This window comes from Deltaproteobacteria bacterium (assembly GCA_020845895.1).
Lineage (GTDB): Bacteria > Lernaellota > Lernaellaia > JACKCT01 > JACKCT01 > JADLEX01.
On record JADLEX010000097.1, the window covers coordinates 1 to 47,180 of the forward strand.

Annotated in this window: 32 protein-coding genes, 1 tRNA gene and 2 rRNA genes; 19 read left to right on the top strand and 16 right to left on the bottom strand. The window is 65.5% G+C overall.

Features of this window, described 5'->3' with window-relative positions; translation table 11 throughout:
* From IT350_12945 to glgP, 3 genes are all read left to right on the top strand, one after another.
* Nucleotides 1–93: ribosomal RNA gene (locus IT350_12945) — 23S ribosomal RNA — on the top strand; the annotation flags it as partial.
* Nucleotides 94–179: 86 nt separating this feature from the next.
* A 5S ribosomal RNA gene (rrf, locus tag IT350_12950) occupies nt 180–296 on the top strand.
* Nucleotides 297–527: 231 nt separating this feature from the next.
* Nucleotides 528–3,086 (top strand): alpha-glucan family phosphorylase, encoded by a 2,559-nt coding sequence (gene glgP / locus IT350_12955; GenBank protein MCC6158951.1) that lies wholly within the window; start codon nt 528–530, stop codon nt 3,084–3,086.
* 4 nt (nt 3,087–3,090) lie between these two features.
* On the opposite strand, the gene IT350_12960 is transcribed toward glgP, so the two are convergent.
* The 12 genes from IT350_12960 to IT350_13015 form a co-directional block, all read right to left on the bottom strand.
* A complete protein-coding gene (locus IT350_12960) occupies nt 3,091–3,879 on the bottom strand; it encodes a tryptophan synthase subunit alpha (GenBank protein ID MCC6158952.1) in 789 nt (262 codons plus the stop codon).
* Nucleotides 3,876–5,066 (bottom strand): tryptophan synthase subunit beta, encoded by a 1,191-nt coding sequence (trpB, locus tag IT350_12965; protein ID MCC6158953.1) that lies wholly within the window; start codon nt 5,064–5,066, stop codon nt 3,876–3,878. The genes IT350_12960 and trpB overlap by 4 nt, the downstream gene beginning before the upstream one ends.
* 11 nt (nt 5,067–5,077) lie before the next feature.
* Complete coding sequence (locus IT350_12970) at nt 5,078–5,701, bottom strand: phosphoribosylanthranilate isomerase (GenBank protein MCC6158954.1); 624 nt, start codon at nt 5,699–5,701, stop codon at nt 5,078–5,080.
* Nucleotides 5,698–6,480, bottom strand: a complete 783-nt coding sequence (trpC, locus tag IT350_12975; GenBank protein MCC6158955.1) for an indole-3-glycerol phosphate synthase TrpC — start codon at nt 6,478–6,480, stop codon at nt 5,698–5,700. Before trpC ends, IT350_12970 begins: the two co-directional genes overlap by 4 nt.
* Nucleotides 6,473–8,056, bottom strand: a complete 1,584-nt coding sequence (locus tag IT350_12980) for a bifunctional anthranilate synthase component II/anthranilate phosphoribosyltransferase (protein ID MCC6158956.1) — start codon at nt 8,054–8,056, stop codon at nt 6,473–6,475. The genes trpC and IT350_12980 overlap by 8 nt, the downstream gene beginning before the upstream one ends.
* A gap of 8 nt (nt 8,057–8,064) precedes the next feature.
* Nucleotides 8,065–9,537, bottom strand: a complete 1,473-nt coding sequence (trpE, locus tag IT350_12985; protein ID MCC6158957.1) for an anthranilate synthase component I — start codon at nt 9,535–9,537, stop codon at nt 8,065–8,067.
* A 215-nt stretch (nt 9,538–9,752) separates the two neighbouring features.
* Entirely contained in the window at nt 9,753–11,660 is a 1,908-nt protein-coding gene (locus IT350_12990; GenBank protein ID MCC6158958.1) for a hypothetical protein, read from the bottom strand.
* Nucleotides 11,657–14,005 (bottom strand): sulfatase-like hydrolase/transferase, encoded by a 2,349-nt coding sequence (locus IT350_12995; protein ID MCC6158959.1) that lies wholly within the window; start codon nt 14,003–14,005, stop codon nt 11,657–11,659. The genes IT350_12990 and IT350_12995 overlap by 4 nt, the downstream gene beginning before the upstream one ends.
* Complete coding sequence (locus tag IT350_13000; GenBank protein MCC6158960.1) at nt 14,002–15,510, bottom strand: glycosyltransferase family 39 protein; 1,509 nt, start codon at nt 15,508–15,510, stop codon at nt 14,002–14,004. The genes IT350_12995 and IT350_13000 overlap by 4 nt, the downstream gene beginning before the upstream one ends.
* Entirely contained in the window at nt 15,507–16,424 is a 918-nt protein-coding gene (locus tag IT350_13005) for a flippase-like domain-containing protein (GenBank protein ID MCC6158961.1), read from the bottom strand. The genes IT350_13000 and IT350_13005 overlap by 4 nt, the downstream gene beginning before the upstream one ends.
* A complete protein-coding gene (locus tag IT350_13010; protein ID MCC6158962.1) occupies nt 16,421–17,530 on the bottom strand; it encodes a glycosyltransferase family 2 protein in 1,110 nt (369 codons plus the stop codon). The genes IT350_13005 and IT350_13010 overlap by 4 nt, the downstream gene beginning before the upstream one ends.
* Nucleotides 17,448–17,954, bottom strand: coding sequence for a hypothetical protein (locus tag IT350_13015; protein ID MCC6158963.1), 507 nt, complete (start codon nt 17,952–17,954; stop codon nt 17,448–17,450). Before IT350_13015 ends, IT350_13010 begins: the two co-directional genes overlap by 83 nt.
* 102 nt (nt 17,955–18,056) lie before the next feature.
* Here IT350_13015 and IT350_13020 point away from each other — a divergent pair, with 102 nt between their 5' ends.
* From IT350_13020 to IT350_13065, 10 genes are all read left to right on the top strand, one after another.
* Nucleotides 18,057–19,181 carry a glycosyltransferase gene (locus IT350_13020; GenBank protein MCC6158964.1) on the top strand — a complete coding sequence of 375 codons (1,125 nt, stop codon included), beginning with the start codon at nt 18,057–18,059 and terminating at the stop codon, nt 19,179–19,181.
* Nucleotides 19,178–20,611, top strand: coding sequence for a flippase (locus IT350_13025; GenBank protein ID MCC6158965.1), 1,434 nt, complete (start codon nt 19,178–19,180; stop codon nt 20,609–20,611). Before IT350_13020 ends, IT350_13025 begins: the two co-directional genes overlap by 4 nt.
* The gene (locus tag IT350_13030) at nt 20,608–22,032 is read left to right on the top strand and encodes an O-antigen ligase family protein (protein MCC6158966.1); all 1,425 of its coding nucleotides are present in this window, start codon (nt 20,608–20,610) and stop codon (nt 22,030–22,032) included. The genes IT350_13025 and IT350_13030 overlap by 4 nt, the downstream gene beginning before the upstream one ends.
* A complete protein-coding gene (locus tag IT350_13035) occupies nt 22,022–23,050 on the top strand; it encodes a FemAB family PEP-CTERM system-associated protein (protein MCC6158967.1) in 1,029 nt (342 codons plus the stop codon). Before IT350_13030 ends, IT350_13035 begins: the two co-directional genes overlap by 11 nt.
* A gap of 6 nt (nt 23,051–23,056) precedes the next feature.
* A complete protein-coding gene (locus tag IT350_13040) occupies nt 23,057–24,268 on the top strand; it encodes a DegT/DnrJ/EryC1/StrS family aminotransferase (protein MCC6158968.1) in 1,212 nt (403 codons plus the stop codon).
* Nucleotides 24,259–25,281: a polysaccharide deacetylase family protein gene (locus IT350_13045; GenBank protein MCC6158969.1), complete on the top strand. Its 1,023-nt coding sequence runs from the start codon at nt 24,259–24,261 to the stop codon at nt 25,279–25,281. Before IT350_13040 ends, IT350_13045 begins: the two co-directional genes overlap by 10 nt.
* Nucleotides 25,278–27,341, top strand: a complete 2,064-nt coding sequence (locus IT350_13050; GenBank protein ID MCC6158970.1) for a hypothetical protein — start codon at nt 25,278–25,280, stop codon at nt 27,339–27,341. Before IT350_13045 ends, IT350_13050 begins: the two co-directional genes overlap by 4 nt.
* Entirely contained in the window at nt 27,338–28,531 is a 1,194-nt protein-coding gene (locus IT350_13055) for a glycosyltransferase (GenBank protein MCC6158971.1), read from the top strand. The genes IT350_13050 and IT350_13055 overlap by 4 nt, the downstream gene beginning before the upstream one ends.
* Nucleotides 28,532–28,966: 435 nt before the next feature.
* Nucleotides 28,967–32,572 carry a vitamin B12-dependent ribonucleotide reductase gene (locus tag IT350_13060; GenBank protein ID MCC6158972.1) on the top strand — a complete coding sequence of 1,202 codons (3,606 nt, stop codon included), beginning with the start codon at nt 28,967–28,969 and terminating at the stop codon, nt 32,570–32,572.
* Between the two features lie 122 nt (nt 32,573–32,694).
* Nucleotides 32,695–33,174, top strand: a complete 480-nt coding sequence (locus IT350_13065; protein ID MCC6158973.1) for a dCMP deaminase family protein — start codon at nt 32,695–32,697, stop codon at nt 33,172–33,174.
* A 39-nt stretch (nt 33,175–33,213) separates the two neighbouring features.
* Here the strand turns inward: IT350_13065 and IT350_13070 are convergent, their stop codons facing one another.
* Nucleotides 33,214–34,449, bottom strand: coding sequence for a hypothetical protein (locus IT350_13070; GenBank protein MCC6158974.1), 1,236 nt, complete (start codon nt 34,447–34,449; stop codon nt 33,214–33,216).
* A 230-nt stretch (nt 34,450–34,679) separates the two neighbouring features.
* On the opposite strand from IT350_13070, the gene queC reads away from it, so the two are divergent.
* Nucleotides 34,680–35,384 (top strand): 7-cyano-7-deazaguanine synthase QueC, encoded by a 705-nt coding sequence (gene queC, locus IT350_13075; protein MCC6158975.1) that lies wholly within the window; start codon nt 34,680–34,682, stop codon nt 35,382–35,384.
* Nucleotides 35,385–35,424: 40 nt separating this feature from the next.
* Nucleotides 35,425–36,576: an alpha/beta fold hydrolase gene (locus tag IT350_13080; GenBank protein MCC6158976.1), complete on the top strand. Its 1,152-nt coding sequence runs from the start codon at nt 35,425–35,427 to the stop codon at nt 36,574–36,576.
* A gap of 76 nt (nt 36,577–36,652) precedes the next feature.
* Here IT350_13080 and IT350_13085 read toward each other — a convergent pair.
* Nucleotides 36,653–36,725: transfer RNA gene (locus IT350_13085), tRNA-Lys, on the bottom strand.
* Nucleotides 36,726–36,814: 89 nt separating this feature from the next.
* On the opposite strand from IT350_13085, the gene IT350_13090 reads away from it, so the two are divergent.
* A complete protein-coding gene (locus IT350_13090) occupies nt 36,815–37,897 on the top strand; it encodes a PEGA domain-containing protein (protein ID MCC6158977.1) in 1,083 nt (360 codons plus the stop codon).
* Nucleotides 37,898–38,374: 477 nt separating this feature from the next.
* A complete protein-coding gene (locus tag IT350_13095; protein MCC6158978.1) occupies nt 38,375–42,145 on the top strand; it encodes a DUF559 domain-containing protein in 3,771 nt (1,256 codons plus the stop codon).
* Between the two features lie 83 nt (nt 42,146–42,228).
* Here the strand turns inward: IT350_13095 and IT350_13100 are convergent, their stop codons facing one another.
* Entirely contained in the window at nt 42,229–42,762 is a 534-nt protein-coding gene (locus tag IT350_13100) for a penicillin-insensitive murein endopeptidase (protein ID MCC6158979.1), read from the bottom strand.
* A 360-nt stretch (nt 42,763–43,122) separates the two neighbouring features.
* On the opposite strand from IT350_13100, the gene IT350_13105 reads away from it, so the two are divergent.
* Nucleotides 43,123–43,413, top strand: a complete 291-nt coding sequence (locus tag IT350_13105; GenBank protein MCC6158980.1) for a hypothetical protein — start codon at nt 43,123–43,125, stop codon at nt 43,411–43,413.
* A 55-nt stretch (nt 43,414–43,468) separates the two neighbouring features.
* On the top strand, nt 43,469–44,596 hold the full coding sequence (locus IT350_13110) for an alpha/beta fold hydrolase (GenBank protein ID MCC6158981.1): 1,128 nt from the start codon (nt 43,469–43,471) through the stop codon (nt 44,594–44,596).
* Here the strand turns inward: IT350_13110 and IT350_13115 are convergent.
* On the bottom strand, nt 44,566–46,764 hold the full coding sequence (locus IT350_13115) for a hypothetical protein (GenBank protein ID MCC6158982.1): 2,199 nt from the start codon (nt 46,762–46,764) through the stop codon (nt 44,566–44,568). The two genes, IT350_13110 and IT350_13115, sit on opposite strands and share 31 nt — an antisense overlap.
* Between the last annotated feature and the right edge of the window lie 416 nt (nt 46,765–47,180).

Genomic DNA, 47,180 nt, shown 5'->3' on the forward strand with positions numbered 1-47,180 from the left:
GCCCCTTGTAGACCACAAGGTTAATAGGCCGGGAGTGTAAGCGCGGCAACGCGTTCAGCTTACCGGTACTAATCGGCCGTGAGGCTTGCCAGGCTGTTCTTCGATCAAAGCCAGGCGATATGCACCCAATGCGGAATTCACTTGTCGAATTGGTTCTTTTTCAATTTCGAATCACGGTTTTCGGTGGCTATAGCGGAGAGGTCACACCCGTTCCCATCCCGAACACGGTCGTTAAGCTCTCCAGCGCTGATGGTACTGCACGAGCAATCGTGTGGGAGAGTAGGTCGTCGCCGGATCCAAATTTCCAAAAGGGCGGTTCGAAAGAGCCGCCCGTTTTTATTCCGCCTCGCAAATCGGCCCGGCTCGAATTTCCGCAACGGTCCAGCAGGCGGTTGGCAACGGGCTCAAAGCCGGATAAAAATCGCCCACTCGCGCCGGCTCGTCGAAGTTCGCCCTTCATCCGGCGCGGGGATTGCGTTGTGTTTCGTTTTCGTCCGCCCCCGCGGATGGATTGAGGGTGGCTCCCGATGCGTTCGGTGATTGATTTTCAGGTCTCCCCCGCGATTCCCGACAATCTGCGCGTACTTCAGGATCTGGCGTACAACGTCTGGTGGTGCTGGAACCACGTCGCGATCGACCTCTTCCGGCGCCTCGACGAAGAGCTGTGGGAGAAGACGAGTCACAACCCCGTCGAACTTCTCGGACTGGTGTCGCAAAAGCGTCTCGAAGCTGTCTCGAAAGACGACACGTTTCTGAGTCACATGGAAGCCGCGCACCGGAAGTTTCGCGAGTACATGTCGGCGGGCGATACGTGGTACGCAAAGGAATTCGGCAAGGTCGCCGCGCCGCGATTCGCCTATTTCTCGATGGAATACGGTCTCACCGAGTCGATTCGCATCTATTCGGGCGGCCTCGGCGTGCTCTCGGGCGACCACCTGAAATCGGCGAGCGACCTGGGATTGCCGCTCGTCGCGGTCGGTCTGCTCTATCAGAAGGGGTACTTCCGGCAGTACCTGAATCCCGACGGCTGGCAGCAGGAAAACTACCCCATCCACGATTTCTACAACATGCCGCTCCACCCGGTGACGAACGCGGACGGAACGCCGCTCGTGATCCCCATCGAGCTATTCGGCGCGGGCGTGTCGGTGCGTGTGTGGAAAATCCAGGTCGGTCGCGTGCCGCTGTACCTGCTCGATTCGAATCTCCCCGAGAACCCGGAGTCGTTTCGCCCGGTCACCGGCCAGCTTTACGGCGGCGATCGCGAGAACCGCATCCGGCAGGAGATCATCCTCGGCATCGGCGGCTACCGCGCCCTCGTCGCCATGGGGCTCGACCCCGACGTCTGCCACATGAACGAAGGACACTCGGCGTTTCTCGCGCTCGAGCGCATCCGCGTCGTGATGAAAAAGTCCGGCCTGTCCTTCGAGGAGGCGCGCGTCGCGTGCTCCGCGGGAAACGTGTTCACCACGCACACCCCGGTACCGGCGGGATTCGACCTGTTTTCGCGCGATCTGATCGAAAAGTACTTCGTTTACTACGTGAGCGAATTCGGCATCACGACCGATGCGATGCTCGAACTGGGCCGCGAGGACGGCGCCGCGCAGGATGCGCCGCTCAACATGGCGTATTTCGCCATGCGCAATTCGACGTACATCAACGCCGTCTCGAAACTGCACGGGCAAGTGACCCGCAAGATGGTCGCGCCGGGATTCCACAACATCCCGCTCGACGAAGTCCCGGTCGTCCCAATCACGAACGGCATTCACATCCGCTCGTGGATCTCGCCGGACATGGCGGAGCTTTTCCGTCGCTACCTCGGCCCGGAGTGGTACGAGAACATCGTCGATCCCGCCGTCTGGCAGAAAGTCGACCGCATTCCCGACACCGAGCTGTGGCGCACGCACGAACGCCGCCGCGAGCGCCTCGTCGCGTACATCCGCGCGAATCTGCTCGCGCAGATCAAGCGGCGCAACGGCACCAGCGAGGAGCAGCGCGACGCGAGCGAGGTGCTCGATCCGCGCGCCCTCACCATCGGCTTCGCGCGGCGTTTCGCGACCTACAAGCGCGCAAACCTGCTGCTGCGCGACCCCGAGCGCTTCGCGCGCCTGCTGTCTGATTTCAAAGGACCCGTACAGATCATCTTCTCGGGAAAGGCTCACCCGGCCGATCAATCCGGTAAGGACCTCATCAAGGAGATCATCCACTTCACGCGGCGCCACGCCGTGCGTCAGCGCGTCGTCTTCATCGAGGACTACGACCTGGGCGTCTCGCACTATCTGATCGGCGGCGTCGATGTGTGGCTCAACACGCCGCGCCGTCCGCTCGAAGCGAGCGGGACCTCGGGGATGAAAGTGCTGCCCAACGGCGGACTCAACTGCAGCGTGCTCGACGGCTGGTGGGCCGAGGCGTATCGACCGGAGGTCGGTTGGGCCATCGGCGCGGGCGAGGAGTACAAGGACGCCGAGACGCAGGATCAAATCGAATCGAATGCGCTCTACGACGTGCTCGAAAAAGAGGTGATCCCCGCGTTCTACGACCGTGGCCGCGACGGTCTGCCGCGCCGCTGGATCCAGATGATGAAGGCGTCGATGCGCGAGTTGTGCGTCGATTACAACACCGATCGCATGGTCCAGCAGTACACGACGATGTTCTACGGCAACTCGCGGCGGTTCTATCGCGAACTCGTGAAAAAAGAGTTCGAGGGCGCGCGCGAGTTCACGGAATGGCAGCACAAGGTCAAAGCGGCGTGGGAGAGCGTGCGCGTCGAGAACGTCGATTCGAACGGCCAGTCGGCGCACGTCGTGGGCCAGAATCTCGAGGTCCGCGCGACGCTGCATCTCGGCCCGCTGACGCCCGACGACGTGCATGTCGAGGTGTACGGCGGCCTGCTCGACGGACAGCACGAGTTCGGCGATAGCATGGTCAGCAAGATGTCGGCGACCAAGAAGCTGAACGAAGGCCGGTGGCTCTATCAGGGCGTTTACGAATGCCACCGCGTCGGCAAGCACGGCCTCACGATCCGCGTCATGCCGCACCACCGATTCTGCGTGAAGCCCCACGCCATGGGGCTCATCAAGTGGGCGTGATCCGCTAACGCCCCATCAGTCGCGAACATTCGCGCGCAACGGCAGAGGCGACGTTTGCCCGATCCGTTTGCGCGGCGATCAGCCGGACCAACGCACTGCCGACGATAGCGGCATCGGCCTGCGCCCACACCGCGCGCACGTGCTCGGGTTCCGAAACGCCGAATCCCGCCGCAATCGGTAGCGCGGTGAATCGGCGCAGGCGATCGACCATGCGCCCGAGCGACTCGTCCGGCGCGGCGCCCACGCCCGTCACGCCGAGCCGCGACACGAAATACACGTATCCCGTGGAGGCGTCGGCGATTCGCCGCAATCGTTCGTCGGCGCTGGTGGTCGCGGCGAGAAAAATCGTCGCGAATTCGCGCCCGCGCGCCGCGGCGATCAGGTCGCCCGCGTCCTCGGGCGGAAGATCGGGCACGATCACGCCGTCGGCGCCCGCGTCCGCGGCGTCGCGCACGAACGCGTCGAAACCGTGATGCAGGATCGGATTGACGTAGCCCATCAACACGACGGGCGTGTTGTGCGTGGTGCGAAATTCGCGAATCATCTCGAAGATAGCGCCCATGCGCACGCCCGCGCGCAGCGCCGCCTCGGACGACGCCTGGATGATCGGTCCGTCGGCGATGGGATCCGAAAACGGAATTCCGACCTCGATCGCGAGACTGCCCGCGTCGGCGGCGGCGCGAAGAATCGCTCCGAAGGTATCGCGGTCAGGGTAGCCCGCCGTGAAGTACGGAATGAAGCCGCGCGCGTTCTCGCGCAGCGCGCGCTCGAAAGCCGCGTCGATTCGGCTCACAGAGTCACCCCCAGGTATTCGGCGGCGATCTGCGTGTCCTTGTCGCCCCGGCCCGAGATGTTGATGACGACGACGGCATCCTTGCCGAGATCGCGCGCGACTCGCACGCCCTGCGCCACCGCGTGCGAACTTTCGAGCGCGGGGATGATCCCTTCGAGTTTCGCCAGCGTCGTGAAACCCTCCATCGCCTCGTCGTCGGTGATCGGCACGTACCGCGCGCGACCCGTTTTGGCGAGCCAGGCGTGTTCCGGGCCGACGCCGGGATAGTCGAGCCCGGCGGAGATGGAATGCGTCGGCGCGATCTGCCCGTCGCCGTCCTGCATCAAGTAGCTGTATGCGCCGTGGAGCACGCCCGTCTGCCCCTGCCCGATGCTCGCCGAGTGAAGCCCGGTGGCGACGCCGTGGCCGCCGGCCTCCACGCCGACGAGCGCGACGCCGGCGTCGTCGATAAACGGATGAAAAATCCCCATCGCGTTGCTGCCCCCGCCCACGCACGCGACGATCGCGTCCGGCAGGCGTCCCTCGGCCAACTGGATCTGCCCGCGCAACTCGCGGCCGATCACCGATTGAAAGTCTCGGACCATCATGGGGTAGGGGTGCGGTCCGACGACGGAGCCGATGATGTAGTGCGTGTTTTCGAGCCAGGTGACCCAGTCGCGGATCGCCTCGTTCGTCGCATCTTTCAGCGTCTTCGAGCCCGACTCCACCGGGCGGACCTCGCCGCCGAGCAGCCGCATGCGAAAGACGTTGAGCGACTGCCGACGCACATCTTCGGATCCCATATACACCACGCACTGCAACCCGAAGAGCGCGCACGCGGTGGCGGTGGCGACGCCGTGCTGGCCCGCGCCGGTCTCGGCGATGATCCGCGTCTTGCCCATGCGCATCGCGAGCAGCGCCTGGCCGAGCGTGTTGTTCATCTTGTGCGAGCCGGTGTGGTTCAGGTCCTCGCGCTTCAGGTAGATGCGCGCACCGCCGACGTGCGTTGTCAAACGCTCGGCGAATGTCAGCGGCGTCGGCCGCCCGCAGTACTCGCGCAGAAGATATTCGAACCGCGCGACGAACGTGGGATCGGCCTGCGCCGCGCGGTACGCTCGCTCGAGCTCTTCCGTGGCCGCCATCAGCGTTTCTGGGATGTAGCGTCCACCGAACTCGCCGAATTTTCCGTTTGTATCGGGTTGGGTCATTTCGGATTGCTTCACCTCACTGCCTTGGCGTTCCGAATGAAATTCGCCACGGCCGCGATGTCTTTCACGCCGGGCGCGGACTCCACACCGCTCGACACGTCCACCGCGAAGGGCCGCAAACGGTGGACCACCTCCGCGACGTTGTCGGGATCGAGCCCGCCGGCGACGAATAGGCGCGGTCGCGCGATGCCCGCGAGAGCCTTGGCAAGTTCGATATCGAACTGCCGTCCCACGCCGCCGCGCAGTTTCGAGTCCGGCGTGTCGAGCAGAATCTCGGGCCAGGCGGCGATCGCCTCGTCGTCGGGCGACAGCTCGCGATCCACCGGAATGGCCTTGATGATCTCGGCGACGTCGGAAAGATCCTCGATCACATCGGGCCCTTCGTCTCCGTGGAGTTGCACCGCGTCGAGTCCCACGTCGAGCGCGATCTCGCAAATCGTCGGAATCCGCTCGTTCACGAACACGCCGACGAGCTGCACGTTGGGCGCGGCGTCGCGGATGCGCTTCGCGACGTCCGTCGTAACGCGCCGCTTGGATTTGGCGAAGACGACGCCGAGGTACTCCGCGCCCAGACGCTCGATTTCCCGCGCCTGCTCGGGCTGAGTCACTCCGCAGATTTTCACGCGAACACTCATCGCTGCACCAACTCCCGAATTTTCGCGCCCGGGTCCGCGCTCGTGACAATCGATTCGCCGACCAAAATTGCGTGGACCCCGGCCCGGCGCACGCGCTCGACGTCGCCCGGCGCGTGAATGCCGCTCTCGGCCACCAGCGTCGTTCCCGCGTCGACCTGCGCCGCGAGGCGGATCGTCGTGTCGAGGTCGACGACGAAAGTGTCGAGGTTGCGATTGTTCACGCCGATCACGCTCGCTCCCGCGTTCATCGCGCGCTCGAGTTCGCGTTCGTCGTGCACTTCCACCAAGGCCGTCATCCTGAGCGCGGTCGCGAGGGCGTGCAAGTCCCGAAGCGTCGCGTCGTCCAGCGCGCGGACGATCAGCAGCACCGCGTCGGCGCCCAACGCACGCGCCTCGAAGATCTGGTAGGGCTCCAACAGAAAGTCCTTGCGCAGGACCGGCAGGCCCGACGCATCGCGCGCGAGACGGAGGTATTCGGGACGCCCCTGAAAGAACCGATCCTCGGTGAGCACCGAAATTGCGTCCGCACCGGCGTCGCGGTAAAGCCGCGCGAAGTGCGCGGGGTCGAGGTCGGCACGCAGCACGCCCTTCGACGGCGACGCCTTCTTGATCTCGGCGATCAGGGCGACGCCGTCGGGCCGCCCGAGCGCCGCGCGAAAGTCGCGGGGAGGTTCGGCGGATTCGGCCAGCGCGCGGATCTCGGCGAGCGAAACACGCCCCGCGCGATCGGCTGTCACGCCACGCACGTGGTTGCAGATGGCCGTCAGAATATCAGCCACGAGTGATCTCGATGAAGGTGTCGAGGACGCGTCGGGCCGAGCCGGAGTCGATCGATCGCCGCGCGGTCTCGATGCCGGAGGCCAGATCGGCGGCGACGCCCGCGACGACGAGCGCGGCGGCGGCGTTGAGCAGCACCACGTCGCGCCGGGGGCCCGTTTCGCCGCCCAGAATCGCCAGGGCAATTTTGCGATTGAGCGGCGGCGCGCCGCCTTCCAGATCCTCGGGGCGGCAGAGTGTGAAATCGAACCGGCGCGGGTCGATTTCGTATTCGGTGATCGCGCCGTCCTTGAGTTCGCAAACGCTGGTCGCGCCGGTCAGCGTGATCTCGTCGAGCCCGTCGTGGCCGTGCACGACCATCGCGCGCTCGGCGCCCAGCAGGCGCAGCACCTCGGCGAAAAACCGCGTGAGCCGCGGCTCGTACACGCCGATGAGCTGGCGCTTCGCCCCGGCGGGATTCGTGAGCGGACCGAGCATGTTGAAAAGGGTGCGGATGCCGATCTCGCGGCGCGGTTCGGCGGCGTACTTCATCGCGCCGTGGTGCGTGGGCGCGAACGCGAATCCGAACCCGACGCTCGCGAGGGCCCGCTCCATGCGCTCGCTGGGCGCAGCGATGTTCGCGCCGAGTTCGGCCAGCACGTCGGCGCTGCCGCACTTGCTCGACACCGATCGATTGCCGTGCTTGGCGACCGACGCGCCCGCGCCCGCCGCGACGAAGGCGGCGACCGTGGAGATATTGAACGTTTGCGCGCCGTCGCCGCCGGTGCCGCACGTGTCGATCACGCCGGGCGACGCGACGAGCGGTTTCGCGAATCGCCGCATGGTGCGTGCGCAGGCGGCGATCTCCTCGGGCGTCTCGCCTTTCTGGCGCATCGCGACGAGCCACGCCGCGATCTGCGCGGAGGTGGCGTGGCCGGACATGATGTCCTCGAGCACCTCGCCCGCGCCGTCGCCCGGCAGGTGTTCGTGTCGCGCGGCAAGGCGGATGCCGTCGCGGATCGTCACGCGCGAACGTCCCCCGGTCAGGAAGTTGCGCACGAGTAGGCGGCCCTGCTGAGTGAGAATCGATTCGGGATGGAACTGCACGCCCTCGACCTGAAAGTGCCGGTGACGCACCCCCATGATCTCGCCGTCGGGCGCGGTCGCGGTGACGATGAGATCCGCGGGCAGCGTGTCGCGGTCGATGACGAGGGAATGGTAGCGCGCGACGGTGAGCGGATTGTCGAGGCCCGTGAACACCATCTGGCCGTCGTGGCGGATGTCCGACGTCTTGCCGTGCAGAAGCTGCCGCGCGCGGACGATGCGCCCGCCGAACGCCGCGCCGATCGACTGGTGACCGAGGCAGACGCCGAGCACGGGGACTTTGCCGGCGAAGTGCCGGATCGCGGCGACCGAGATGCCCGCTTTGTCGGGGTCGCAGGGGCCGGGCGAGATCACGAGGCGATCGGGCTTCATCGCCTCGATCTGCGCGACGGTCAGCTCGTCGTTGCGAACGACGCGGACCGGCTCGCCTTCCTGCTCGAAGTAGTGGGCGAGGTTCCAGGTGAACGAGTCGTAGTTGTCGATGAGAACGAGCATCGCGCGCCTTACCTCCGCTCCACGTGGCCGGCCGCGCCAAGCAGCACCATCGCCTTGTTGCGCGTCTCCTCGTACTCGGAATCCGGGTCCGAATCGGCCACGATGCCCGCACCCGCCTGGATGTACGCGCGATCGCCCTTCACGAGAATCGTGCGGATCGTGATGCACGAGTTCAGGTTTCCCGAGTTGCTGAAATAGCCCACGATCCCCGCGTAGGGGCCGCGACGCACCGGTTCGAGTTCCTCGATGATCTCCATCGCGCGTACCTTCGGCGCGCCGGAAACGGTCCCCGCGGGAAAGGTCGCGCGGATCGCGTCGAACGCGTTGCGCCCATCGCGCAGGCGGCCCTCGACGTTCGAGACGATGTGCATGACGTGCGAGTATTGCTCGACCGTCATGAACTGCGTGACCTCGACCGAGCCCGGCTCGCACACGCGCGACAGATCGTTGCGCCCGAGATCGACGAGCATCACGTGCTCGGCGCGCTCCTTTTCGTCGGCGAGCAGGTCGCGCGCGCGCTCGGCATCCTCGCGGGCGTCCTTGCCGCGGCGTCGTGTCCCCGCGATCGGGCGCAGCGTCACGCGCCCGCTCTCGACCTTGACGTGCACCTCGGGCGACGCGCCGATCAACTTCAGGTCTTCGAAGTTCAGATAAAACATGTACGGAGACGGGTTCGTCGTCCGCAGCGATCGGTACAGGTCAAAGGGATCGCCTTCGAAGTCCACCTCGAATCGCTGCGAGAGAACGGTCTGCAGAATGTCGCCGGCGCGGATGTACTCGCGGCAGCGCTCGACGGCTGCCGTGAAACCGGGCTTGTCGAAGGTGCTGCGCACGCCCTCGTCGCCGAACGGGGCGCCCCGCCGAACCGGCCGTTTGACGGTGCTCGTCTGAAGTTCGTTCGCGATTTGGGTGACCTTGCGCGAAGCGCGTTCCCACGCCGCCTCGGGATCGCCGTTGACGCGCGCGTAGGTGCCGATGGTGAGCATGTTCGTCACGCGGTCGAAGACCACGACGATCTCGGGAAACATGAAATAGAAGTCGGGCAGGTCGAGGTCGTCGGGGTTGACGGACGGAAGCCGCTCGAAGTCGCGCACGACATCGTACGACAGGTACCCCACCGCGCCGCCGACGAAGGGCGGAAGCGACAGATCCGGCGCGGGGCGCTGATCGGCGAAGAGGTCTTCGAGCAGGCGCAGCGGGTCGCGGCCATACTCGACGTCGCGGGTTTCGGTGCCGGTACGGATCGTCGCGCGGCCGGCCTTGCCCTTCACCACGGTCAGCGGATCGATCCCGAGGAACGAGTATCGGCCGATCGCGTCGCCACCCTCGACCGATTCGAGCAGAAAACTTTCGCGCGTGCGCGCGAGGGTCATGTAGGCCGACACCGGTGTGTCGAGGTCGTGCAGGATTCTCGTGTGAACCGCGACCAGATTGCCCTCGCGGGCGAGTTCCAGAAATTTCGACTTGTCCGGCTCGATCATCGCGCCGTCTCCCGAACCCGAAAAAAGAGCCACGGGGTTTCTCCCGTGGCCTTTGGCGTTGTCGTCTTGTCTCGCGCGGCGTTCACGGGCGTCCGTTTAGCGGACGCGCCACCAACCCAAACAGAGGGGATTCACTCCCGATGACCGGGTATTCACTCGAACGCCGTTGTTCATGTCGCCAACAAAACCGATTTCCCCCCGCGCGTCAAGAGCCGTCAGCGCGTCACGAGCTGTCGCCGCGCGGGGAGCACGTAGCCGCGCACGACCTCGTAACGACCCGCGCGCTCGAGTTCATCGTGCAGCGTCTCGCGCAGTCGCCGCGCCGTCGACGGTGTCCGCACGGCGATATTCTTCGATTCCTCCGGGTCGTAAAGCACGTCGTACAGTTCGTGAACCACGCCGCTCGGGGTCGGCATGGCGATGAGCTTGTATCGCCCGTCGAAGATCGCGCGGTGGCGCGCGACATCGACCACGTCCGTGAAGCGTTCCTGAAATTCGGGTGTGCCGTCGAACCCCGACCAGCGAATCATGTTGCGCGCGTCGGGGTAGGGGATGCGTTCGTCCAACGTGAGTCCTCCGGCGTCGGCGTTTCGCCACAAGGCCGTCTCGAAGACGAGGTGCGACCGCCCGGGGATCTCGCCGCGGGCCACGCGCGCCAGGTCGAGTCCGCTCCACGAACGGTCAACCGGCGCGCCCACGAGCGCCGCCAGCGTCGGGGCGATGTCGGCGACGCTGACCAGGTCGAACACATGCGCCCCGGAGGGCATTCGAGAAGGCGCGTGAAGTACGATCGGCACGCGCAGTTCGTCCGCGTGCTGCATGCGCTCGCCGACCGCGTCCTCGTCCGCCCGAACCGCCGTGAGCACCACGATCGTTTCGCGTCCCTGGGGCGACGACGCGATCTCCTCGACGAGCCGGGCGACCTGCGCGAGCGTTTCGTCCCCCGTGTCGGAACCGTCGGGTGATCCGCTGAGGTCGATCGCGGGCCGACCGACGACGATCATCGTGAAACGCGGCTCATACACCGGTCGTCCGACGCGGCGAAGCGCTTCGTCGACGACCAGTTCGGGATTGGGTCCGGCGGCGAGGGTGTACGCGGGCATCGCAATCCCGCGCGTCGCCAGCGCGCCCCAGATCGGCAGCGCGGTTTTCGTCGCGCCGATCGCGCGCACCCGCGCGGCGCGGCGCATCGACCAGACCGGGGCGCGGACGCGATCGAACCCGGTCGCGCGTCTCGTGAAAGGCTCGCCCGCCCGATCGGCAATGAGCGTCGTCACGTACCCCAGCGAGTGCAGCGCCGAGGCGAGCGAGCCGTCGCGCGCGGGCGCGGATCGCGACGCATCCGTCCGCACGGGGGTCTCCCACGGCAATCGCCCGGTGACGATCGTGCCCGCGGCGTCGGCCATCGTCGCGACCGGAACGTACGCTTCCTCGAAGACGGTCGACGATTCCAGCCACTCCGCGAAACGTGCGTCGATCCCCGCCGCGGATTCGAGATTCGTGGTGTCGAGCGACGACATGACGACGAGCACAATGTCAGGCTTGCGCGGATCGCCGGGCTTGGACGGCGAGGGCGTCGGCGGTGGTTCGGCGAGAAACCACGCCGCGGCGACGACGCCGACGAACATCGCGGCGAGACCGGCAAACGATCGATCGCGGCCGAGACGCAAAGCAACGATGGCCGCGACGGGAAGACACAACGTCATGGCGTAGTCGGGAGAATCGCGAAGAAAGTCGAGCGCCCAGGACCACAGCCCCCTTGGGACCCACTCGGGAGGGAGATACAACCCGGGATGAAGCCCGAGATCGCGAAGAAGAACCGCCGCGACCGTCGTCGTGGAAAACGCGAAAGCGATCCGGCCCGCCCGGGGCGACGGCCGAACGGCCAGGGGGATCGACAGGAGCGCGCCGAACAGCAGATGCGCGCCCAGGAGCCCCAGATGAACGAGCCCCATGTCGTTCTGGATTTGAACCGGCGCGGTGGAATCGTTGACGAACAGCACGCCGCGTTCCGCCGCGGCCGACCATGCGAGCCCGATGAACTGCATGAACGCCGCCCCGAACGCGCCGGTGGCGACGATGCCGGCACGGCTGATCGCGGAGTGGGACGTCTTGCTCGTCATGGCATCTCCACGATGTCCGTCATCCAGGTCAGATCGTCCTTGCGTCGCGAATCATCCTGGCGAACGATCGGCGTCGCCCAGACGTCGACGAATTCGAGGGAATGATCCGTCGGCGGCGGATCATTTGCGGTCAGTACCGTGAGATCCCGCTCTCCGGCCAGGCGGGCCGGATTCCCGTAAATCGGCAGGCCGAGCGGTCCGAAACGCACGGCCGACTCGGGAAGCCGCTCGCCGTTCGCGAAAAACTCCAGTTCGAACGGGGCGACCGCGGGCCACGGCGTGAATCCGATTTGTCGGGTTCTTCCCGCGGGAACGTCGATGTCGAAATAGAGATTCGTTCGGTTCGAGGATATCCGAAATGCGCCTTCGTCCGTCGTACCGATCCGGCGATAGGTGTAGATTCCGTTCTCGCATCGAATCACGCCCTGAAAGCGCACCGGTTTCTGCGCGGCGTGGAAATTCACGTGAAAGCGTTCGAACGCGCGATCGGGATAGATCGAGTCCACGGGGAAACCGGCCCGACGCAGTTCCCGGATCTGGGTTCGGCGGGCCACGCGCAGCCCCTTTCGCGCATTCCACGCGATGGCCCGTTCGCCCTGCGAGATCGCCGCGTCGCCGATCAGATTGCGGTTTTCGCGCTCATCCGCCTCCAACGCGTACAGTTCCTCGAAATGGCCATCGTCCGTCGCACGGCCCACCATGACGCCGCCGTAGGGTTCGTCGCGAGCGATGAATTTTGTCCCGCCGCGAATCGCCGCGAACTGGCCCGGCGCTTCGGCGACGATCTCGGTGGGAACGGAGACAGGACTGAGCAGGGAACGACTCTCGATTCCGTCGGGGACACGAACCCCGGCGAGCTGCGCGAGTGTCGCGTGGAGGTCGATCGTGCTTCGCGGCCCCGCGACCGGTCCAACCGGAACGAATCCCGGTCTGCGGACAAGGAGCGCCACGCGGATTTCGCCGTCATACAAGGCGTGACCGTGGCCGAGCGGGTGTCCCGATTCCCACGAAATTCCGTGCGTGCCGGCGATGGCGAACACGGCGGGCGCGTCCCGGTGATTGTTCTCGAAATGGCGGACGATCCTCCCGATGGTCGCGTCCACCCGGCTCACCGCCGGCGCGAGCCGGTCGCGCGGATCTCCCGCGGGCATGATGGGCTCGATCGCACGGCGCTCCACCAGTTCGTTCCAAGTGCGCCGGATGCCGCCGAGATGAACGACGATCAGCGTCGGGCCATCGCGTCGGCGCAGGCGGGAGCGCAGCCACGCGTCGATCTGATCCGCCGAGACCTCGGGGCGCGCGAAAAACACCGCCTCGTCGAACGAAGCCGCGAAGGGGTCGTTTTCGCGGAAGGGGTCCTCGCCAAGATAGATCGTGCGATATCCGTTTCGCTGAAGCAGGCGCGGGAGTGAATCCGCCGACGCGCCGGGGATCGCCCCGTCCGCCGTCAGCGCGAGATGCGCGCGCAACTCATCCGGCGAGACGGGCCGGTTGCCGAGCGGAAGGCCGATTACCGACGCCGGCCGGCCGGCGAGCATCGCCGCCATGGAAGAGCGCGCCGTGTTGGACGGCGCGAGGGCGCGCTCGACGGTCATGCCCGAAACCGAAAGCCTCCACAGCGTGGGGGCGTGACGGGCACACCACTCGCCCTCGGTCAGGTCACGACGAAGCCCATCCGCAAAGACGAGCACGATGTCGGGCCGGTCTCCCGGAATGGGCGCGGCGATGTCTCCGAACACGCGCGGCGCGACCAGCGCAAAGGGCGACTGCATGGCGCGCCCGACTTGGCGTTCGTAGCGCGCGACCAGCTCGTCCGCCGGTCGCTCGGCTTGCACGCGGAATTCGACGCGCATCGTCTTTCCCGCATACTCCGACACGTCCCAGACGAATGACTTCGAGTGATCGACCGGCAGATCCCGAAATGCCCAACGGGAGCGAAGTCCGAGCCATGCGTTGCGCATCACCGATCGCCGGACCTTCCACGCACGCTCGGCGGCCACGTTCGACTCGTCGTCGAGGAGTCGTGCGCGAATCCGTACCGGCGCGCGACCGAGCACGGGGGGATCGACGGAATAAGAGAACGCGATCCGCGCGTTTCGGGGAATCTCGAACGACGGCGTCGTGAGGGTCCGCGCACCGTCGCCTTCGGGGATCGTCAGCGGAAGCGCCGCGCGCGTGACCACCGGCGCGGACGAACCCGTGACCGGCACGTGTACGTTCATCGTGCCGATCGCCCGCGTCAGCGCGATCAGGTCCACCGCCGCCGCATCCGTATCGCCGGACGTCGCCCCGCAGGCCGTCGACAGGGAAACGATCGCGACGATCACCAGCGCGCGGGTTTTCACGGCTTCGCGCTCCGCAGATCGTAGATGCGAATCCGGTGCTCGCGGCCGTCGCCGAACGCGCGACCGGTCCGCACGATTCGGTATCGATCGTCGAGATATCCGAGTGCGTCTTTCGCGCGTTCGAGCTGGTCATCCGACAGGCACGTGACGGCGAAGGTCGCGCCCCACGCGCGGTGGCGTTCGATGTCGTCCGGCGAGAGGCGACGCGAAAACCACCCTCGCCGATGCGCGTGGTAGATCACTTGGTTCTTTCGCGTCGAACCCGGATCGAGCACGAGCAGCAGTGCGTTGTCGGGGATGACCGTGCGCGCGAGTTCGCCGGCCCGCGTGCTGCTGGGATCGGTTCTGTACTCGTTGCGCACGTAGAGTGTCGAGACCGACAGAAACACCGCGATCGCCGCGAGGCCGACGGCGAGGCGCCGGTCGGGCGAATCGAACCGGCGAAGGAATGTCACGAAACCCGCGCCCGCCAGCACCGCCAGTGGCGGCGTGAACGGAAGCTGATAATAGTTGTGAAGAAAATGCCCCTCGCCCATGACCAGGGCGAAGACGCCGGTCGCCGCCAGCCACCAGAGCACGTAGCGGGAACGCGCGCGCGTGTCGCGTGAGATCAGCGCAACGACCGCGAGCGCCGTGACAACCGGCGTCATCGCGCGGTCGAGCAGGCGCGATTGCAGCGTCATCCAGAATTTGCCCGACGTCAGGAGCTCGGCCGAGCCCCAGAGTTTCGTCGAGCCGACGATCTGTCCCGCGCCCTCGGTCGCATTGCCGAGCGAGCCGATGCCCGCCGCGTAGACAATCCACGCGACGGGGAGAAACGCGCACAACGCCGCGAAGATCCACGTACGAGCGCTCGTGAAAAACCGCGCACGATGCCGCGCGAGACCGGTCACGAGAAAAAGCACGCCGAGGTAGAGCGCAAAGACCTTGAACAGACCGGCCAGGCAGGTCGCCAAACCCGCGAGATACAGATCGCGCGGGCGGTCCGACTCGAGCCGGCGATGCCACAGGTCGGCCGCCGCGATGACGCAAGCCACCATCCACGGGTCCGACATGATGGTGCGTCCGAAGAACCAGGGGTAAGGCGCGAAATTCCAGAAGAAGACCGCCGCGACTCCGGTCTGTTCATCGAAAAGCCGCGTCGTGAGACGAAAGAGAAAGATCGAGCCCGTGAGCATGGCAACGATGGAGAGCAGGCGCGGCCACGCGTGCGACGCGCCGAACGCGCGATACGCCGCCGCCGCCGCGACGTGGTAGATCGGCGCTTCCTCGGCCTCGACATTGTCGCGCGCGGGGCCGGGATCGAGCACGTCCCACTGCGTGCGGAAGGGATTGAAGTCGCGCTCGGCGAGGTTGCGAATGACCGTCGCCGTCGAGCACTGATTCCACGAGTGGCGGTCCTCGATCGGCGCGGCCAGATGCGGCAAGCGGATGATGATCGACGCGGCGAGCACGACCCACAGGGCGCGGCGCATCACGCGAGGATCGGCCAGATCGATCCTCATTTCGCGGCCTCGGCGCGCGGGCGTTTCGGCCACAGCGCCCCGGCCATGACGGTTTCGGCGGCGATCCACGCGAGGCGCGAGACGAGCGAAATCGCCACCGCGCCCTCGGGCCCGAAGTGTCCCCTGAGCGCGAGAACGAGAATCCCCTCGCGAACGCCGAGACCGCCGGGGGTCAGAAACGACAGGAAGCCGACGAGCCACGAGAGCGCGAAGACGCCGGTGAGCTGCGCATACGCTCCGGTCGCATCCAATCCCAGCGCGGCCACGCACGCGACCGCCGACAGTCCGTGCACGAGCCAGCCGAGAGCGATCACGAGAGCCAGCGCGACGATCCGCGAATAGCCCAAACGCAACTCGATGGGATCGCGCTTCGCAAGACGCAGGCCGAGGTTCATGCCCCATTCGACCATGCGGGGATGCAGGCCGAGGACTCCCGCGGTCGCGAGCGCGGGAAACACCCACGGCGGCCACGCACCGGCAAGCGATTCGATGCGCCCGGCGAGCAGGATGAAGACAACGGCGCTCGACGCGATCATGAGGACGATTTCGACGTAGAGGCCGATGGTCGCGGCGGCTTTGGTGGCCCCGGCGCGCACGGCCCAGCCGATGCGCACGAGTGGGAGCATGACCTTGCCGGGGACGTACTTGGCGACCTGTGACGAGGCCCACACGCACCACGCGGCTGCGGGCGGCATCGGCGGCGCGGACGCCGAGCACACGCGCCGCCAGACCTCCGCCTGCAACACGAAGAAGACGATGTTGGCCGCGACCGCCAGCGCGAAGAACGCGGGGTGAAAGCGGACGCCGGAGGCCATCAGGCGGTCCCATTGGGAGAACAAAACGTAGCCGAGAAACGCCAGGATGAGCGCGGCAAGGACGAGCTGAAGGACCGACCGCCGCGCCGAGGCGTTCATCCGAGTCGCTCAACGACGGAGGATTCGTCGGCGGACCGGCGACCGTGCTTCGTCATCATCTCGCCTAGCAGGCCGATCGACACGAACTGCACGCCCGTGATGACGAGCAGCACGCCGAGCAGCAGCAGCGGCCGGTTGCCGATCGGGCGATCGCCGATCACCCAGAGGATCGACATGTAGAGGCAGATCAGGAATCCGAAACCGCCGAGCACAATGCCGCCGCCGCCGAACAGGTGCGCGGGGCGCTGCATGTAGCGCGACAGGAACAGGACGGTGAGCAGATCCGTCGCACCGCGAAGGTAACGCTCGAAACCGTATTTTGAGCGTCCGTGCGCCCGCGCGTGGTGTTCGACCTCGATCTCGGCGCAGCGAAAGCCCTTCTGATGCGCCAGCACCGGAATGAATCGGTGGCGCTCGCCGTAGATCTCGATCTCGCCGAGCACCTCCCGCCGGTACGCCTTGAAGCCGCAGTTGAAGTCGTGCAGACGCACGCCCGAAAGCCGCGCGGTGACCGCGTTGAACAGGCGCGAGGGCAGCGTCTTTTCGATCGGATCGTTGCGACGCCGCTTCCAACCGCTGACGAGGTCGAATCCCTCGCGCGCTTTGGCCAGGAACCGGCCGATCTCGCGCGGATCGTCCTGCAGGTCGGCGTCCATCGTGACGACGAATTGCCCGCGCGCGGCCGCGAAGCCCGCGGACAGCGCCGCGCTCTTGCCGAAGTTGCGCCGAAAACGGATCGCGACGACGCGCGAATCGGCGTCGTGCAGCGCGCGCAGCACCTCGAATCCGCCGTCGGTGCTGCCGTCGTCGATGACGATGATCTCAAAGGGTCGCGCGAGCGTTTCGAGCGACTCGATCACCCGGCGAATCAATTCGGCCAGGGAGTCCTTCTCGTTGAAGCACGGGATGACGACGGAAATCTCGGGCACGAACGCCTCTCGCGCGCAAAACGCCCGCGCTCGAGGCGCGCGAGGGTCTCCGCGATGGTTCGGTTTCAAGCGAATCCGACCGCGCCCGGCGCGCCTAGATCGTCGCGGGGCTGCCCTGATTGATGAGGAACTGGAACACCAGCGACGCCTCGAAGACGTCCTCGGCGTCCTCGGCATCGACCGCCGAGAATCGGACTTCGAAATTCAGCACGGCCGGAATCGAGATCGTCTGCGGAACGATCAGATCCAGTTCCTCGCGCGCTGCATCGACCTCGAATTCCTGGATCCATTCGCCGTCTTTCGTGGCATTCGGATTGAGCAATTCGATCGTGGCTTGCAGGGGATTGTCCTTGAACCGTTCGAATTCGTCGAACTGCACGACCACTTCGACCGGCGTGCCGACCGGACCCTGGGAGTCCGAGAACCAGACGTCGCCGATGACGCGATCCTTGGAGAATCCGAAGATGTCGTCCTGTTCGACGACGATCTCGATCGCCACCGCGTCCTCGTCGCCCTTCGCCTCTTCCTCGTCCTGCGGCGAGCAGGCGGGCGCGAACGCCAGCAAAACCACCACCACCGCGGCCCAGTCCCGAATTCGCATCCCGGTCCCCGTCTCGAAATTCCGCGCACGGCGGATGTTCGTTGATCCGACAGGGCCCATTATGTAGAATCATCGCCGATTTTCAATGCTCATCGGATGCCCATGAAAAACGCCCACGCCCCCGGTGCGCCCGTCGGCATCGCACAAATCGTTCACAGCCTCGAAATCGGCGGGATGGAGCGCGTGGCGATGTATCTGGCGACGCGCGTCGATCGCGCCCGATTTCGTCCGATGGTCGTGTGCCTGACGGTGCGGGGGGACTTCGCCGACGAGATCGAGTCGCGGGGCGTCGAGGTCGTCGCCCTGGGGAAGCGCCCCGGTGTGGACCTGCGTCTGCCGTTTCGCCTCGCGAGATTGCTCGGGGAACGGAACGTCCGCATCGTGCACGCGCACAACTCCGGGCCGTGGTTCACCGGCGGACTCGCGAAAATCGTCGGCGGCCTCGACGGCGCGGTGGTGACCGACCACTCACGGCCCTATCCCGAAAAATGGACCGTGCGATGCGTCGAACGCACGCTCGCGCACGCCGTGCACGTCGTTTCCGTCAGCGAGGACAACCGGCAGCTGCTTCACCGCAACATCGGCATCCCCCTCGGCAAGATCCGCGTGATTCCCAACGGCGTCGAAGCTCCGTCGCCGCCGTCGCCGGATCGACTCGCCGAACTGCGCCGAGAGTTCGGCATCGACGGTCGCGACGTCATCGGCGTGTGCGTCGCGCGTCTCGAAACCCAGAAGGCGCACGAGGTGTTGATCGACGCCGTGCGAAGACTCGCCGATCGCGGCGTACCCCTGCGGGCTCTGTGCGTGGGAATGGGCAGCCGTGAGGACGAATTGCGATCGCTGGCGGCGCAAAAAGGTGTCGCGGACCGGGTTACGTTCGTCGGCAAACGGATCGACGCGACGGATTTTCTTTTTCTCGCGGACCTGTTCGTGCTCTCAAGCGATTGGGAAGGACTGCCGATGTCCGTGCTGGAGGCGCTCGGCGTCGGGCTGCCCGTGGTGGGGACGCGCGTCGGCGACATGGAACTCGCGGTGAAGGACTCGGTCAACGGATATCTGTGCGCCCCGCGCGATGCTGTCGCGCTCGCGGACGCCCTGGCAAATCTCGCGCGGGACGCGGATCGGCGCCGTGCCATGGGCGGGGCGGGGCGGGAACTTTTCGCTCGCGAATTCCACGTCGATCGCATGATCGAGCGCTACGCCGCGATTTACGAGGAGTGCCTGTGAGCCGGGGCGCGCGGGTCGCGCTCAACTCGGTCTGGCTTTTCGCGTCCGAAGGTCTGCGCCGGGCCATCGCGTTCGTCGTCATCTTCCTCGTCGGGCGTTCGCTGGCCGTGGATGACTTCGGCCGCTTCCGTCTCGCGCAGTCGTTTTTCGTCATCGCCCTCGTCGCCGCGACCTTTGGGCTCACGCCGCTCATCACCAAGCGCATCGCCGCGGGCGAGCGGGACGAATCGCGATTTCTCGGCAACGTGTATGGGCTCAAGATCCTGCTCGCCCTGATCGTGCTGGGCATCGCGACGCTGCTGGCCTCCCTCATGGGTTACGACCGACCGACGTTTCTCGCGATCGTCGTCATGGCGCTCGCGATCCCCGCCGAGTCGCTCGCCTCGACGCACTTCGCGCTCTACGACGGCCGGCAGGCGATGCAACTCAACGGCATCGTCGACTTCGCGCGCGGCCTCGTCCTTCTCGCGCTCATAGCGGCGGCGGTGTTCCTGCACTGGGGACTGATCGGGATTCTCGCCGCCTACGTCGCGCATTACGCTTTCGGGGCGATCCTCGCGCACGCGCTCTCTTCGGCGCGCGTGGTGCGATTCGGGTTTCGCTTCGAATGGAGCGAGTGGAAGGCGATCCTGCAACAGGCGTTGCCCTTCGTCGCCATCGGCATCGTCTGGGTCGTCACGTTCCGCATCGACATGGTGTTGCTATCGCTCATGCGCAACGAGACGGCGGTGGGGTACTACGGCGCGGCGTATTCGATCTTCGAGATCCTGCTCGTGCTCCCCAACGTGCTCACGCGCGCGCTGTTTCCCGCGCTGGCCGGTTCGTCTTCGGAAGGCGGCGACGGCGAACTGATGCGCAAGGCCGTGCGCGTGTTCGCGCTCGTGGCGCTGCCCGTCGGGGTCGGAATCGCGCTCACCGCCACGAGCGCCGTCACGCTCGTCTTCGGCGAAAAGTACGCGCCGGGCGGCCGGGCGCTCGCCGTGATGGGCGGCCCGCTGGCGTTGTGGTTCTGCACGATGGGCTTCTCGTGGGCGCTCACCGCGCGCAATCAAATCCGGTATGTGCTTCGCGCGAACCTGGTGGCGCTCGGCGTCCGAGTCGTCGCCAACCTGATTCTGATCCCGCGGTACGACTATCTCGGCGCGGCGATCGCCGCCGTCATCAGCGAGAGCGCCTACTTCGCGGTCATCATCGGCCCGGTTCATCGCGAAGTGCTGCGCATCGACCGATCTCTCGTGCATCCCGGGACGATCGCGGCGACAGTGCTGATGGCCGGGTGCGTGATGGGACTCGGCAACCGTCCGCTGTGGATCGTCGTCCCCGCGGGCATGGTGGTGTTCGCGGCCGTCGGTTGGGCCAGCGGTGCGTTGCGCGAGCCGTTCATCGTGTCGGCGTGGTCGGGACTGCGCGCACGGATGGCGCGGTCATGAAGCGCGAAGCGGCACCCGGGGGCAAGTGGACGCAGACGCGGATTCTCATCGCGCTGGCGGTCGTCACGGCGGCGATCGGTCTCGCCGCACTGAAAATCGACGGCGTGTTCATCGTCGCGGGCCTCGTGGCGGCCGCGATCGGCTCGGTGCTCATCAGCTATCCGTTTGCCACCGTGCCGATCTACTTTGCCCTCATCTACCTGCGGCCCGGCGACATGTATCCGCAGCTCGAGAAACTGCGGCTCGTGCTGCTCGTCGTCGCGCTCATGGCTGGAGCCTTCGTCCTGCGGACGCTCGTCTACCGCACTTGGAAGCTGCAAAAAAACGTGCAGCTCATCTTCATCGCGGGTCTTCTCGCGGCGATCGGTCTGTCCATCATCGACGCGTTCTATCGCACGGCGGCGCTCGAAAAATTTTCCGACGTCAGCCGCTATCTCGTCATGGTGTTTTTGGTCGTCCACATCGTCGATTCGCTGAAAAAGTACAAGGTGATGATGTGGAGTATCCTGATCTCGCTGACGATCCTCGCGCTGTGGAATTTCGTGCTCTGGGCGTCGGGGCAGAAGGTCATCGACAACGGCGGCTCGGGCGGAATGGCGGGCGGCTTCCTCGGCGACGGCAACGACTTCGCCCTCGCGCTCAACGTCATGCTGCCGATCCCCGTCTTCCAGTTCATGGCGACACGACACCGGTGGACGCGCGTCGCCTGTGCGGTCGTCATCGTGTCGTTTGTGCTCTCGATCATCGCCACCTACAGCCGCGGCGGGCTGCTGGGGATGATCGCGGTGTTCGCGTTCGCGTTTTGGTTCTACCTGCTGCGCTCTCGCAACTGGGCGCTCGGGATCGCCATGATCGTTGTCCTCGCGACCGTGGGGACGGGGTCCATCATCCTGTTCGCCCCCGACAACTTCAAGGAACGCATGGCCGGAATGCACGACTACGAGAAGGACGAGTCGGCCCTTGGGCGTCTCGACGCGTGGGGCGCCGGCATGCGGATGTTCGCCGACCGGCCCGTTCTCGGCGTCGGCGCGGGATGCTTCCCCGACGCGTATGGTCGCAAGTACAAACCGATGGACGCGGTCGCCGCGAACTGGCGCGAGGCGCACAGCCTCTACGTTCAGACTTTCGCGGAGCTCGGCTCGCTCGGCGCGTTTTTTCTCTTTGGGCTCTGCGCCGTGGTGTCCGTGCATCTGCGGCGAATCCACCAGTACGGGTTGCCAGACGCTCAGACGCAGAAAGAGGTTCATTATTACGCCGACGCGGTCACGACCGGGTTGATCGGTTTTCTCGTATCGGGGGCGTTTTTGTCGGTGGCGTACTATCCTCACCTCTACATCATGAGCGCCGAGACGATGATCCTCATGCGCATCGCCGAGGAAGAGTCGCGCAAGTCGCCCGACCTGGTGCCCGATGCGCGTTGAAGCGCTGTCGAGTGCCCTCGTTCCCGCGTGGGACGAATTCGTTCGCGGGCATAAGGCCGCCGATCATTTTCACCGCGCGGCGTGGCGCGAGGTGATCGCGCGTTCCACGGGGCACGAACCGCACTACCTTGCCGCCGTGGAAGGCGACCGCGTGCGTGGTGTGCTGCCGCTGTTCGTGCTGCGCACGAAGATCTTCGGCACACTCGCGGTGAGCCTGCCGTTTCTCAACATCGGCGGCATCGTCGCCGACGGCCCCGAGGCGCGCGACGCACTCGCGGCAGCCGGCCTGGAACTCGGGCGGCGCACCGGGTGCCGGTATGTCGAGCTGCGCCAGCGCGACGCGCTCGCCATCGAGGATCTGCCCGTCTCGTCGCGCAAGGTCACGAGCGTGATCGATCTCGCCGGCGGGGCGGATGCCGTGTTCGCGCGGCTTCACCAGAACGTGCGCAACAAGATCCGCAAGGCCGAGAAGAACGACGTCGTGGTGACGCGCGGCGCGGAAGGCCTCGGCGATTTCTATCGCGTCTACTCGCACAACCTGCGCGATTTGGGCACGCCGGTGATGTCGCGGCGATTTTTCGGCGAGATCCTGCGCGCGTTCGAGGACGACGTTCACGTCTACACGGCGCGCCGCCACGGGACGCTGCTCGGCGCGAAAATCGTGATCCACGCGAGTTCCACGGCTTACTTCATCTGGGCGGCGGCCTATCGGAACGCGCTGGAGTATGCGCCGGTGCAGGCCCTCAACTGGGCGGCGATCCGCGACGCGTGTGACGCGGGGTGCGCCGAGATCGACCTCGGGCGCAGCACCGATGGCTCGTCCCACCAGAATTTCAAGAAATACTGGGGGGTGGAGATTCGCCCGCTGCACTGGACGTATCAACTCGTGACCGCGACGCACATGCCGGGGCTGAACCCCGACAACCCCAAGTTCGCGCTCGCGGTGAAGATCTGGAAATTGATGCCGGTGGCGCTGACGCGGATCTTCGGTCCGCCGCTCGCGCGCCTGTTGCCGTAGGACGCCATGAAGATCGGTCGATTGCCGCCCGTCGCCACGTCGCTGCCGCTGTCGCTCCGCCTTGCTCCGGGGCGGGCCGAGGCGAGCGACGTCGGGCGGCTCGAGTCGCGCATGGCACTCGACCATGGCGCGGATGCCGCCGCCGCGTTCTCGTCGGGTCGGGCGGGGCTCGCGAGGATGCTGGAGCAGATCGCGCTCACGCGTTCGGGCCGGGGCGTTCTTGTGCCCGCTTACACCTGCTATACGGTCGCGTCGGCCATCGTTCGCGCGGGTCTCCTCATCTACCCGACGGACCTGCACCCCGAAACGCTCGATTTCAATTATCGCAATCAGACGCAGCCGCCGCCCGAAGACGTCTTCGCGGTGCTCTCGCCGGGACTTTTCGGACTGCCCCCCGATCTCGCCAAGCTCGGCGAGGTCTGCCGCGCCCATCGCCTGTTTTTCATCGAGGACGCCGCGCAGACGCTCGGCGCGACCGTGGACGGCCGTCCCGCGGGATCGTTCGGCGATCTGTCGCTCTTCAGCTTCGGTCGCGGCAAGCCGCTGGGCGCGATCGGCGGCGGGGTTGTCGCGACGCGCGGCGAAGCGCTGTCCGCGATGCTCGAACGCGCTCGGCTCGCACCGCCCGCAGGCAACCGCATGCGTGCGATGTTGACGGCCCTCGCCGGTGGCGCCGCCGCGAACCGGTTGGTGTTCGCCTGGCTGCGTCTGCTGCCGTTCGTGACCATCGGTCGTTCGGTCTTCGATACCCAATTCGGCGTCGCCGGCCTCGATCCGCCGCGCGCGCGGTTGATTCTCGATGGACTCGCCCGCCTCGCCGGCGTGGTGGAGCGCCGCCAGCAGGTCGCGGCGATGATCGAGGCGCGCCTGTCGGGCGTCCGCGGCGTCATCATCCCCCGCGTTCGGGCTGGGATCTTGGGCGCGGCGCTGCGTTTTCCGGTGATCTTCGAGGACTCCGCCGACCGCGATGCCGCGCTGTTCCGGCTCGTGGGTCGCGGCCTCGGGGCGTCGCCGATGTATCCGAAACCGGTGTACCGCATTGACAAAGCCCGGCCGCATGTCCGAATGGACCTCGGCCCTTTTCCCGGCGCGGAGAAGATCGCCCGGGGTCTCGTCACGCTGCCGACGCACGACGCGGTCGAAGAGCGGGATGTGGACGACATCGCGGCCGTCATCCGAGAGGTGACGTCCGCCGGGAGTGCGCGCGTATGGGATTGAAGCAGACGATCAAACGGGCGGTGGTGGGGCCGCTGTCGGCGGTGGGAACGTGGTCCGCGACGCGCGCTTTGCTGGGCGCGCGAGACGTTGTACTGTGTTATCACCGCGTCGTCGACGACGATCTGTTGAAATACCAGCCCGGCATGGTCGTCTCCGGCCGCGTGTTTCGGCTTCATCTCGAATGGCTCTCGAAGCGGTTCGACATCGTGGACCTGGCGGAACTCGCAAAGAGTCATCTGACCGGCGAGCGGCCCGCGCGGCCCCGCGCCGTCATCACCTTCGATGACGGATGGCTCGACAATTACGAGGTCGCGTTTCCGATCCTGAAGTCGCTGGGCGTTCCGGCAACGATCTACCTGCCGACGGCGTTCGTGGGGCATGACGGCGCATACTGGAACGCGCGTGTTGAACACGCGCTGCGCATCGTGCACGAACGGCTCGACCGTGTGCTCACGGCGTTTCCCGATGAGGGATTACCGGAGGGCTGCGCGTTTTTCATGGATCTGCTCGCCTTGCGGCCCTCGCTTCCGGTGCTCATCGACCGGACGATCGAGACGGTGAAGGTGCTCGATCCGGCCGTCATCGCGCGAATGGCGGACTTCATCGAGGCGCTGGCCGAGATTTCGGACGACCACCCGCGCGCCATCGTGAACTGGCCCGAGGTGATGGAGATGTTCGAGGCGGGCGTGAGCTTCGGTTCGCACTCGGTCAATCACCTAATCATGACGCAGATCTCGGTGGAGGAGTGTCGCCGCGAGATGACGGAAAGCCGCGACGAGATGACGCGGCGCATGGGGATCGCGCCGCTCTCGTTCGCGTACCCCAACGGAAATCACGACGAAAACGTGCGCCGCGAGGCTCGACGCGCCGGTTATCTGTGCGCGGTGGCCGTCGGCGGCGGATTCGTGCCGGGCGGCGTGGATCTGTTCGCCGTTCCGCGCTTTTCCATGCACGAGGGCGGCGCACCCGATGCGGCGACGCTCGACTATCTCCTTTCGGGGTTGCGGGAATGAGCCCGGGATCGCAAGCGACGACAAAAGCCGCATCGACTCGCGGCGTGGCGGCGCGTCTCGCGAAATTCGGGAAGCGCAATCGCGTGATGGTGCTCGACGGCGACACCCGCGCGGCGCTCGCCGTCGCGCGGTCGCTCGGTCGATCGGGCATGGATGTCACCGTGGTGGCCGGTCGACGCGATGCGATGGGATTCGCGAGCAAGTACGCGAACGAAGTTCTCCTAGCCCCGCCGCCGATGGAGGCCCCCGGGGAATACGCCGACGTCATCGTGGAGCGGGCCGCGGGCCTCGATCTCGCGGCGATCGTGCCGTGTGGCGGCGCGTCGATCGCGGCGTTGATGAGCGTCAGGCGCCGCCTCGATCCGTTGGCCGCGCTGGTGATGGCCGCCGATCGGACGATCCGGTTTCTGGCCGATAAGCAGAAGATCATCGACCACGCGAACGCGCACGATGTGGCGGTGCCCCGGACGGTCATCGCGACGAGTCCGTTGAAGATTCCCACTCTGCCGTTTTCGTTTCCGGTTTATGTGCGTCCCGTGCACGCGCTGGTCGAGGAGAATGACGCGCTCGTGCGCATTCGCGTGCGCATGGCGCGAAATCTCGACGAGCTGTCGTACCTGTTGCGTTCGCTGCCCAAAAACGCGTGGCCGTGCCTGATTCAGGCGAAGCTGGTCGGTGAGGACGAAGCATACTATGCCGTCTACCGTCGCGGCGAACCGGTGGTCGAGTTCAGTCATCATCGCCTTCGCGATTTGCCGCGCCTCGGCGGTGCGTCGGTGCTGCGCGAGGCCGCTCCCCCGAGCGATGAGGTCCGCGATCTCGCGAGGCGGTTTCTCGCGCCGCTTCGGATCGACGGACCCGTGATGATGGAGTTCGTCCGCGACCGCCCGGGAGGGCGTCCGTGCCTGCTCAAGGCCAAGCCGCATTTTTGGCGAGCGCTTCAACTCGGAATCGACGCGGGGATCGACTTTCCGCGCTTGGCGCTCGACGTCGCGCTCGGTCGTCGGGCGTCGCCGCCCCCAGCCGTGAGATACGGGCTGCGGTCGCGATGGTTGCTCGGCGACATCGAATACCTGTTGACCTACGTGATGAAGGGACGGCGGATCTGGACGGGGCCGGGACGCGCGCCGGGACGCATCGAGGCGATCGCGCGTTTCATGCAGGAGAGCAAGGATCCCGCGACACGCCTCGAACTCGAGTCGCCCGAAGACATGCGCCCCGCGATCGTCATGCGAAAACGCTTTCGCCTGAGGATGCTGCAAAAGATCCGTTCCGCGATCATGACGCCGTTCGGCAAGGGCCTGAACCGTTACCATGGCGTGGTGATCGTCGAGGATGGCCTAAACCTACTCGATCGGCGCGCGTTCGGCGAGCTCGCGCAACGAATGCAGGCGGCCGGCCTGCGTTTCGTGTGCGTGAATCTGCGCGCGGAGGGCAGGTCGGTCGACGATTATTCGCGTTTCGTTCGCATGTGCGCGCGCAACTCCACGGAGCGTTTCGTGGTCGTGCCCGGCGCGGACTACACGTTCCCCGGCGGGGAGCGGGTGCTGGCCCTCGCGACGAAGACGCTGTTCGATGCGCGCACGATCGAGGCTCTCACGCACGCGGTTCGCGAGGTCGGCGGAGTCACGGTCTGGCACGACGTGCGTATCGGGGAGATGGAAACGAAGACGCAGATCGCCGACCTGGTGAACGGGATCGACATCTGGAGTCCGCCACGCCACGGGCCGTTTGCCCCGTCGTCCCCGCTCGCCGAGGAGTTCGTCGCGCGCATGGAAAACTCCCCCTATCTGGGAGCGTTTCAAACCTGGCCCGCGAGCGAACTGCCCGCGAAACCCCGCGCGTACCTGCGCGCGCATGCCGGATTCCTCTCCGAAATGTCCATCGTGACCGCGCTCGAGTCCGGCGCGTTCGACCTGTGCAGTCCGCTCTTTCGCCTGCGTAACGACCGTGTGAGCTTTCCCGCCGTGCGCGTGGTTTGCTCGTGGCTCAACGTGTTCGCGGCCAAGCCCGGAGTCGAGACGCGGGCGCCGGCTCCCACAGCCGGAGATATCCGGTGACGATCATCGCCGCGGTGTTTTTTGTCGCCTGCGTCATTGCCTTGTTCTTACCATACGTGGGTTATCCCTTCGTTCTGAAGAGTCTCGGCGACGCGCGGGCCGACACGTGGAGATCGAATTCGCCGCTTGCGGACGGGGTCTCCATCATCATCGCCGCATACAACGAAGCGGCGAATATCCGCGCGAAACTCGACAACCTGCTCGCGCAGGACGCACCGCTGCCCATGCAGGTGATCGTCGCCTCCGACGCGTCGGACGACGGCATGGACGACATCGTGCGCGAATACGCGGATCGGGGCGTCGAACTTCTGCGCATGGACGCACGCGGCGGCAAGAGCCTCGCGCAAAACGCCGCTGTCGCGCTCGCACGTCACGAGATCCTCGTGTTCACCGACGCCTCGGTGCTGCTGGACAACGGCGCGATCGCGGCGCTCGTGCGCGAACTGCGCGATCCCACGGTCGGCTGCGTGTCGGGCGAGGACGTCAGCATCTCGGGCAGCGAGCACGACAGCACGCAGGCGGCAGGGTTCTACACGCGTTACGAAATCGCGGTGCGTCGTCTGGAGAACCGGAAACTCGGAACGCTGATCGGGGTTTCCGGGTGCCTGTTCGCGGTGCGTTCGTTTCTGCGCCGCGATGTGCCGCCCGAGGCCGTGGACGATCTCGCCGTGCCGCTGCATGTCGTGGCGCGCGGGTTTCGCGTGGTCGCAACGCCGGACGCGCGCGCCTTCGTGCGCCGGGCGGTCGGTGTTCGGCAGGAATTTCGGCGAAAGGTCCGCACCTTTACCGGTGCGATGTTCACGCTGCGCAACGCGTGGACGCGCGAGGATCGGGTCGGGCTTCGCCGCGCGATGATTCCCATCGTCTTTCACAAACTCGGGCGCTGGCTGGGGCCCGCGTTGGCCGCCGGCGCGCTCGCGTCGTGCGCTTGGCTCGCGCGAACGCACGTTGTTTGGTGCGCGGTGTTGGTCGCGCAACTCAGTGCTTGGGTCGTCGGCGCTTTCGCGTTCGCCCGCGATCTCGCGCGCGACGGCGAATTTCGAAAGCCGGGCGGCGGCGCGGCGGCGAAGCTGACGAAGTTCGCGTCGTTCTTCGTCACGGTGCAGCTCGCCCTCGTCGCGGCCTGGTGGAGGTTCGCGCGCGGCAAGTCCTTCGCCGTCTGGTCGCCGACGGTCCGCGAGACCTCCTGACCGACCTCGTTGACGGAGAATTTCCTCGATTCGAGCCCACGCTGGGGACAGAACGGTTCGTTAAGAATTTCACTTACGCGATGACTCGGCGCGTCAAGCATCGGAAATTCCAGTCGATTCCCGTCGGCCCCCGCCGATTTCCACATTTCCACAGACCTGCCCACAGGTTTTCCCCGCATTGACCGGGTTTTCGGGCGCTGTCACGCTGGCGACGAATCCCGGTCATCGAGCCCACACATAGGAGCATTTTTCCCTTGCGTTCGGACGCGGCGCATACTATATCTAGTGTTCCGCGGTCAAGGAACGAACAAGATCTGGTCAAACGGCGCTTTTCGTATCGCTTGGCCACGGACGCTCGGAACGCGGGGAAAAACGGGTTTTGCGGTTCGTCTTGCGGTTCCCCGGGTGCGGGGATGAGCACATGGAGGGCAGGCGGTGAAGATCAGTCGCAGGTTCACGAAAAAGGGACAGTCCGCGTACGCCGCGTTCAAGTTCGCTCGCCGCACGAGCGAGATCACGAACCCGGACGGCTCGGTCGTTTTTCGCAACGACAACGTGACGGTGCCCGAGCACTGGTCGCAGGTCGCCACGGATATCCTCGCGCAGAAATATTTCCGTCGCACGGGCGTTCCGCAGATGGACGGGGAGGGTAACCCGGTCCAGGACGCGAACGGCGAACCGGTGCTCGGCGGGGAGAACGACGCGCGCCAGGTCTTCGACCGACTCGCCGGCACGTGGGCCGATTGGGGCCGTCGCCACGGCTACTTCGACACGCCCGCCGACGCCCAGTCCTTCGCCGACGAACTCAAGCACATGCTCGCCGCGCAGATCGCCGCGCCCAATTCGCCGCAGTGGTTCAACACGGGTCTGTATTGGGCGTACAACATCAAGGGCAAGCCGCAGGGCCATTTCTTCTTCAACCCCGAATCGAGCCAGGTCGAGCGCTCGGGCAGCGCCTATGAGCGCCCGCAGCCGCACGCGTGCTTCATCCAGTCCGTGTCGGACGACCTCGTCAACGAGGGCGGCATCATGGACCTGTGGACGCGCGAGGCGCGCCTGTTCAAATACGGCTCGGGCACGGGGACGAACTTTTCGAGCCTGCGCGGTTCGGGTGAGCGGCTCTCGGGCGGCGGACGCAGCTCGGGCTTGATGTCGTTCCTGAAGATCGGCGACCGGGCGGCCGGCGCGATCAAATCCGGCGGCACCACGCGCCGGGCAGCGAAGATGGTGTGCCTGGATCTCGATCATCCGGATATCGAGGACTTCGTCGACTGGAAGGCGCGCGAGGAGGAAAAGGTCGCCGCGCTCGTCACGGGCTCCAAGATCATGAAGCGGCTCTTCAACGAGCTGCTCGGCTCGTGTCGCCTCGACGACGGCGTTCTCGAATGCGACCCGCGCAAGAATCCGAAACTCGCCGCCGCGATCAAGGAATGCCGCCACTCGTTCATCCCGGAATCCTACATCCAGCGGATCATGGGCTACGCGCGCCAGGGCTACGCGAGCATCGAGATCGAGGAATACGACATCGACTGGAACAACGAGGCCTACGCCACGGTCTCCGGTCAGAATGCCAACAACTCCGTGCGAATTCCCAACGATTTCTTCGACGCCGTGCAGAAAAACGCGACGTGGAAGCTCTATAACCGCGTCGGCGGCGATCTGTCCAAGGAGATCCCGGCGCGCCACCTGTGGGACAAAATCGCGCGCGCCGCGTGGGCGAGCGCCGACCCCGGCGTGCAGTACAACACGATCATCAACGAATGGCACACGTGTCCGGCGGGCGGGCCGATCAACGCGTCGAACCCGTGCTCCGAGTACATGTTCCTCGACGACACGGCGTGCAATCTCGCATCGATCAACCTCATCAAGTTCCTCGGCGAGGACGGGGTGTTCGACGTCGAGGGATTCCGACACGCCTGCCGCCTGTGGACGATCGTGCTGGAAATCAGCGTGCTCATGGCGTCGTTCCCGAGCCACGAGATCGCGCGCAAGAGCTACGAGTACCGCACGCTCGGCCTGGGTTACGCCAATATCGGTTCGGTCATCATGCACATGGGCCTCGCCTACGACTCCGACAAGGCCCGGGCGATCTGCGGCGCGCTCACGGCGGTCATGTGCTCCGAGTCTTACGCCACCAGCGCCGAACTCGCGAAGCTGCTCGGACCCTTCCCGAAGTACGCGGTGAACCGCGAGTCGATGCTTCGCGTCATCCGCAATCATCGGCGCGCCGCGTACAACGCCGATGCGAAGGAATTCGAGGGACTCACCATTTCGCCGGTCGGCATCGACGAGCAGCACTGCCCCGCCTACATGCTCGAGGCCGCGCGCGCCGGTTGGGACCGCGCCCTCGAGTGGGGCGAGAAATACGGCTATCGCAACGCGCAGGTCACGGTGCTCGCGCCCACGGGCACGATCGGCCTCGTCATGGACTGCGACACCACCGGCGTCGAGCCAGACTACGCGCTCGTGAAGTTCAAGAAACTCGCCGGTGGCGGCTACTTCAAAATCATCAACCAGAGCATTCCGCCGGGGCTGCGCAAGCTCGGTTACACCGACAGCGAGATCGACGCGATCATCGCCTACGCCATCGGACGCAAGACGCTCGCCGGCGCGCCGCACATCAACCACGAGGTGCTGCGCAACAAGGGCTTCGATCAGGACACGCTCGACAGTATCGAAATGGCGCTGCCCACCGCCTTCTCGCTCGACGCCGTCTTCTCGGCGTGGACGCTCGGCGAGGATTTTCTGACGGGTCGCCTGCGTATCGCGAAAGACGTGATCGACCGGCCCGACTTCCGGCTGCTGCGCCACCTGGGTTTCACGCGCGACCAGATCCAGGCCGCGGAAGACTACGCGTTCGGCACCATGACGGTCGAGGGCGCGCCGTACCTGAAGGACGAGCACCTGCCGGTCTTCGATTGCGCCAATCGCTGCGGACGCATCGGCAAGCGGTACATCCCCATCGACGGCCACCTGAAAATGATGGCCGCCGCGCAGCCCTTCATCTCGGGCGCGATCAGCAAGACGGTGAACATGCCGTCGGAAGCGTCGGTCGAGGACGTGCAGGACACGTACCTCAAGGGCTGGAAGCTCATGCTCAAGGGCGTGGCGCTTTACCGCGACGGGTCGAAGCTCTCACAGCCGCTGGCCGGCATGGGCGCCGAGACCGAGGTCGAACAGACGAACGTCGAGGCCGTGGCCGTGCGCATCACCGAGCGCATCGTGTTCCGCTACCTCAGTCAGCGCCGCCGCCTGCCCGAACGTCGCCGGGGATACACGCAGAAAGCGAATATCGGCGGGCACAAGATCTACCTGCGCACCGGCGAATATCAGGACGGCGCGCTCGGCGAGATCTTCCTCGACATGCACAAAGAGGGCGCGGCGTTCCGCAGCCTCATGAACTGCTTCGCAATCGCCGTGAGCCTCGGACTGCAACACGGCGTGCCGCTCGACGAGTTCGTGGACGCCTTCGTCTTCACGCGCTTCGAACCCAACGGCATCGTCACCGGCCACAAGCGCATCAAGATGGCGACCTCGATCGTGGACTACGTGTTCCGCGAACTCGCCATCGCTTATCTCAACCGCACCGATCTCGCCCACAACGAGGACGAGGACGTCATCGAAGACATCTACGAAGACGACGTGGCGGAAGAGGGTTGGGCCGAACCCGCGCATCCGGCGGGAGACGAGGTCGTGGTGCGGGCGTTGCCGTCGAAGACGGCGGATCATCGCATCGAAGCGCGCGGAAGCGCCTCCTTGGGCACGGCGACCGCGGCCGGCATGAAGGCATCTCTGCGCAGCGTTCCCACCGGCGACGCCGCGCCGGTTCGCAAGGGCGAAGTCAAGGTGGAAACGCCGGTCGTCGGCAATCTCGCGGCCGAGGTCGCGCCGCCGAAATCCGAATCGTTCCGCCTCGTTCAGCAGGCCAAGGCCAAGGGATTCACCGGCGACGCCTGCCACGCGTGCGGACAGTTCACCATGGTCCGCAACGGCACGTGCCTCAAGTGCGTGACGTGTGGTGAAACGACCGGCTGTTCGTGATTGATGATATCGACCGGGCGGGGGGAAGGGGCGCTTGTCCCGCCCCTCGTCCGGTCTCGTGAGAACCGGGTCGACGGCACGGCCCGCGCCATTCGACGCACATCGTTATCGGGGAGTCCGTCATGTCTCGCGGGACCTGGCACGAGTATTTCATGAGCGTCGCCGAGGTCGTGGCGTCTCGGGCCACGTGCGACCGGCTCAAGGTCGGCGCGGTCATCGTCAAGGACCACCGCATTCTCACGACGGGCTACAACGGCTCGCTGCCCGGCACACCGCACTGCGACGAGGTCGGGCATCTGGTCAAGGACGGCCACTGCGTGCGCACGATTCACTCGGAGCAAAACGCCGTGTTGCAGGCTGCGCGCTTCGGCATCTCGCTCGACGGCGCGACATGCTACTGCACCTTCAAGCCGTGCCTGTCTTGCCTCAAGACGCTTCTGGGCGCGGGCGTCACGCGCATCATTTACGGCAAGGTCTACGGCAATGAAAAGTCGTATTTCGGCGAGGACGAGATCCTTCGCGGGTTCGACCCTTATCCGCTCCAGTCGCTCGAAGAGGCGATCACCGTGGAGCGCGCCGCCCGCGATTCCGCCGTGGCGTGACTCAGGCTCCAGAATGCGAATGGTTCCGCGCGCCGGGTCTTACGGACACGCCTCGAAAACGTTAGAGATGTTGCTTTCGAAGCACCAGTCGTTCACCTCGCTCAGCGTCCATTCGCTTCCGTCGTAGTCGAGATCGACCACCATCCAAACGGTGCCGGGCGTCTCGCCGTCGGGACGGAAGACGGTGTTGCCGTCCGGGTGGAACACCGTGACCTGAAGCCCGGCCGAAAGTGACATCGCGCGAGACGACGTTGACCCGATATTCGAGTAGTCGTGGACCGCGAATCGATAGGTTCCCGCCGTGCCGGAATTCACCGTCGTGACTTCCGGGCCATTACCCGTCGTGTCGTCCACATCCAGCGAAAAATGCGACCCCCACTGTCTCGCGGCGAAGTACATGAGGTAGAAACCGAGTCCGCCGCACGCGCCGGGGTCGGGGTCGGGGCACGGAGCGAGCAGATGGGAATCGAGGTCGCTGGGTGTGTCGCCCCAGTGAAGTGCGATGCGGACCTGGTCGTCTTCCATGCAGTCGTTGACGAACAAATCGGCGAAGGGCGGTGTGGGATTGTCCTCGAGGACCTCGATCTCGTACTTGGCGACCGCAAGACCCGTTTCCTCGGGGGGTGTGACGACCACGCTGTACCACCCCGCCGGGATCGTGAGGGCGTAGTCACCGGATGCCGAGGTGGTCGTGGTGGCGATCGGTGTCTCGTCGCGCGCAGTCGCCGAGTAGAAATCCAGTTGGGCATTCGCCACAGGGGTCGGCGGATAGACCTCTTTGACGCTGCCGATCAGTGTGGGATCGGCGACGGTGTCATCGTCCCCGGTATCATCATCGCCCGCATCGTCGTCGCCGGAATCGTCATCGTCGGTATCGTCATCGTCGGTGTCGTCGTCGTTCCACCACGGGTCTTCGCCGTTGACGCACACCGATTCGACGCACAGAGCCCATTCTGAACATCCGGACGTATGCTCGAAGCACTCGACCCAGCAATCGGCGTCCGCCGTGCCGCAGACTTCGCCCGCAGTGAGCCCCTCGAAGCATGCGTCGACCTCGCCCGCCAAGGTTTCCTCGCAGGCGGACGGCGCGTCGTCGTCCGTGTCGCCGTCGTCCACATCGTCATCACCGATATCGTCATACACATCGTTGACCGCATCGTCGTCTTTGGATGCGGAGTCTCCGGTAGCTCTTGATGTGCACCCCGGAAACGCGAGAACGGTGACGATGCCGACGCACGCGAGCATACACAGCAACGCCATTCTCGATTGCGACATGATTTCGCCTCCGTGCGATACGGATCGCGCCGAAAACTCCAATCCGCGCCCGGCACGTCGTATATGAATCATCTCACAAAGAATCTCCGATGGGAAGAAAATTCTTTTGCGAATCTCTTGCCCGACTTTTTTCGGCTCGCGGCGCGTTTACGCTGAAGAGGGAACATGCGAGAAGACGGGAGTCGGACCCGGGACCGGCGGACCGGACGAATTCATGGAGGATCGATCGGATGGCCGATCGGGATGCGGAGAACAAGCGGGCGGTCGTCCTGCTGAGCGGCGGGCTCGATTCCACGACGGTGCTCGCCGTCGCGCGTCGCGAGGGCTACGCGCTTCATGCACTCACGTTTCGCTACGGCCAGCGGCACGCCGTGGAGATCGACGCCGCCCGGCGCGTGGCCGTATCCTTCGGCGTCCTGCGGCACGTGATCGCCGACATCGACCTGCGGACCTTCGGCGGTTCGGCGCTGACGGGCGATCTGCCGGTACCCAAGGGGCGTACGGCTGATGAGATGGCGGACGGAATCCCCGTCACCTACGTCCCCGCGCGCAACACGATCTTTCTTTCGTTCGCGCTCGCATTCGCCGAGGTGACCCGGGCGGCCGACATCTTTATCGGCGTCAACGCGCTCGATTACAGCGGCTATCCCGATTGTCGTCCCGAATACATCGAGGCATTCGAGCGCATGGCGAACCTGGCGACGAAGGCGGGCGTCGAAGGGCGAACGCGCGTGAAAATCCACACACCGCTGATCGACCTGACGAAGGCGCGGATCATCGAACTCGGCTTGTCGCTTGGCGTCGACTACGCGCTCACGACGAGCTGCTACGATCCCGACCCCGAAGGCCGCGCCTGCGGCGAATGCGACGCCTGTCGGTTGCGCCTCAAGGGATTTGGCGAGGCGGGCCGCACCGATCCGGCAACGTATCGCTGACGCACTTGCGCGCTACGCGGCACTTCCCGATACTCGCGCCATGTCTTGCATCACCTTCATTCTGGTCATTCTCGCGCTCGGTTGGACGCTGCTGCGTTTTGCGGCCGGGCGATACGCACCCAAACCGCGTCCCGACGAGACGCACTACACCGTCACGTCCGACGGCTGGCGCATCGCGATCCATCGCTGGCGTGCGCGCGGTGCAAGCCCTCACGGCGAACCGGTGCTGCTGCACCACGGCTACTCGGCCAACCACAAGGGATTCGACCTCGGCGTCGGATCGCCGGAAGCGCCCGTGCCGTCAATCGCGCACGCCCTCGCCGATCGCGGGTACGATGTGTGGGCGTGCGACCTGCGGGGCCGCGCCGACAGCGACCGCCCCGTGCCCTTCGGCGAGCGCAAGTGGAACTGGTCGGTTGACGACTACATCCATCGCGACGACCCGGCGATCGTGGACTACATCCTCTTCCGCTCCGCGTATTCGCAGCTCCACTGGATCGGCCACAGCATGGGCGGTCTTCTGCTCTTCTGCCATTGCGGCGTGCACGGCTCGTCGCGGGTCGCGTCGGGGATCACCGTGGGCTCGGGAATCGATTACTCCGACTCCGGCTCGTACTACATCCCGCTGCTGCGTTTTCATCCCCTGATCCGTTGGATGAAACGCAATCACCTCGGCCTGATCTCGAAGATTTCCTCGCCGATGGACGGCCGAGGGCATACGATCACCGAGGAGTTCAATTATTGGCCGTCGAACACGGCCCCCGCAGCCGGGCGAGCCATCCACGCGGGCGTCATCAACGACGTATCTGGAAACGTCACGAAACAAATGACGACGCTGTTTTCACCCGGCGGATTCCGATCTGCGGACGACTCCGTGCGTTATGCCGACAAGATGTCGTCCATCGAAACGCCGATCCTGCTTCTCGGCGGAGACCGCGACCGCCAGGCGCCGCCGATACTGATCGACCGGACGCTGTCGCAGCTCGGCCACGCGCGTCATGCCAAGGCGCAATTCGGACCGGAGCACGGCCACCGCGATCACTACGGCCACTTCGACCTGCTGGTGGGCCTGCGCGCCGAGACCGAGGTCTTCCCGACGATCTTCGATTGGATCGAGAAGCATCCCGCGAAGAAGAAGGACGCCGCCGCTCAGCCCGGCGCGTCGCCGAAGGCAAAATCGAAACGGTCGTAACGTCGTTCGCGCGGTCGGTCAGGGCGGAAAGAAAAACGGGTCAGGCGAAAACCGCCCAACCCGTTGATTTCTTTGATAGGCCTGGAGGGATTCGAACCCCCGACCAAGGGATTAAGAGTCCCCTGCTCTACCAGCTGAGCTACAGACCCTCGAACGGCGCGCACTTTACGAATGCGCGTGCTTGCTGTCAAGAAATTCCCGGCGTAAACGGATGCTTCGGCACAGGAGCGTGTTGACGGTGGCACATCCCATTCTGGGCGGCCTTTGGCCGCTGATGATCGTGTTCGCGGCGCTCGGCGCTTTGGGCGCGGGCGGGGCAGGGGCGCCGATCGGCGTGGACGACCTGCTCGGCGTTTTCACCACGTCCGGCGATTCGCCCGCGGGATTCGTCGCGGGATACATCGAGTTTTCGCCCGACCATTCCTGGGTATGCGTCACGCATACCGATGTTGATCGCGACCGCGTCGCGGATCAGGTGAAGGTGCGTCGCGGCACCTTCCGCATCGGCGCGCAGCCGTCGGGGACAGTCGTCCGCATGACGACGGATGACGGCGCCGCACTCGCTTCGCCGGAATCGCCCGCGTTCCGCGACCGGCGCGTGATGGGTTTTCGCTGGGAGGGCAGGGCGTATGCGCGCAAGGCGTTCGATCAGCCCTACTTCAACTACGCCGAAGACGAGAAACCCAAAGCGCAGGCGATCGCGGTGCGCAGCGACCCCCCGGGCGGCACCGTGTTCTTCAACGGCGCGGCGCAGTCCGACCGCACCCCGATGACCATCGAGACGCCGATCGCGGGCGTCGATCACGAGGTGCGCGTCGAGATGCCGGGGTTCATGCCCGGCGTGCGTACGGTGAACGCGAAGCCCGGCGAGCGCGTGGAGGTCGAGATCGATCTGCGCGAGGGGCTCGCCGAGCTGTGGGTCCGCTCCAGACCGCGCATGCGCGTGGAGATCGACGGCGGCCTGCGCGGCGACACGCCGCTCAAGCTGAACGACCTGACCCTCGGCGAGCACCGCGTGCGCCTGAGCCTTGCGGCGTCGGGCCTCGAGCACGAGGAGACGGTCGTGCTGAAACGCGGCGAGATCACGAAGATCTCGCGCAACTTCATGGGGCGGCTTTCGATCGACGTCGGAATCGCGGCGGACGTGATGGACGCGGACGGCAAACGCGTCGGCGTCGCGCCGCTCGTCGAAAAATCGCTGCCCGTGGGACGGCATCTGCTCACGCTGCGCGCGCCGGACGGTCGCGAGACACGCGTGAGCGTGGACATCCGCCTGAACGAGCTGACGACGTTCACGCAGCCCTTCGACGCGCTGCCGTGAGGCCCTCACCCCGGCTCGCTTCGCTCGCCACCCCTCTCCCGTCTGACGGGAGAGGGGCCGGGGGTGAGGGCGACTATTCTCCCCCCTTTTCATCGGTTCGCATTTCGACCAATCTCATTCGACACGAAAACGCAGGACGGGTCCGACGTGGCAACGATTGCGCCCGATGAAAACGCCGTAAAGACATTCATCGATCGCTGGCTCGAGTCGAGCGCTCACGAGCGCGCGAACAAGGACCTGTTTTTCATTGAACTGTGCGAAGCCCTCGGCGTCGATCGCCCCGGACCCAAGGACCGCTCGCCCGACTACTGCTTCGAAAAAGACGTCGCCATCGACACGCCGGACGGGCGCGCCTCGACCGGCGCCATCGATTTCTACCGGCGCAACTCGTTTGTCTGCGAGGCCAAACAGGGCAGCGAATCGGGCGACGCGACGATCGGCACCGCGCGGCGCGGCACCGCGACATGGGACAAGGCCATGCGCGCCGCGTTCGGTCAGGCGCTGCGTTATGCGAACTATCTGCCCGACGGCAAACCGCCCTTTCTCATCACGTGCGACATCGGCAACGTCTTCGAAATCTGGACCGGCTTTGGCGGCCAATACGGCGGCTACGGCGCGCGGCGTACCATCGAATTTGCACAACTCGCCGACCCGGCCGTCCGCGAATACTTCGTCAAGATCTTCAACGATCCCCTCGATCTCGACCCCGCCCGCCACGCGCAGCGCGTCACGCGAGAGGTGGCCGCCAAACTCGCGGACCTCGCCCGCGCGCTCGAAGCCGACCCGCACGATCCTGAACTGGTCGCCCAATTCCTCATGCGCTCGATCTTCACCATGTTCTGCGAGGACGTGGGGTTGCTGCCCGACAAACTGTTCACGAGCGCCATCCGCGATCACTGGATTCCGAACCCGCGCATGTTCCAGGCGGGTGTCGAGCAGCTCTGGCAGGCCATGCGCGACGGCTCGCCCTTCGGCTTCGTCGGCAAACTCCTGCGTTTCAACGGCGGTCTGTTCAACACGTGGCAATCGCTCCCCATGACCGAGGCGCAACTGCGCCTGTTGCAGGAAGCCGCCGCGTGCGATTGGGCGAACGTCGAGCCCGCTATTTTCGGCACGCTGGTCGAACGCGCGTTGGACCCCGTCGAGCGCCGCGCGCTCGGCGCGCATTTCACGCCGCGCGAATACATCGAGCGCCTGGTGCGTCCCGCCGTCATCGAGCCCGTACGGGCCGAATGGGAAATCGCCCAGGCCGAGGCGCGGCAGATCATGGAGTCGACCCTCACCCCCGTCCCCTCTCCCGTCGACATGAAGGCCCTCACCCCCAACCCCTCTCCCGTCAGACGGGAGAGGGGTGCCGAAGGCGGGGAGAGGGCTCCTAAAATTGAGATGGCCCGCGAATTCAGGAAAAATCCGACAGATACAGAGGACGTTCTTTGGCAGGCGCTTCGCGATCGACAACTTGGCGGACGAAAGTTTCGTCGGCAGCATCCGGTCGACGGCTATATCGTCGACTTTTATTGTCACGAAGCGCGTCTGGCCGTGGAGGTCGATGGTCCCATTCATGACGGGCAACAAGAACACGACGAGTTGCGACAAGAGGCGATCGAGAAACACGGCATCCGATTCGTCCGCTTGAAAAGCGAAGACGTGGAACTCCGTCTGACGGACTGCCTGCGGGAGATCGAAGCGGCCCTCACCCCCGTCCCCTCTCCCGTCGAGAATGCGGCCCTCACCCCCGTCCCCTCTCCCGTCGGACGGGAGAGGGGTGCCGAAGGCGGGGTGAGGGAACCCTCCGACGCCGACCGGAAAAAAGCGGCCGCCGTGATCCGCCGATTTCACTCATCGCTCGTCCACACGCGGGTGCTCGATCCGGCCTGCGGCAGCGGAAACTTCCTCTACGTCACCCTCGATCTGTTCAAGGAGATCGAGGCCGAGGTTCTGCGCGAACTGACCGACCTGGGCGACCGGCAATCGCTGATGGAAGTCGAGGGCCTGTCCGTCAATCCCGGCCAGTTTCTCGGCATCGAGATCAACCCGCGCGCCCGCGAGATCGCCGACCTCGTTTTGTGGCTCGGCTATTTGCAATGGCAACGACGCGTTTACGGCGAACGCACCCCGCCCGAGCCCGTTTTGCAACCCTACAAAAACATCGTCTGCCGCGACGCGGTGCTCGATTACGACGACGTGAAACCGCGCCTCGACGCGGACGGCAAGCCGATCACGACGTGGGATCAACGCACTTTCAAGACAAGTGCGATCACGGGCAAAGAGGTTCCCGACGAAGACGCTCGCGTGCCGGTTTTCGACTACGTGAACGCGCGTCCGGCCGAATGGCCGGAAGCGGATTACGTGGTCAGCAATCCGCCGTTTGTGGGCGACAAGATGATGCGGTTCGCCCTTGGCGACGGATATGTCGAAACCCTCCGCGCGACCTACCCAAACATGGGTCACAGCGACCTTGTGATGTACTGGTGGGAAAAGGCGGCAGGCTTGGTCCGTGCCGAGAAATTAAAGCGGTTTGGTTTCATTACCACGAACAGCATTACACAGGTCTTCAATCGAAAGGTGATCGAGTGCGCCCTCACGCCCGGTACCTCTTCCGTCGAGAACTCGACCCTCACCCCCGTCCCCTCTCCCGTCAGACGGGAGAGGGGTGCCGAAGGCGGGGTGAGGGGTCCTCGCATAAGTGTCGCCCTCGCTTGGGCGATCCCCGACCACCCGTGGGTGGACGCCGGTGCCGACGTGCGAATCGCGATGACCGTCGGCGTGAGGGCCGATCGTCTTGCAGGTCAACCGGTTTTAGGCGAGGTCACATTCGAGGAGCGTGAGCAGTTTAAAGAGCCGCAGGCCCGGCGTGTGGAGATCGCCTACCGCATCGTTCCGCGCGTCCATGCCGACCTATCGGGAGGGGCCAATCTCACGTCATGTGTTCCGCTTGCCGCCAACGTCGGTCTTTCGTCCTTCGGTATGATGCTCGCCGGACGGGGTTTCGTCTTGAGCGAGAACGAGTACCACCAACTCCTCTGCGGCGGTCGGAACGCGCCGGTGCTTAAGCGCCTCGTCAACGCCCGCGACATTGTCCAGAAGGATCGTGGCCTCTATGTCATTGATTTCTTCGGACTGACGGTAGAAGAGGCGGCACAACGCTACCCCGAGCCATACCAAAGACTCTTGGACCATGTAAAACCGGAACGCGACGCCAACCGTTCAAGCACGATGAAGGACAATTGGTGGTTGTTCGGTCGAACCAGACCAGCACTTAGGGAAACTTTACGCGGCCTTCGCCGGTACGTCGCGGTTCCCGAGACCTCGAAGCACATTCCCTTCGTCTTGGTCGACATCGACGTACTCGTGGAGCACGGAGCCATCGCATTCGCGCTGGAAGATGCGTTCTTCTTCGGCGTGATGTCGAGTCGGCTTCATCACATCTGGTCTCTGGAGGTTGGGTCGACCTTGGAAGACCGCCCCAGATACCGAAACAACACTTGTTTCGACCCGTTCCCCTTCCCCGACGCCACCGACGAACAGAAGGCCCGCATCCGAGAACTCGGCGAGCGGCTGGACGCGCACCGCAAACGCGTGCAGGCCGAACATCCCGATGTGACGTTGACGGGCATGTACAACGCGCTGGAAGCTTTGAGAGCCCTCACCCCCAGCCCCTCTCCCGTCGAGAATGCGGCCCTCACCCCGCCTTCGGCACCCCTCTCCCGTCGGACGGGAGAGGGGCTGGGGGTGAGGGCCTACAACCTCGCGTTCCACGAGCGGGCGCTCATCGGCATCCTGAAACAAATCCACGACGAACTCGACGCGGCGGTCGCCGAGGCTTACGGCTGGCCGGTCGATCTGCCCGACGACGAAATTCTTACGCGGCTCGTCGCCCTCAACCACGAGCGCGCCGAGGAAGAAAAGCGCGGCATCGTGCGTTGGCTGCGTCCCGAGTTTCAGAATCCGGGTGGACGCACGAAGCCCGCGCAGGCGGAAATGGACGTCGACACGCCGGAACCCGCGAGCCCCAAGCCCCAGGCCGCAAGCCTCCCTTGGCCGAAGGAAGTGCCCGAACAGCTGAAGGCGATCCGCGACTGGCTCGCGTCGCAACCCGGCCTGTGGTCCGCGAGCGATATCGCCGCCGCGTTCAAGGGCGCGCGCAAAAGTGCCGTGGAAAAACACGTGCGTTCGCTGGAGAGCCTCGGGCTGTTGGTCTCGGCGGGAGACGGCGACGCCGCGCGCTGGGGCGCGGTGAGCCGGTAGCGGGGTGAGGCCCTCACCCCGGCTCGCTTCGCTCGCCTCCCCTCTCCCGTCATGACGGGAGAGGGGCCGGAGGTGAGGGTCTATTACTCCGCGCAGCCGTCGTCGCCTTCGGAGCACTTGAAACGCACGTGCAGGTGATCGCGGTGGCCGGGGACGTGGCGGATGATCGCCTTCGCGCGCGGGCCGCGCGGATATTGGAACCACGCTTCTAGGCGCTGCGGCGGGTAGATCTCGCGCACGTGTTCGTAGAGAAGACGTTGCACCGAATTGTCGATGAAGATGTACTGGACGCGCTCGGTGAGCAGCATTGTCTCGATGAGATACCAGGTGCGTTCCACGTCGAAGTTCGCGGTCGTGGCGGGGATGAACATGCGGCCGGGCGGCTTGCCGAGGTAGTAGAATCCCAGGTCGATGTCGCGGCCCGATTGGTGGCTGCGGTGCGGCGCGATCGGCCCGCCTTCGCGATGCGAGATGTCGCCGAGTACGAGGTCATGCGCGTCGGGGAATGCGCGGCGCGTCTCCTCGATCGCGACGGCGAGCAGCGCCGCCGTCTCGTCCGTCGCCCAGCACTGATCGGGATTCACCACGACCGCGCCGGGGAACGAACGCAACTGCACGCCATTTTCGAGCCGCCCCGCATTCGGCCGTCCGACCGATCGCGACATCCCAACGGGACTTGTGATGTTAGGCACGGTTCTTTCGGGGATTTTCGCGGCGCAGGACGAAAGCGCGGGCGCGACGGCAAGAGCGAGAAAAAGCGCCGCGAGGATTCTACGCATGGGTGACTTTATCCGCCGCGCGGATATTTTTGTCGATATGCCGCCGCCCGGGAATCCCGCGAACAGGCGAAAGTCACGCGGTCGGAACATCGCGGTCAATCGAAATCCCGGCGAACGCCGGCATCGCGGCGCCGCCCGGATCTTGATCGGTCCCGGCGGCGGGGGTAAGGTACTTGGACAGAACGTCGGAGGCCGCGCGTGGACAAATCGAATCTGTCGGACTTTTTCGATCAGGCCAGGGACAAGGCTCGGCAGGTCTCGCGGGCGCTCGTGCTCTTCGAGCCCGAGCCGCCGTTTCGCGGGCGCGGTCTGCTGACGGTGCTCGTGACCACGGCGAGCCTCATCACGGTCACGATTCTCGGCGGCGTCACGCTGTCCTCCCTCGTCGTACTGCTGCTCGCGCTCGCGCTCATCATGCTGATTCTGACGCGCGTGCTGGGGATCGATTTCGACGTCGCGCCGGAGGAGATCTTCGGCTTCCGACCGTAGTCATGTGATGTTTTTCGTGGATGACGCACTGCGTTTTGTGACGGGTCGTTGACGCATGGACATTGCCCGCCTCGCGGATTTTCCCGACATTCCGGTCGACGTTTCGGCGCGCGTGGTCGTCAACCGCGGTCACCAGTTCCTCGTCTCGCAGGCGGCGCGGGTGAGTTCGGGCGGCATCTCGCTGGTCGTGCGCGAAACGCTGCCGCTCGGCGCGCTCGTCGACATCGAGTTCGCGATTGTGGACGAGCTGCACCCCTATCGCGGCGAGGCCCGCGTGAAGTCCTGCGAGCCGGGGGGCGCGAAGGGCGAGTACCAACTCGACCTCGAATTCACGCGCGTCACGCACAAAAGCCTGACGTTTCGCGAGACGCTCATCGACTGGAATCGCAAGCGACGCGTCGTCGTTCAGCTCGCCGTCGATGCGGCGCAGTACGTGCGCCATCAGGCCAGGGGCAACCGGCTCGACGACAAGGATTTCGGCCTGCGCGGCGCGGGGCATCGGCGGTCGGTGCTGCTGATTCACGGATTTCTGGGCACGCGCGGCGCGATGTTCCTGATGGAGCAGCACCTCAAGGCGAAGGGATTTCCCGTCTTTTCGATCACGCTCGGCTGGCTCAACGTCCACGACATCAACCGTTCAGCGCAGCAGATCGCCGAGCGCGTCGAAACGATCCGCCGCAGGTTCGACCTCGACCGAATCAACATTCTCGGTCACTCGATGGGCGGTCTGATCGGCTTGCAGTACATCAAATGCTTCGGCGGCGCGGATCACGTGAACAAGCTCGTCACCGTCGGCACGCCGTTCGGCGGAGCTCGGCTCGCGACGGCGGCAATGATCGCGATGCCGTGGTTCGGCCTGATCGCGCCGAGCACGCGCCAGATGCAGCCGCACAGCCAATTCCTGTCGCAATTGATCGCGCCGCCGCTGCCGGACGGCGTGCGCGTCGTCTGCCTCGCGGCGATGCACGACGCGGTGGTGCATCCGCGGGCGTGCGTGCTCGACGGCGCCCGCAACATCCTGATGGCGACGAATCACGCCGGGCTGGTCGTGTCGCCGCGCCTGTTCGCCATCGTGGAGCGGGAACTCGGCGGACCGACGGCATCGCCGGAGCGGCGACGCGCGGACCTGGCGATCGTTCGTGACGAAGAGGCTCAGGGCGCGGCGGTCGATCCCGCCATTTGAAACGCGGCGAGCGACGCGGACCGGGCGTCGGCCCCGTAGCGCCGCTGTACGATTCGCTCCGCAGTCGTCACCGGCATCACCTGTGCCATCTTGAGCCGCGTCCCGTAAAACGAGAGCGTGAGAAGCTGCCCGCTCGCGCCGTCGTCGCCGAGAAACTCACCCAATGGAATGTCCACCGGTCCGAGCCCCGCGAGCCCCGCCACGCGCGAGCCGGCGAGCACGACTTCGGCCCCCGCGGCAAGCGACGCGCGCACGGCGTCGACGTCGGCCGCTTGCGGCAGAACGACGATGTGAATCCCCTCGGATGTCGGCGGGACGGGGTTCGTTCCGATGGTCACCGGCAACCCCCGGACGAGATAGGCGGCCGATTCGCCGGTTTCGTCACCGTCGAGGAGCACTCTCCGGATGCCGGCGTCACCGATTCGCGCCCGCGCGCCGAGCGCCCGCAGTAGGAACGCATCGGAAGCTTCGCCCGCGTCCCAGAAGGCCGCGAGGTCGTATTTGCGGATCTGCGGCAGAATCGAATACACGGGACGCAGCCGCTGCGCGATGGGGTCCTCGGCCTCGGCGCCGGAGCCGGTGACGATGCGCGTGACGCGCACCGACGCGGGGTCGAATCCTTCCGGCGCGCGCACGGTGCCGCCGATGGCGATGGTGCGGATCTGGTAGGGATCGAAGCGCGTGACCGGGGCGTCGGCGGCGAACTCCGCCGGCACGAGCAGGGGGTAATTGGGGAAATAGGTCGAGACCGTCGGCGAGGATTTCGATGCGCAGAAGGCGACGTTGCTGACGAGCGGGTTGTCGCCGTTGACGGCGACGATCTCGAGTCGTCCGTCGAGGGCATCGACGGGCATGAGGCCGAGAATGGCGTGATCTGCGAGAATCGCCTCGGTGAGCTCCTCGGCGGTGTCGAAGGTCCGCAGTTCCGCGACCAGCGGAGCGTCGAGCTGCGCCGACAGGATGCGCGCGAGCGGACCGACCGAGCCGAGCACGATGGGGCCGGGCTCGCCGTTCAATTCCTTCCAGTCCCCGATCTTGCCCGCGAAGACGTCGCGCAGACGCTGCGTCGAAACGCGGTTCACGAGTTTCTGGTGCGAGCACGCGAGGGCGGGGATCAGCCGTGACGGCACGATCGGGTTGAAGTGCCACTCGGTCGGAACGCTCAGCACGAGCGAGGAAAACTCGATCGGCGGTCGTTCCTGAAACGACTTTCCGATGACCTTGAGGAAGTTGCCGTAGTAGATCTTTTCGAGCAGGTCGTCGGACAGCGCGAGGCCGCCGAACTCGCGCGGTACCCACGCGCGCGCCTCGTCCATCAGGCGCATCCGGTTCGTTTCGCGCTCCAGAAACGCGCGATACGCCTTCTGCGTCTGCATCCCCCACACGCCGTGGCGATAGAGCCGGTGGTCGAACTGCAGGCCGCCCGCGAAGAGGATGCGGTCTTGCCAAAGCGTGAAGACTTCGGCCGCGGCGTCGCCCTGCTCCAGGATCTCGCCGAAACGCTGCTCGAACCCCGGTCCGCCGTCGCCGCCGATGGAAACGTACAGATTATTGTGCAGCTCCATCGCGGTTTGCACGAGCGCGAGGTCGCCGGGCATGCCCAGCAGCCCCGCGCCGATGACGCGCATCTCCGGGTGGTCGAAGAGCACCGCCGACAACTCGTCGAGGAATTCTCGCCCGGCGATATGCGCGAAGACCGGCACGCCGTACAGCTCGACGTACTGATACAGCCCTTCCATCTCCGGGGCGTCGAGCCGGCGCTCTCCGGTCTCGCCGCGCCGCCAAAGCGCCAGGCCCCGCGCGCCGCGCTGGTGCAGGGCCTTGAACGTTTCGAGCGGCGCGGGATCGTCGGACGCGATGGTGACAAAGGGGATGAGAATGCCTTTCGACTCCTCGAAGGCCTTGAGCACCAGTTCGTTGGGATCGGGGGTCGGGCCGGGGTCGGGGAAAGGGGCTTGGACCGCGGGCTCGCGGCTTCCGGCGATTAACGCTACGCCGGTCAGTCCCGCCTGCTGGATGGAGTATACCAGCTCGTCCGCCCGGTCCTCGCGCGTCAGGTATTCGTGGGCAGAGTAGACGGGTTTTTCGTCGTAGTACGCATCGCGGCAGCCGCTGGCCCCGGCGAGGGCCAACATCGCGAAAACAATTAGGAATTTTCGTCGCACCATGCCGCATGGTCCCCCGAAGCGCGCGGATTCTTCCACAGGGGCGAAACGGTGTCAAACGGCGCCGCCAAATGACGCACTGGAAGTCGGGAATGCGGCCTCTCGGCGCGGCCGCCAGAACCGAAGATCAGTCCATCGCGCGTGTGGTGGGAGTGGTGCGGGTGAGCCGATCCTTGGGCCTGCGCCGCTACGCTCGCAGGGAAATGCACCGAAACCATTCAGCGTTTCGACGTTGAAACAGTTCATCGCCGATCAAATTCTTATGTCGATAGCCGACCTGTGCCGCGCCACCGGTCATTCCGATTGCTCGCGGTCTGTCATCCTGAGCGCAGCGAAGGATCTTCCCGTCCAAAAAGACCAGTCGTTTCAACGGTTTATCCGTTGCCATTTCATGTTTTACTGGAAGAATCTCAGCAGCC

Excerpts from the sequence above, each read along its gene's own strand:
- trpB (MCC6158953.1), bottom strand. The coding sequence starts at position 5,066 with ATGACCCAACCCGATACAAACGGAAAATTCGGCGAGTTCGGTGGACGC.
- IT350_13080 (MCC6158976.1), top strand. The coding sequence starts at position 35,425 with ATGTCTTGCATCACCTTCATTCTGGTCATTCTCGCGCTCGGTTGGACG.
- IT350_13070 (MCC6158974.1), bottom strand. The coding sequence starts at position 34,449 with ATGTCGCAATCGAGAATGGCGTTGCTGTGTATGCTCGCGTGCGTCGGC.
- IT350_13050 (MCC6158970.1), top strand. The coding sequence starts at position 25,278 with ATGAGCCCGGGATCGCAAGCGACGACAAAAGCCGCATCGACTCGCGGC.
- IT350_13000 (MCC6158960.1), bottom strand. The coding sequence starts at position 15,510 with ATGAGGATCGATCTGGCCGATCCTCGCGTGATGCGCCGCGCCCTGTGG.
- IT350_12990 (MCC6158958.1), bottom strand. The coding sequence starts at position 11,660 with ATGACGAGCAAGACGTCCCACTCCGCGATCAGCCGTGCCGGCATCGTC.
- IT350_13065 (MCC6158973.1), top strand. The coding sequence starts at position 32,695 with ATGTCTCGCGGGACCTGGCACGAGTATTTCATGAGCGTCGCCGAGGTC.
- queC (MCC6158975.1), top strand. The coding sequence starts at position 34,680 with ATGGCCGATCGGGATGCGGAGAACAAGCGGGCGGTCGTCCTGCTGAGC.
- IT350_13020 (MCC6158964.1), top strand. The coding sequence starts at position 18,057 with ATGAAAAACGCCCACGCCCCCGGTGCGCCCGTCGGCATCGCACAAATC.
- IT350_13110 (MCC6158981.1), top strand. The coding sequence starts at position 43,469 with ATGGACATTGCCCGCCTCGCGGATTTTCCCGACATTCCGGTCGACGTT.
- IT350_13010 (MCC6158962.1), bottom strand. The coding sequence starts at position 17,530 with ATGCCGAGGACGCCGAGGACGTCTTCGAGGCGTCGCTGGTGTTCCAGT.
- IT350_13030 (MCC6158966.1), top strand. The coding sequence starts at position 20,608 with ATGAAGCGCGAAGCGGCACCCGGGGGCAAGTGGACGCAGACGCGGATT.
- glgP (MCC6158951.1), top strand. The coding sequence starts at position 528 with ATGCGTTCGGTGATTGATTTTCAGGTCTCCCCCGCGATTCCCGACAAT.
- IT350_13095 (MCC6158978.1), top strand. The coding sequence starts at position 38,375 with ATGCGCGCCGCGTTCGGTCAGGCGCTGCGTTATGCGAACTATCTGCCC.
- IT350_13045 (MCC6158969.1), top strand. The coding sequence starts at position 24,259 with ATGGGATTGAAGCAGACGATCAAACGGGCGGTGGTGGGGCCGCTGTCG.
- IT350_13040 (MCC6158968.1), top strand. The coding sequence starts at position 23,057 with ATGAAGATCGGTCGATTGCCGCCCGTCGCCACGTCGCTGCCGCTGTCG.
- IT350_12980 (MCC6158956.1), bottom strand. The coding sequence starts at position 8,056 with ATGCTCGTTCTCATCGACAACTACGACTCGTTCACCTGGAACCTCGCC.
- IT350_13115 (MCC6158982.1), bottom strand. The coding sequence starts at position 46,764 with ATGGTGCGACGAAAATTCCTAATTGTTTTCGCGATGTTGGCCCTCGCC.
- trpE (MCC6158957.1), bottom strand. The coding sequence starts at position 9,537 with ATGATCGAGCCGGACAAGTCGAAATTTCTGGAACTCGCCCGCGAGGGC.
- IT350_12970 (MCC6158954.1), bottom strand. The coding sequence starts at position 5,701 with ATGAGTGTTCGCGTGAAAATCTGCGGAGTGACTCAGCCCGAGCAGGCG.
- IT350_13035 (MCC6158967.1), top strand. The coding sequence starts at position 22,022 with ATGCGCGTTGAAGCGCTGTCGAGTGCCCTCGTTCCCGCGTGGGACGAA.
- IT350_13015 (MCC6158963.1), bottom strand. The coding sequence starts at position 17,954 with ATGCGAATTCGGGACTGGGCCGCGGTGGTGGTGGTTTTGCTGGCGTTC.
- IT350_13005 (MCC6158961.1), bottom strand. The coding sequence starts at position 16,424 with ATGAACGCCTCGGCGCGGCGGTCGGTCCTTCAGCTCGTCCTTGCCGCG.